47 protein-coding genes, 1 tRNA gene and 2 pseudogenes (1 of these 50 running past the window's edge) are annotated in these 57,671 nt (G+C 69.7%); 33 read left to right on the forward strand and 17 right to left on the reverse strand.

From position 1 onward, the window contains the following. Both lon and AB0L95_RS10615 read left to right on the forward strand, forming a co-directional pair. Positions 1-1,994, forward strand: partial view of an endopeptidase La gene (gene lon, locus AB0L95_RS10610; protein ID WP_365160043.1) — the 3' portion only. It extends 424 nt beyond the left edge of the window; the window shows 1,994 of its 2,418 coding nt (coding positions 425-2,418); its start codon lies off the left edge, out of view; the stop codon is at positions 1,992-1,994. A 255-nt stretch (positions 1,995-2,249) separates the two neighbouring features. Then, complete coding sequence (locus AB0L95_RS10615) at positions 2,250-2,741, forward strand: MarR family transcriptional regulator (RefSeq protein WP_365160046.1); 492 nt, start codon at positions 2,250-2,252, stop codon at positions 2,739-2,741. A gap of 20 nt (positions 2,742-2,761) precedes the next feature. On the opposite strand, the gene AB0L95_RS10620 is transcribed toward AB0L95_RS10615, so the two are convergent. Next, positions 2,762-3,550 (reverse strand): protein phosphatase 2C domain-containing protein, encoded by a 789-nt coding sequence (locus AB0L95_RS10620; RefSeq protein ID WP_365160049.1) that lies wholly within the window; start codon positions 3,548-3,550, stop codon positions 2,762-2,764. Positions 3,551-3,919: 369 nt separating this feature from the next. Here AB0L95_RS10620 and AB0L95_RS10625 point away from each other — a divergent pair, with 369 nt between their 5' ends. The 5 genes from AB0L95_RS10625 (at position 3,920) to AB0L95_RS10645 (ending at position 9,689) form a co-directional block, all read left to right on the forward strand. Further along, positions 3,920-6,847 carry a nitrate- and nitrite sensing domain-containing protein gene (locus tag AB0L95_RS10625; RefSeq protein ID WP_365160052.1) on the forward strand — a complete coding sequence of 976 codons (2,928 nt, stop codon included), beginning with the start codon at positions 3,920-3,922 and terminating at the stop codon, positions 6,845-6,847. Next, the gene (locus tag AB0L95_RS10630; RefSeq protein ID WP_365160055.1) at positions 6,844-7,347 is read left to right on the forward strand and encodes a roadblock/LC7 domain-containing protein; all 504 of its coding nucleotides are present in this window, start codon (positions 6,844-6,846) and stop codon (positions 7,345-7,347) included. Before AB0L95_RS10625 ends, AB0L95_RS10630 begins: the two co-directional genes overlap by 4 nt. Further along, on the forward strand, positions 7,344-7,748 hold the full coding sequence (locus AB0L95_RS10635; protein ID WP_365160058.1) for a DUF742 domain-containing protein: 405 nt from the start codon (positions 7,344-7,346) through the stop codon (positions 7,746-7,748). Before AB0L95_RS10630 ends, AB0L95_RS10635 begins: the two co-directional genes overlap by 4 nt. Further along, a complete protein-coding gene (locus AB0L95_RS10640; RefSeq protein ID WP_365160060.1) occupies positions 7,729-8,376 on the forward strand; it encodes an ATP/GTP-binding protein in 648 nt (215 codons plus the stop codon). The genes AB0L95_RS10635 and AB0L95_RS10640 overlap by 20 nt, the downstream gene beginning before the upstream one ends. Before the next feature lie 77 nt (positions 8,377-8,453). Beyond that, positions 8,454-9,689 carry a styrene monooxygenase/indole monooxygenase family protein gene (locus AB0L95_RS10645; RefSeq protein WP_365160063.1) on the forward strand — a complete coding sequence of 412 codons (1,236 nt, stop codon included), beginning with the start codon at positions 8,454-8,456 and terminating at the stop codon, positions 9,687-9,689. A 102-nt stretch (positions 9,690-9,791) separates the two neighbouring features. Here the strand turns inward: AB0L95_RS10645 and AB0L95_RS10650 are convergent, their stop codons facing one another. The 4 genes from AB0L95_RS10650 to AB0L95_RS10665 form a co-directional block, all read right to left on the reverse strand. Further along, positions 9,792-10,460 carry a hypothetical protein gene (locus AB0L95_RS10650; protein ID WP_365160066.1) on the reverse strand — a complete coding sequence of 223 codons (669 nt, stop codon included), beginning with the start codon at positions 10,458-10,460 and terminating at the stop codon, positions 9,792-9,794. 98 nt (positions 10,461-10,558) lie between these two features. Beyond that, positions 10,559-10,879, reverse strand: a complete 321-nt coding sequence (locus AB0L95_RS10655; RefSeq protein WP_365160069.1) for a hypothetical protein — start codon at positions 10,877-10,879, stop codon at positions 10,559-10,561. 49 nt (positions 10,880-10,928) lie between these two features. Next, positions 10,929-11,654: a helix-turn-helix domain-containing protein gene (locus tag AB0L95_RS10660; RefSeq protein ID WP_365160072.1), complete on the reverse strand. Its 726-nt coding sequence runs from the start codon at positions 11,652-11,654 to the stop codon at positions 10,929-10,931. Positions 11,655-11,739: 85 nt separating this feature from the next. After that, positions 11,740-12,669 (reverse strand): diiron oxygenase, encoded by a 930-nt coding sequence (locus AB0L95_RS10665; RefSeq protein ID WP_365160075.1) that lies wholly within the window; start codon positions 12,667-12,669, stop codon positions 11,740-11,742. Between the two features lie 288 nt (positions 12,670-12,957). On the opposite strand from AB0L95_RS10665, the pseudogene AB0L95_RS10670 reads away from it, so the two are divergent. Next, positions 12,958-13,104 (forward strand): annotated as a pseudogene (locus tag AB0L95_RS10670) (ADP-ribosylglycohydrolase family protein); the annotation flags it as partial. Positions 13,105-13,131: 27 nt separating this feature from the next. On the opposite strand, the gene AB0L95_RS10675 reads toward AB0L95_RS10670, so the two are convergent. The 3 genes from AB0L95_RS10675 to AB0L95_RS10685 all read right to left on the reverse strand — a co-directional run bounded on the left by AB0L95_RS10675 (position 13,132) and on the right by AB0L95_RS10685 (position 16,728). Further along, entirely contained in the window at positions 13,132-14,748 is a 1,617-nt protein-coding gene (locus tag AB0L95_RS10675; RefSeq protein WP_365160078.1) for a penicillin-binding transpeptidase domain-containing protein, read from the reverse strand. Next, on the reverse strand, positions 14,745-16,133 hold the full coding sequence (locus tag AB0L95_RS10680) for an FtsW/RodA/SpoVE family cell cycle protein (RefSeq protein WP_365160081.1): 1,389 nt from the start codon (positions 16,131-16,133) through the stop codon (positions 14,745-14,747). Before AB0L95_RS10680 ends, AB0L95_RS10675 begins: the two co-directional genes overlap by 4 nt. Positions 16,134-16,221: 88 nt before the next feature. After that, positions 16,222-16,728 (reverse strand): dual specificity protein phosphatase family protein, encoded by a 507-nt coding sequence (locus AB0L95_RS10685; RefSeq protein WP_365160084.1) that lies wholly within the window; start codon positions 16,726-16,728, stop codon positions 16,222-16,224. A 97-nt stretch (positions 16,729-16,825) separates the two neighbouring features. Between AB0L95_RS10685 and AB0L95_RS10690 the strand changes: the two genes are divergently transcribed. Next, positions 16,826-17,629, forward strand: a complete 804-nt coding sequence (locus AB0L95_RS10690) for a nuclease-related domain-containing protein (RefSeq protein ID WP_365160087.1) — start codon at positions 16,826-16,828, stop codon at positions 17,627-17,629. A gap of 37 nt (positions 17,630-17,666) precedes the next feature. Here the strand turns inward: AB0L95_RS10690 and ligD are convergent, their stop codons facing one another. Next, on the reverse strand, positions 17,667-18,551 hold the full coding sequence (gene ligD, locus AB0L95_RS10695; RefSeq protein ID WP_365160089.1) for a non-homologous end-joining DNA ligase: 885 nt from the start codon (positions 18,549-18,551) through the stop codon (positions 17,667-17,669). Positions 18,552-18,653: 102 nt separating this feature from the next. Between ligD and AB0L95_RS10700 the strand changes: the two genes are divergently transcribed. Both AB0L95_RS10700 and AB0L95_RS10705 read left to right on the forward strand, forming a co-directional pair. After that, positions 18,654-19,853 carry a Ku protein gene (locus AB0L95_RS10700; RefSeq protein ID WP_365160092.1) on the forward strand — a complete coding sequence of 400 codons (1,200 nt, stop codon included), beginning with the start codon at positions 18,654-18,656 and terminating at the stop codon, positions 19,851-19,853. A 571-nt stretch (positions 19,854-20,424) separates the two neighbouring features. Next, on the forward strand, positions 20,425-20,580 hold the full coding sequence (locus tag AB0L95_RS10705; protein ID WP_365160095.1) for a hypothetical protein: 156 nt from the start codon (positions 20,425-20,427) through the stop codon (positions 20,578-20,580). A 366-nt stretch (positions 20,581-20,946) separates the two neighbouring features. Here AB0L95_RS10705 and AB0L95_RS10710 read toward each other — a convergent pair whose 3' ends face one another. Further along, on the reverse strand, positions 20,947-21,165 hold the full coding sequence (locus tag AB0L95_RS10710; RefSeq protein ID WP_365160098.1) for a twin-arginine translocation signal domain-containing protein: 219 nt from the start codon (positions 21,163-21,165) through the stop codon (positions 20,947-20,949). A 273-nt stretch (positions 21,166-21,438) separates the two neighbouring features. On the opposite strand from AB0L95_RS10710, the gene AB0L95_RS10715 reads away from it, so the two are divergent. Genes AB0L95_RS10715 through fxsT form a run of 3 tightly spaced genes read left to right on the forward strand, consistent with a single transcriptional unit; the run spans position 21,439 to position 28,534 of the window. Continuing rightward, a complete protein-coding gene (locus tag AB0L95_RS10715) occupies positions 21,439-23,187 on the forward strand; it encodes a DUF4062 domain-containing protein (protein WP_365160100.1) in 1,749 nt (582 codons plus the stop codon). Beyond that, positions 23,187-24,272, forward strand: coding sequence for a MoxR family ATPase (locus AB0L95_RS10720; protein ID WP_365160103.1), 1,086 nt, complete (start codon positions 23,187-23,189; stop codon positions 24,270-24,272). The genes AB0L95_RS10715 and AB0L95_RS10720 overlap by 1 nt, the downstream gene beginning before the upstream one ends. Beyond that, positions 24,269-28,534, forward strand: coding sequence for an FxSxx-COOH system tetratricopeptide repeat protein (fxsT, locus tag AB0L95_RS10725; RefSeq protein ID WP_365160106.1), 4,266 nt, complete (start codon positions 24,269-24,271; stop codon positions 28,532-28,534). The genes AB0L95_RS10720 and fxsT overlap by 4 nt, the downstream gene beginning before the upstream one ends. Positions 28,535-28,607: 73 nt before the next feature. On the opposite strand, the gene AB0L95_RS10730 is transcribed toward fxsT, so the two are convergent. Next, the gene (locus AB0L95_RS10730) at positions 28,608-29,510 is read right to left on the reverse strand and encodes a DUF4231 domain-containing protein (RefSeq protein ID WP_365160109.1); all 903 of its coding nucleotides are present in this window, start codon (positions 29,508-29,510) and stop codon (positions 28,608-28,610) included. Positions 29,511-30,188: 678 nt separating this feature from the next. Here AB0L95_RS10730 and AB0L95_RS10735 point away from each other — a divergent pair. Beyond that, positions 30,189-31,247 carry a zinc-dependent alcohol dehydrogenase family protein gene (locus tag AB0L95_RS10735; protein WP_365160112.1) on the forward strand — a complete coding sequence of 353 codons (1,059 nt, stop codon included), beginning with the start codon at positions 30,189-30,191 and terminating at the stop codon, positions 31,245-31,247. 119 nt (positions 31,248-31,366) lie between these two features. On the opposite strand, the gene AB0L95_RS10740 is transcribed toward AB0L95_RS10735, so the two are convergent. Both AB0L95_RS10740 and AB0L95_RS10745 read right to left on the reverse strand, forming a co-directional pair. Further along, the gene (locus AB0L95_RS10740) at positions 31,367-31,837 is read right to left on the reverse strand and encodes a GNAT family N-acetyltransferase (protein WP_365160115.1); all 471 of its coding nucleotides are present in this window, start codon (positions 31,835-31,837) and stop codon (positions 31,367-31,369) included. Between the two features lie 539 nt (positions 31,838-32,376). Continuing rightward, positions 32,377-32,883 carry a hypothetical protein gene (locus AB0L95_RS10745; RefSeq protein ID WP_365160118.1) on the reverse strand — a complete coding sequence of 169 codons (507 nt, stop codon included), beginning with the start codon at positions 32,881-32,883 and terminating at the stop codon, positions 32,377-32,379. Between the two features lie 385 nt (positions 32,884-33,268). Between AB0L95_RS10745 and AB0L95_RS10750 the strand changes: the two genes are divergently transcribed. From AB0L95_RS10750 to AB0L95_RS10775, 6 genes are all read left to right on the forward strand, one after another. Next, entirely contained in the window at positions 33,269-34,162 is an 894-nt protein-coding gene (locus AB0L95_RS10750) for a LysR family transcriptional regulator (protein ID WP_365160121.1), read from the forward strand. A 963-nt stretch (positions 34,163-35,125) separates the two neighbouring features. Next, a complete protein-coding gene (locus AB0L95_RS10755) occupies positions 35,126-37,105 on the forward strand; it encodes an FG-GAP-like repeat-containing protein (RefSeq protein ID WP_365160124.1) in 1,980 nt (659 codons plus the stop codon). Between the two features lie 305 nt (positions 37,106-37,410). Then, complete coding sequence (locus tag AB0L95_RS10760) at positions 37,411-37,737, forward strand: hypothetical protein (RefSeq protein ID WP_365160127.1); 327 nt, start codon at positions 37,411-37,413, stop codon at positions 37,735-37,737. Further along, positions 37,694-39,034, forward strand: a complete 1,341-nt coding sequence (locus tag AB0L95_RS10765; protein WP_365160130.1) for a trypsin-like serine protease — start codon at positions 37,694-37,696, stop codon at positions 39,032-39,034. Before AB0L95_RS10760 ends, AB0L95_RS10765 begins: the two co-directional genes overlap by 44 nt. A 189-nt stretch (positions 39,035-39,223) precedes the next feature. Further along, the gene (locus AB0L95_RS10770) at positions 39,224-42,673 is read left to right on the forward strand and encodes an ALF repeat-containing protein (RefSeq protein WP_365160133.1); all 3,450 of its coding nucleotides are present in this window, start codon (positions 39,224-39,226) and stop codon (positions 42,671-42,673) included. 76 nt (positions 42,674-42,749) lie between these two features. Continuing rightward, positions 42,750-43,076, forward strand: a complete 327-nt coding sequence (locus tag AB0L95_RS10775) for a ferrous iron transport protein A (protein WP_365160136.1) — start codon at positions 42,750-42,752, stop codon at positions 43,074-43,076. A gap of 467 nt (positions 43,077-43,543) precedes the next feature. Here the strand turns inward: AB0L95_RS10775 and AB0L95_RS10780 are convergent, their stop codons facing one another. After that, positions 43,544-43,828: a hypothetical protein gene (locus AB0L95_RS10780; protein WP_365160138.1), complete on the reverse strand. Its 285-nt coding sequence runs from the start codon at positions 43,826-43,828 to the stop codon at positions 43,544-43,546. Positions 43,829-44,019: 191 nt separating this feature from the next. Between AB0L95_RS10780 and AB0L95_RS10785 the strand changes: the two genes are divergently transcribed. The 4 genes and pseudogenes from AB0L95_RS10785 to AB0L95_RS10800 all read left to right on the forward strand — a co-directional run. Continuing rightward, positions 44,020-44,916 (forward strand): MAB_1171c family putative transporter, encoded by an 897-nt coding sequence (locus tag AB0L95_RS10785; RefSeq protein ID WP_365160141.1) that lies wholly within the window; start codon positions 44,020-44,022, stop codon positions 44,914-44,916. Between the two features lie 69 nt (positions 44,917-44,985). Next, positions 44,986-45,297 (forward strand): hypothetical protein, encoded by a 312-nt coding sequence (locus AB0L95_RS10790; protein WP_365160144.1) that lies wholly within the window; start codon positions 44,986-44,988, stop codon positions 45,295-45,297. Between the two features lie 5 nt (positions 45,298-45,302). Beyond that, complete coding sequence (locus AB0L95_RS10795; protein ID WP_365160413.1) at positions 45,303-46,169, forward strand: amidohydrolase family protein; 867 nt, start codon at positions 45,303-45,305, stop codon at positions 46,167-46,169. 102 nt (positions 46,170-46,271) lie between these two features. Further along, positions 46,272-47,257 (forward strand): annotated as a pseudogene (locus AB0L95_RS10800) (site-specific integrase); the annotation flags it as partial. Between the two features lie 202 nt (positions 47,258-47,459). Here AB0L95_RS10800 and AB0L95_RS10805 read toward each other — a convergent pair. Next, the gene (locus AB0L95_RS10805) at positions 47,460-48,494 is read right to left on the reverse strand and encodes a hypothetical protein (RefSeq protein WP_365160146.1); all 1,035 of its coding nucleotides are present in this window, start codon (positions 48,492-48,494) and stop codon (positions 47,460-47,462) included. Positions 48,495-48,818: 324 nt separating this feature from the next. Here AB0L95_RS10805 and AB0L95_RS10810 point away from each other — a divergent pair, with 324 nt between their 5' ends. The 3 genes from AB0L95_RS10810 to AB0L95_RS10820 all read left to right on the forward strand — a co-directional run bounded on the left by AB0L95_RS10810 (position 48,819) and on the right by AB0L95_RS10820 (position 50,386). Further along, a complete protein-coding gene (locus AB0L95_RS10810; RefSeq protein ID WP_365160149.1) occupies positions 48,819-49,403 on the forward strand; it encodes a hypothetical protein in 585 nt (194 codons plus the stop codon). A 129-nt stretch (positions 49,404-49,532) separates the two neighbouring features. Further along, positions 49,533-49,847 carry a hypothetical protein gene (locus tag AB0L95_RS10815; RefSeq protein WP_365160152.1) on the forward strand — a complete coding sequence of 105 codons (315 nt, stop codon included), beginning with the start codon at positions 49,533-49,535 and terminating at the stop codon, positions 49,845-49,847. An 80-nt stretch (positions 49,848-49,927) separates the two neighbouring features. Beyond that, positions 49,928-50,386: a nuclease-related domain-containing protein gene (locus AB0L95_RS10820; protein ID WP_365160155.1), complete on the forward strand. Its 459-nt coding sequence runs from the start codon at positions 49,928-49,930 to the stop codon at positions 50,384-50,386. Between the two features lie 69 nt (positions 50,387-50,455). On the opposite strand, the gene AB0L95_RS10825 is transcribed toward AB0L95_RS10820, so the two are convergent. Further along, a complete protein-coding gene (locus AB0L95_RS10825) occupies positions 50,456-51,205 on the reverse strand; it encodes a hypothetical protein (protein ID WP_365160158.1) in 750 nt (249 codons plus the stop codon). Between the two features lie 252 nt (positions 51,206-51,457). Beyond that, positions 51,458-51,529, reverse strand: a tRNA-Arg gene (locus AB0L95_RS10830). 57 nt (positions 51,530-51,586) lie between these two features. Between AB0L95_RS10830 and AB0L95_RS10835 the strand changes: the two genes are divergently transcribed. The 5 genes from AB0L95_RS10835 to thrC all read left to right on the forward strand — a co-directional run bounded on the left by AB0L95_RS10835 (position 51,587) and on the right by thrC (position 57,484). Beyond that, on the forward strand, positions 51,587-52,225 hold the full coding sequence (locus AB0L95_RS10835) for a response regulator (protein ID WP_365160161.1): 639 nt from the start codon (positions 51,587-51,589) through the stop codon (positions 52,223-52,225). A gap of 130 nt (positions 52,226-52,355) precedes the next feature. Then, entirely contained in the window at positions 52,356-53,540 is a 1,185-nt protein-coding gene (nrtL, locus tag AB0L95_RS10840; RefSeq protein WP_365160164.1) for an ArgS-related anticodon-binding protein NrtL, read from the forward strand. A gap of 24 nt (positions 53,541-53,564) precedes the next feature. Further along, complete coding sequence (lysA, locus tag AB0L95_RS10845; RefSeq protein WP_365160167.1) at positions 53,565-54,956, forward strand: diaminopimelate decarboxylase; 1,392 nt, start codon at positions 53,565-53,567, stop codon at positions 54,954-54,956. 170 nt (positions 54,957-55,126) lie between these two features. After that, the gene (locus AB0L95_RS10850; protein ID WP_365160170.1) at positions 55,127-56,419 is read left to right on the forward strand and encodes a homoserine dehydrogenase; all 1,293 of its coding nucleotides are present in this window, start codon (positions 55,127-55,129) and stop codon (positions 56,417-56,419) included. Positions 56,420-56,425: 6 nt separating this feature from the next. Next, positions 56,426-57,484, forward strand: coding sequence for a threonine synthase (thrC, locus tag AB0L95_RS10855; protein ID WP_365160173.1), 1,059 nt, complete (start codon positions 56,426-56,428; stop codon positions 57,482-57,484). Positions 57,485-57,671: the final 187 nt, after the last annotated feature.

Consider the following 57,671-nt stretch of genomic DNA (forward strand, 5'->3'; position numbering starts at 1 on the left):
TGAAGAAGCGCGGCGCCTGGCAGGTCGTGGACCGCGTCCAGGCCATCGACGACGTCTCCGCGCTCGCCGACAACTCCGGTTACTCACCTTTCCTGACCACCGAGCAGAAGGTGGAACTGCTGGAGACGGCCGACCCGGTCGCCCGGCTCAAGCTCGCCACCCAGCAGCTGCGCGACCATCTCGCCGAGCAGGACGTGGCCGAGACCATCGCCAAAGACGTTCAGGAAGGCGTCGACAAGCAGCAGCGCGAGTTCCTGCTGCGCCGTCAGCTGGAGGCCGTCCGCAAGGAACTGCGCGAGCTGAACGGCGACGCCAAGGACGGCGAGGAGTCCGACGACTACCGGGCCCGGGTGGAGGCCGCCGACCTGCCCGAGAAGGTCCGTGAGGCCGCCCTCAAGGAGGTCGACAAGCTGGAGCGGTCAAGCGACCAGTCGCCCGAGGGCTCCTGGATCCGCACCTGGCTCGACACCGTGCTCGAACTGCCGTGGAACGAGCGCACCGAGGACGCGTACGACATCCGCGGCGCCAAGGCCGTCCTGGACGCCGAGCACGCGGGCCTGGAGGACGTGAAGGAGCGGATCACCGAGTACCTGGCGGTGCGCAAGCGCCGCGCCGACCGGGGCCTCGGTGTGGTCGGCGGGCGGCGCGGCGGTGCCGTGCTCGCGCTCGTCGGTCCGCCCGGTGTGGGCAAGACCAGCCTCGGCGAGTCCGTGGCGCACGCCATGGGACGCAAGTTCGTCCGCGTCGCCCTCGGCGGTGTGCGCGACGAGGCCGAGATCCGCGGTCACCGGCGTACGTACGTCGGCGCCCTGCCCGGCCGGATCGTCCGCGCGATCAAGGAGGCCGGCTCGATGAACCCGGTCGTCCTGCTGGACGAGATCGACAAGGTGGGCTCGGACTTCCGGGGCGACCCGGCAGCCGCCCTGCTGGAGGTCCTGGACCCGGCGCAGAACCACACCTTCCGGGACCACTACCTGGAGGTCGAACTCGATCTGTCGGATGTGGTCTTCCTCGCGACGGCGAACGTCCTGGAGGCCATCCCCGAGGCGCTGGCCGACCGTATGGACATCGTCCGCCTGGACGGCTACACCGAGGACGAGAAGGTCGTCATCGCCCGTGACCACCTGCTCCCGCGTCAGCTGGAGCGGGCGGGCCTGGACAAGGCCGAGATCACCATCGACGAGGACGCGCTGCGCAAGCTCGCCGGCGAGTACACCCGCGAGGCGGGCGTACGGAACCTGGAGCGGTCGATCGCCCGGCTGCTCCGCAAGGTCGCGGCCCAGCACGAACTGGGCGAGAAGGACCTGCCCCTCACCGTCCGGGACGAGGACCTGCGTGAGCTGATCGGGCGTCCGCACCATGTGCCCGAGTCCGCCCAGGACCCGGCCGAGCGGCGGACAGCCGTCCCGGGCGTGGCGACCGGTCTCGCGGTCACCGGCGCGGGCGGTGACGTCCTCTTCGTCGAGGCGTCGCTGGCCGACCCGGAGACGGGCGCGGCGGGCCTGACCCTCACCGGTCAGCTCGGCGACGTGATGAAGGAGTCCGCGCAGATCGCGCTGAGCTTCCTGCGCTCCCACGGCGCCGAACTGGAGCTGCCCGTCGGGGACCTGAAGGACCGGGGTGTGCACATCCACTTCCCGGCGGGCGCGGTCCCGAAGGACGGCCCGAGCGCGGGCGTCACGATGACGACCGCGCTGGCCTCGCTGCTGTCGGGCCGTCTGGTCCGTACGGACGTGGCGATGACGGGCGAGGTCTCGCTGACCGGCCGTGTGCTGCCCATCGGCGGGGTGAAGCAGAAGCTGCTCGCCGCGCACCGGGCGGGCGTGACCACCGTCATCATCCCCAAGCGCAACGAGGCCGATCTGGACGATGTCCCGGCCGAGGTGCTGGAGAAGCTGGACGTCCACCCCGTCGCGGACGTCCGTCAGGTCCTGGAGCTGGCGCTCGCGCCGGCCACCAGCGGTGCGACGCCGGAGGTTCCGGTGGCGGCGTGACACCCAGAGATTCCGGCGGCGGAGTGACGGACGCTCCCGGATGACCGAAGGCCCGGGTTTCGTGAGGGAGGCCCGGGCCTTCGCCCTGCGCCCGCCCGCTTCATCGCCTGCCAGGACAACCACGGAGACCGGGGGCCGGGAAGGGGGCCGGAGGCTGCCGTTGGTCTACGCCTGCGAAATACTGGCGGAGCTGCGGCAATGGGTGAGATGTGGCAGAAACTTTCAGGATCGGACAACCGGGGCAGGGGTGCTGACGTGCGCGAGGACTCACACGGCGAGGAGCGGCCGGTCGAATCCGGCATCTCGGGCGGCGGTGCGGACCAGGAGTTCCTGTCGCTGGAGCGTGAGCTGACCGTGTTCCTGCGGCGCGCCCGCGCCAGCCAGGGGGAGATGGCCCGTGAGGTCCACCCGGATCTGGAGAGCGCCGCCTACGGCCTTCTCGTACGGCTCGACGAGTGCGGCCGCCAGCGCGCCACGGCACTCGCCGCCTACATCGGCGTCGGCAAGGCCACGATGTCGCGCCAGCTGCGCGCCCTGGAGGACCTCGGTCTCGTCGCCCGGGAGCCCGACCCCGCCGACGGCCGTGCCTGGCTGGTCCACCTCACCGAGGAGGGCCGCAGCCGCGTCGAGGGGGTCCGCGAGGCGCGCCGGGCCCGCTATGTGCGCCAGCTCGCCCACTGGGACCAGCGCGAGGTGGCCGAGCTGGCCCGGCTGCTCAACCAGTTGAACCGGGGCATGGAGAAGTAGGCGGCGCCCCGGGGGCCGCTTCACAGGCCCACGTACACCACCGTCGCGTCGTCGTGCGTCTTGCTGCGGCCCAGGTGCTCCCGCCGCTCCCGGTCGGCGTCCTCCAGGGCCCGTACGCGCTCCACGAGCGCCGCCGCCCCCTCCTTGCGCACGAGCGTGAACAGGTCCGTCCAGTCGCCCTGGCGGAACTTCTCCGTCCAGCGGGTCGCGCCGTCCGTGAGGGCCACGAGGGTGCGCACCGCCGTGCGCGGAAGCTCGCCCGTCACCGCCCGGGCCGCGACCGAGGGGTCGGCGGCCGCCGTGAAGAAGCCGCCCTCCTTGTTGCGGACCGTGGCGTCCGCGATCGCGTCCGAGGCCAGCGCGGCGCGCGGGACGCGGGCGAGCCGGTCGTCCAGCAGGGCGGTGACCGTGCCGTCGGGGGCCTCGGCCAGCAGCACGGAGTCCGAGAGCACCAGGTACTCCACCGTGGCCTCGGACCAGCGCGCGAGGACCACGGTCGCCTGCGGGGTGCGCGGGTGAGAAAGGTCACAGGTGGCCGCGTGAACCTCGGCGGTGCGGCGCAGGGCCCCTGCGAGGATCTCCCTCAGGGGCAGATCCCGCCGGGAAACGGACAGTTCGGTCAGCGCCCCGCCGAGCCGCGCGCAGAACCAGTGGACCGAATGGAGACACCCGTCGTCGCCCTCCGGCGGAGTCACTCCGTCCAGTACGACCAGCGCTCCGCCCTGTCCTGAAGCAGGAACGGAGAGCGCGGCGAAGTCCTCGTCGGGGCGGGCGGCGTCACCGGGCTCGGAAATCAGTTCCATACGCATTCGGCCAGTCTGCACCAGGCCTTCACAAGGTCCACGAAAGGCTGGCAACGGCTGCGGAATCGGTGCGACCGACCAGGTCAGCCGCCTGTTTTGACATGGAATGATCGACTCCGGTGAAGCGTGGTGGCGCATACTGCCAAAGCGTGCCGCCGACGTCCAACCGGCCCGCCGTACGGGGCACTCGCACGGGCCACAGGAACTTGCCCGCCAACTCCCCGGCGATGTTCACTCCTTCGGGTGGCGGGTCAGGCGAAGTGAGATCTCTGCCCACCGCCACTGGGAGGGTCGGAAGCCGTCGTACCGGGTCGACGTCCCCGATGACGGACCGTCACCCGGCCATGGGTACACGAGTCAGGAATGCGAGCACCGGTGCAGAAGACGCGGCCTCGGCGCACAGGCAAGCAGACGGCCACCGAACGGGGTGTCTCGTCCGAGTCCACGGGCAGCGGCCGTACCGCCCACGTGCGTAATCGGCTGATCGTCGCGGTGGCTGTGGTCGCCGCCGCGATCGCGGGCGCCGGGGCGCCGAGCGTCATCGCCGCCTCCGGGCAGCTGAACGACTCCCAGAACCTCGTGACGCTCGCCCAGCAGACCCAGGACGCCCTCACCCTCGCCCACGCGCTGGCGGACGAGCGCGACGCGGTCACCACCTATGTGGCCGCGGGGCGCCCCAAGTCGCAGACGCCGGCCGAGCAGCAGAGCGCCCGTGTCGACCGGGAGATCCAGGACCTGCGCGCCGACCAGGACCTCCCCGCCACACTGCGCAAGGACCTCGACGACGTCGGCGCCGTGCGGAGAGGGGCGCTCGTCGGCAAGAGCAGTGCTCTCGATGTGCACCGGGCGTACTCCGCCGTGATCACCGAGCTGCACGCCCTCGCCGACCAGCTGGCCGGAAAGATCCCGCCCCGCGCGGGCTCCGGCGCCTACGCGCTCGCCGAGCTGGACACCGCCGTGCAGCAGTCCGCCGCCGCCCGCGGACTGCTCCTCGCGGCCCTGAACGTCCCGCACTCCACCCAGACCGTCATCAGCCCGATCACCGGACTGCCGACCACCGTCAGCGGCTCCTCGACCGCCGACACCAAACGGCGCGACGCGCTCACCGCCGCCGCCCAGCAGGCCGCCGTACGGTCCGACGCCGCCGTCGCCGACTTCCACGACAACGCGACGCAGGCGGCCAAGTCCTCCTACGACTCCACGGTCACCGGCCCGGAGGTCACCTCCGCCGAGAAGTACCTGGCCCACCTCACCGACCAGCCCACGCTCTCCGACAGCGACCTCGCCCTCAGCACCAAGAAGGTCGATGCGGCGCTGTCCGCCCGCGTCGACCTGATGCGCGGCGTCGAGTCCTCGCTCTACGAGAGCCGGAGCAAGGACCTGGCGCAGCTGCGCGACGACGACGTCACCGCGCTGGAGATCCGGATCGCCGTCCTCGGCGCCCTGATGCTCGTCGCCGTGGGCATCGCCATGGCCATGGCCCGCAGCCTCACCCGCCCGCTGGCCGTGCTGCGCCTCGGCTCGGCCCGGGTGGCCGCCGACCCGGCCGGCCAGGAGCCGGTGAAGTTCACGGGACGCAACGACGAGTTCGCCCAGGTCGTCCGTTCCGTCAACGCCCTGCACGCGCACGCCGTCGCCCTTCAGGAGCGCCTCGGGACCCTGGAGGCCGACCGCAAGCACCTGGTCGGCCAGCGCCAGACCATGGCCGACGAGCGCGCCGCGCTGCGCGCCGAACTCGACGAGGCCTCAGGGCACCTGGAGCAGGTCCGGCACACCATCAACTCCACCTTCGTCAACCTCGCGCTGCGCACGCTCGGCCTGGTCGAGCGGCAGCTGACCGTCATCGAGGGCCTGGAGGAGCGCGAGCAGGACCCCGAGCGGCTCGCCACCCTCTTCCGGCTCGACCACTTCGCCACGGTGATGCGCCGCCACAGCGAGAACCTCCTGGTCCTCGCCGGCGCCGAGCACGTCCAGCAGCACGCCGGACCGGTGCCGCTGGTGGATGTGGTGCGGGCCGCGGTCAGCGAGATCGAGCGGTACGAACGCGTCCGGATCGCCGCGCTGCCGCCGCACGCGCATGTCGCGGGCTTCGTCGCCGACGACCTCTCGCACCTGGTGGCCGAACTGCTGGAGAACGCCGCCTCCTTCTCGCCGCCGGACGTCACCGTCGAGATCTCCGGCTGGCTGCTGGAGAACGGCGAGGTGATGCTCTCCGTCCAGGACGAGGGCATCGGCATGGCCGGCGAGCGGATGAGCCGGCTCAACGCCCGGCTCGCCGACTTCGACCCGACCGAGCCGTACGACCAGGAGGGCGGCGAGGGCCTCGGGCTCGGCCTGTACGTGGTGGCCCGCCTCGCCCACCGGCACGGTGTCCGCGTCCAGCTGCGGGAGCAGAAGCACGGCGGTGTCGCGGTGGTCGTCGTCCTGCCGAAGACCCTGCTCTCCGCGGCCCCGGCGGCCGCCGTACCCACGGCGGGCGCGAGCCCGGTGGCGGGCGGCGCGGCCGCCGTGTCCCTGCCCGGCGCCGACGCGGAGGCCAACTCCAACGTCCTCACCGGCCGCACCCGGATCACCGTCCGGGAGCCGCAGGGCGACGAGGACCCGCTGATCGCGGCGGCGGAACAGGCCGTGCAGGCCGCAGGGGACGAAGAGGCCGTACCCGGCGAAGGCTTCGTACGAAGCGAAGAGGCCGTACGGAGCGCGGAAGCCGTACGAAGCCAAGAGGCCGCATGGGGCGCGGAAGCCGCAGGGAACGACCGGCCCGCGCAGGAGTCCGCCGTCGTGGCCCGGGGATCCGCGGCCCGGGAATCCGCGGGCCCGCCCCCGGAGACCCTCGTCGAGACCACGATGGAGTTGCTGCTTCCGTTGCCCCGCGCGGAGCAGCCCGGGTCCGCGCCCGACGCGGCCGGGGACCCGTACGCCATCGGGCCCGACACCCACGAACGCACCGTCGACGAGGGAGAGCCCGCGGCGGCCCCCGCCCCCCAGGACCCCGTGGCCCCGGAGGCTCCCCGGCTCACCGCCAAGGGCCTGCCCAAGCGCACCCCGAAGATCTCCGCGCCCGCCCCGGCGCCCCGCCCGCGCGCCGGCGGGGTGGACGCCGAGGCGCTGCGCCGCAGGCTCGGCGGATTCCACCGCGGCGCCGCGCAGGGCTACCGGCACGTCGAGGCGGAGATCGCCGAGAAGACGAGCGAGAACAGGGCGCCCGCGCAGCGCCCCGCAGCACCACCTCAGAACGCAACACCCGGAACCACACCGGACGTTGATCCATCGGGGGGCACAGTCGAGGAGGCAAGCAGTTGACCGCGCCCAGTACCTTCGGACTGAGCAGTGAGGCCCGCAACCTGCACTGGCTGCTGACGAACCTCGTCGAGGAGGTGCCCGGACTGCTGTCGGTCGCGGTGGTCTCCTCCGACGGCCTGCTGCTCCTCTCGTCCGACCCCGGCCGCCACGCAGAGGCCCGCGCGGGCCAGGCGGACAAACCCGGCGGCCCGAAGGGGTCGTCCGCCGACCTCGCCACCGTCGTCTCCGGCATCGGCAGCCTCACCATCGGCGCCGCGAAGCTGATGGACGTCGGCGGGGTCCGGCACACCATGGTCGCCATGGACGAGGGCAGCCTCTTCGTGATGTCCATCAGCGACGGCTCGCTGCTCGGCGTGCATGGCTCCGCGGACTGCGACATGAGCGTGGTGGCGTACCACATGGCGCTCTTCGTCGGCCGTGCCGGACACGTCCTGACGCCGGAACTCCGCAGCGAACTGCGCAAGTCCCTAGAGGCCGAGTCGGCTGGGAGCGCCCGATGAGCAGTACACCGAATAAGCTTCCTGTGCGCGGCGGCGACCGCAAACCCGCCCGCGTACGCCCCTATTCGCTCACCGGCGGCCGTACCCGCTTCGGGCATGTGCTGCTGGTCGAGACCTTCGTGGCGGCTCTGGAGGCCCCCGAAGAACGCCGTGAACTGACCAATGGTTCACTGGCCACCCGAGTGATGCCCGAGATGCGGGCCATCGTCGAACTCTGCCGCCGTATGCGCACGGTGGCCGAGATCGCGGCTCTGCTGAAGATGCCGCTCGGGGTGGTCCGCGTGCTCCTCAGCGACCTCGCGGACCAGGGAAAGATCCGTGTGTACGGAACCGGTCACGGCCCCGGACAGCCTGACCGCGCTCTGCTGGAAAGGGTGCTGAGTGGACTCCGTCGTCTCTGACGCCTCCCCGGGCGTCTCACCGCTCCCCGTCGACCTCGACGAGCAGGAGCACCTCCAGGCCTGGCAGACGGACCGCACGCGCGCCCCGATCGCCACGAAGATCGTGGTGGCGGGCGGCTTCGGCGTCGGCAAGACCACCCTGGTGACCACCGTCTCGGAGATCACGCCCCTCCAGACGGAGGCGCTGATGACCGAGGCCAGCCAGGAGACCGACGACCTCACCGAGACGCCGGAGAAGCTCACCACCACGGTGGCGATGGACTTCGGCCGCATCACCCTCGACGACGACCTGGTGCTCTACCTCTTCGGCACGCCGGGCCAGCAGCGGTTCTGGTTCATGTGGGACGACCTGGTGCGCGGCGCGATCGGCGCGGTGGTGCTGGCCGACACGCGCCGGCTCGCGGACTGCTTCCCGGCGCTCGACTACTTCGAGAGCAGCGGCCTGCCCTACGTGGTCGCGGTCAACCACTTCGACGGCAGCGAGCGGTTCGAGCCCGAGGATGTGCGCGACGCCCTCACGATCCCCCCACATATACCTGTCATGATCATGGACGCGCGGCGCCGGATCTCTGCGATCGAGACCCTCCTGGCCCTGGTCGGCCACGCGCTCGACGTCACCCCCGAGTGAGGGAGCGTCATATGGATCTACGCGGTGTCGCGCTGATCCATAAGACTCCCCCTCGTCCCGATAGGAGCACCACCCGCATGCGGAAGATACTCGTCGTCGGAGCCGGCCAGTCCGGACTCCAGCTCGCCCTCGGCCTCCAGTCGAACGGGTACGAGGTCACCCTGATGTCCAATCGGACCGCGGACGAGATCCGCACCGGCCGGGTCATGTCGACGCAGTGCATGTTCCACACGGCGCTTCAGTACGAGCGCGATCTGCAGCTGAACTTCTGGGAGTCCCAGGCCCCGAAGATCCAGGGGCTCGGTGTCTCCGTGGCGGGTCCGGAGTCGCAGCGTGTCATCGACTGGGTGGGCAAGCTCGACGGCTACGCGCAGTCGGTGGACCAGCGCGTGAAGATGGCCGGCTGGATGGAGACGTTCGCGCAGCGCGGCGGACAGCTGGTCATCCACGGCGCGGCGGTCTCCGACCTCGACTACTTCTCCCGCGCCTACGACCTGGTGCTCGTGTCCGCGGGCAAGGGCGAACTGGTCTCCATGTTCGGCCGCGACGCCTCGCGCTCCCCGTACAGCGAGCCGCAGCGCGCCCTCGCGGTCGCCTACGTCCACGGCCTGGGCCCCCGCCCGGAGCACCCGGACTACGACGCGGTGCGCTGCAACCTGGTGCCGGGCGTCGGCGAACTGTTCGTCATGCCGACCCTGACCACCTCCGGCCGCGCCGACATCCTGTTCTGGGAGGGCATCCCCGGCGGCCCGCTCGACGTCTTCAAGGGCGTCAAGGACCCCTCCGAGCACCTCGCCCTGACCCTGGAACTCATGGAGCGCTTCACCCCCTGGGAGTACGCGCGGGCCACCAAGGTCGAGCTGACCGACGCGAACGGCACTCTGTCGGGCCGCTACGCGCCCACCGTCCGCAACCCGATCGGCCGCCTCCCCGGCGGCGGCCTGGTCCTGGGCGTGGCGGACGTGGTCGTCGCGAACGACCCGATCACCGGCCAGGGCTCCAACTCGGCGTCCAAGTGCGCCGCGAGCTATCTCGCCTCGATCCTCGAACACGGCGAGAAGGAGTTCGACGAGGCCTGGATGCAGGCGACGTTCGACCGCTACTGGGACGTGGCCCAGCACGTCACCAAGTGGACGAACGCCATGCTCGGCGTGCCGCCGGAGCACGTCCTGAACCTGATCGGCGCGGCGGGCTCCCTCCCCCCGGTGGCCGACCGCTTCGCCAACGGCTTCAACAACCCCGCCGACTTCGAGAACTTCTTCTACGACCCGGAGAAGACGGAGAAGTACCTGGCCTCGGTCGCCGGGGCCTGACCGGCTTCCGACCGCTTGCCACGACCGACTTCTCCCGGACGGCCCCGGCTGCTCTGCCGGGGCCGTTGGGGTTCCCTGGCACTCAGACGCTCGATGCCGCGGTTATCGCTGCCGCGCGGCCTCGGTCAGGGCACGCTCGTAGTCAGTGAGCGTGGCGAGCTGGTCGGGGCTCAGTGCGGCGAGGCGGTTCTCGATGTCGTTCAGCCGGCGTCCGACGGTGTCGCGTTCCTTCCGCTGCCGTTCGGTCAGGGCGCGCTGGGCGTCGAGGGCCTTGTGCGCCGCGCGGGCCCGTTCGGCGGCGCGTTTCTCCGCGTCGGTCATGGCGCGCACCCGCTCCGCCCATTCCTGGGCCAACTGCGCGATCACATGTCCCTGGTCGAGGGTCGACTGCGGATCCCGGGCCATCAGCAGGCGCATGTACGAGGAGATCTCCATGCTGTTGCGGTACTGCTGCCGGGCCAGCAGTCCGGCCGCGCGACGGCTGTCCGCCAGGGCGAGCCGGGCCCGGGTGAGCTGTCCGTCCAGCCGTGCGGCCTCGGCCTGCCGCTTCTTCAGCTGCTCGGCGGTGACGTCGTAGGTCTCGGTCGCCTGTTCCACTCGGTGGTAGGTCCCCCGGAGGTCCGTCAGCAGATCGGAGAGCGTACGGTCCGCGTCCGGGCTCCGGCGGGAGTCGGGGGACGGGTCCGAGGCCCCCGCCGCGGGCGTGGGGGCGAGCAGGGCCGAGGCCGTCACCGCCGCCGCGCACACCAGGCGGAGCACCCGCTCTGCCATGTGATCACCTCCGGTGCGGGTGGTCTTCCCCTCGCACCGGAAGCATGGGGCGCGGGCTGGGCGGGCGCGCGCCCAGTGGTCCGGCCGGCCCAGTGAGGTCACCCGGCGGTGGCGTCCGGACCGTCGCCGTGCGCCGTGCCGCGCGCCTTCGTGCGCGGCTTAGGCCACGGCCACTGCTGCTGACGTCCGCCGAGGTCCCCCTCGGGGTCGTACGCGTACTTCCAGCCGGGATGGAGCCCGAATCTGCCGGGAGGCCCCGCCGGAACGCGACGGTAGACGAGGACGGTGGGCGGTCCGCCGTCCGCGTCCGGTACCGGGACGCGGTACGTCTTCGGCGGGTGGCCGGTCAGGCCGAGCAGGACCGGAAGGACGCGCCCGTCCAGGGGGCCGCCCACGAACGGGGTGTCTTGGCTCTTCACGGCACCAGTGTCCTCCGCCCGTCGGCGGACCGGGTCACACGGCACCGCGTCACAGCAGGTGGCCCGCGTCGCGGAGCACCGGCAGGACGCGGCGGACCAGGGCGCCGACCGGCCCCTCGGCGCTCTCCAGGGCCAGCGCGGCCCGTACCACGGCGGCGGTCTGCGCGTCGCGTCCCGCCGTCGCCGCGAGGCACGCCACGAACTGCTCCACGAGCCAGTCCCTCAGCTCGTCGGCCGGCGGCTGCTTGTCCTCGTCGAGCCAGATCAGCGAGGCGGCCTCGACGGTGGTGATCCACATCCGCACGGTCATCCGCAGCCGCGGTCCCGGCTCCTCGGCGCCGACATGGCTGAGGATGTGCTCGGCGGCGGCCCGTCGTACCCCGTCCACGATGGCGGAGGTGCGGGACGTCTCGACGACGCTGCCGCCCTGCAACAGGGCGCTGAACCCGGCGTCGTGCCGGCCGACGAAGGCCAGGTAACGGTCCAGGGCACGGCCCAGGCGCCGGGTGAGCGGCCCCTCCTGGGGCTCGGCGAAGCACTGCTGAAGCTCCTCGGCCGCGGAGCGCAGCGCGGCCTCGTAGAGCTGCTGCTTGCCGCCCGGGAAGTAGCGGTACACCAGCGGGCGGGAGACCCCGGCCGCCTCCGCCACGTCGTCCAGCGAGACCTCCTCGGGCGCGCGGTGCGCGAACAGGGACAGCGCGGCGTCGAGGAGCTGGGTCCGGCGCTCTTCGACGCTGAGCCTGCGGTACGCGCGGGTCGGGGCCTCGGAGGTCATGTCCCGCAGCGTAATCGGGACGCCGCGGGTAGGGGCAGCGGCCGGGGGAGCGGCCGTCCGGTTGTCGCCCGCCCGTACGCCGTGCTCAAGCCAGCAGTCCCGAGGACCGCCAGAGCCGCCGGCCGACTCCCCGTAGCACCCCGATGTCGTCGAGGAAGCCGGTCAGCCGCTGTGCGCCGGTCCGCATGACCTCCCGGCGGTGGCCGCTGGCCCGCACCTGGGCCACGGCCTCCCGCTTGTCCAGACCCACGTTCGCGTACACCTCGGGGTTCACGAAGGCGACCGAAAACACCCGGGCGAACTCGCCGGAGGTGACCCGGGTGAACTCCTGCGACCATCGCGGAGCGGTCAGCATCTGGCGGCGCAGTTCCTCGCGCGCGTAGCGGACGTGCCGGGCCTCCTCCACGACATGGATGCGTGTGACGCCGCGGATCAGCGGCTGCACCCGCTCGTCGGGGAAGGTCAGCCGCTGCATCCAGTCCAGGACCTCCTCGCCGAGGAGCGTGGCCGTGAAGGACCCGGGGGTCGTCGAGATCGTCTTGAAGACGCGGCCCAGGCTCTGGTGGACCCGGCTGACCGGGTACCAGGGCGTGCCGCCGTGTGTGATCAGCCGGGCGAACATCTTGGAGTGCCGGCACTCGTCCTCGATCTCGGTCAGCGCGTAGCGCACATGCGCGCTCGTGGCCGCCTTGTCGTAGATGTGCCGCACCAGCAGCTGCATCAGGATGATCTCGAACCAGATGCCGAGCGAGGCGAGCGAGGCGGCCTCGTGCTGGGAGAGCAGGATCCGCTGTTCCTCGCCCATGCGCTTCCACAGCGGAGTGTCGTACAGCGACACCAGCTCCGGGGGCCAGAACCACTTGCCGTCCTCGAAGGGCGCGTCCCAGTCCAGTTCCCTGTCCGGGTCGAAGGAGTGCTTGGCGGAGGAGGCGAGCAGCCGCTCGGCCACCTGTTCCCGGTCCTTGATCAGGCCGAGCGCGTCGCGCAGCACGTCGGCTTCGGTCACGGTCGTCATCGCTGTTCCCCACCACGTCGTCGTACGGGCCGCTGTTACCGGCGGTCACGTCTTATGAGACTGCGCGTCAGCAAGGGCGTCAATCCCCTGAGCGCCACTTGTTGACGCCGCGTCTACCACGGGGGCCGAAGCCGGGCCGCAGGACGGCCGAAAACCGGACGCGGAACGCCGTGCGGCGAAGGAGAATCAGCGGGTGGCCGAGGTGCCGGTCGCCGCGACCGGCCAGGCCATCTCCCTCGTGACCGGTGAACGGAGGCTTGAACGGTGGCGGTTCGAGACCGGGTCCCCATGGCGGACAGCGCCGCCGCCCGCCGCAGCCTGGCGGGCCTCGCCCTCGGCGACGCCTTCGGAGAGCGCTGGTTCCCGCTCTTCCGCGCCCCCGCGCAGGAGCTGGCGGAGATACGCGCGCGGCGCACGCCCGAGGAGCCCGAGTGGCGCCCCGCGGACCCGGCCGGCGCCCGCTCAACGGGCCGTAGGGGAAAGGGCGTTGCCCCCGGGTGACGTCCGCGCGTCCGCATCCGCCCCGGAGCGCGGGCGTGAGGCGGGCCCGGACCCCGGCCGTGAGTTCGGCCCGTAGCCCGGCCGGGAGTCCAGCACCGCTTCCATCACCGCCCTCGCGACCGGCGCCGCGTTCCCGCCGCCGCTGATCTCCCCGCGTTCGGCCGCCGCGTCCTCCACCACCACCGCGACCGCCACCGCCGGCTCCGCCGAGCCGTCCGGCTGCGCCCAGGAGATGAACCAGGCATAGGGCTTGCCGGAGTTGCCGACACCGTGCTGGGCCGTGCCCGTCTTGCCGCCCACCAAGGCGCCGGGGATCGCCGCGCTCCGGCCCGTGCCCTCCTGCACCACGTCCGTCATCATCTGCCGCAGCAGCGCCGCCGTCGCCGGGCTCATCGCCCGGTACCGGGTGTGCGGCCCGGTCGTGCCGACCGTCGTGCCGGCGCTCGTCGTCGTCCTCTCCACGAGATACGGCGCCTGCACCGAACCCCCGCCCGCCACCGCCGCCGCGACCATCGCCATCTGCAGTGGAGTCGCCCTCGTGTCGAACTGCCCGATCGAGGACATCGCCAGCTGCGCCTGGTCCAGCTTCCGGTCGAACGTGCTCGACGCCACCGCGAACGGCACACGCAGCCCGGGGTCGTTGAAGCCGAAGCCCTCCGCGGTCGCCGCCATCGTCCGCAGCCCCACCGCCACGCCCATCTTCGCGAACACCGTGTTGCACGACCACTCGAAGGCATAGCGCAGGGACGCGTTCGTGCAGCCGTCCGTCTCATTGCTCAGCCAGGTCGTCGTGCCCGGCAGGAGGTAGGGGTCCGGGGACGGCGTCGAATCGTCGGGGTCCCACACCAGTCCCGAGTCCAGCGCCGCCGCGGCCGTCACCACCTTGAAGGTGGAGCCGGGCGGGTACGTCTGCCGGATCGCCCGGTTCAGCATGGGCTGCGCCGCGTCCCCGGTCAGCCGCGCCCAGGCCCGGGCGGTGGACGCCGAGACCCCCGACAGCTCCCCGGGGTCGTACGACGGCGCCGAGACCAGCGCCAGGATCCGCCCGGTGGACGGCTCGATCGCGGCCACCGCGCCCGTGCGCCCGGCCAGGTACCGGTAGGCGGCCCGCTGCGCCGCGTCGTTGAGGGTGGTGACGACCCGGCCGCCCGCCGGGCGCTTGTGCACGAGGTCGTTCCACAGGGGGAACAGCGAGAGCGTCGGATCGGTGCCCGCCAGCACCGGGTCCTGCGCGTTCTCCAGCAGCGTCGTCCCGTACCGCTGCGACGCGAAGCCGGTGACCGGCGCGTACAGCGGGCCGTCCGTGTAGGTGCGCTCGTAGCGGAAGGTCCCGCCGGTGTCCCGGGAGCCGGTCACCGGCCGTCCGTCCACCATGATGTCGCCGCGCGGCCGGCCGTAGCGGTCGATCGCCTGCCGGTGGTTGGCGGGGTTGTCGCCGTACCGCGCGGACTCGAAGATCTGCACCCGGGTCGCGTTCGCCAGCAGCGCGACCAGCAGCACCGCGCACAGGGCCGCCGCGCGGCGGATGGTGGGGATCTCCCCGTGCCGGGCGACGCCGAGATCCGGCGGGAGGCTCATGGCAGCGCCGCCCCGTCGTGCTGGCCGCGCGCCGAGTCACTGATCCGGATCAGCAGCGCCACGATGATCCAGTTCGTCACGACCGAGGAGCCGCCCTGGGCCAGGAAGGGCATCGCCATGCCGGTGAGCGGGATCAGCCCCGTCACCCCGCCCGCGATCACGAACACCTGGAGCGCGACGATCGACGCCAGCCCGATGGCCAGCAGGCGCCCGAACGGGTCGCGCAGCGCGAGGCCCGCCCGGTAGCCGCGCTCCACCAGCAGCGCGTAGACCAGGAAGAGCGCGGACAGACCCGCGAGGCCCAGTTCCTCGCCCGCCGTGGCCAGGATGAAGTCCGACTTGACGGCGAAACCGATGAGCACCGAGTGGCCGAGCCCGAGCCCGGTGCCGAGCGCGCCGCCGGCGGCGAACGCGAACAGGGACTGCGCGAGCTGGCCCGCGCCCTGCCCGGCCTCGATCGACGCGAAGGGGTGCAGCCAGTCGGCGACCCTGCCGTGCACATGCGGCTCCAGCCGGCCGACCGCGAGCGCCCCGAGGACGGCGAGCACCAGACCCACGGCGATCCAGCCGGTACGGCCCGTGGCGACGTACAGCAGCACCACGAACAGACCGAAGAACAGCAGTGAGGTACCGAGGTCGCGCTCCAGGACCAGCACGCCGACACTCAGCAGCCAGACCGCGACGACCGGGCCGAGCACACGCCCCGCGGGCAGCCGCAGCCGCCCCGCACGGCCGGCCGTCGACACCAGCGCATGGCGGTTGGCGGCCAGATACCCCGCGAAGAACACCGCCAGCAGTACCTTCGCGAACTCCCCGGGCTGGATGGAGAACCCGGCGACCCTGAGCCAGATCCGGGCGCCGTTCACCGCCGGGAAGAAGATCGGCAGGATGAGCAGCAGCAGCGCGGCGACCACCCAGACATAGGTGTAGCGCTGGAGCACCCGGTGGTGGGGCAGCAGCAGGACCACGGCGATGAACAGGGCCACGCCCACCGTCGACCAGTACAGCTGGGTGGGGGCGGCCCGGTCGCCGGGGGTCGCCAGATCGAGGCGGTAGATCAGCACCAGGCCCACGCCGTTGAGCAGGACGGCGATCGGCAGCAGCAGCGGATCGGCGTACGGGGCACGCAGCCGCACCGCGCCGTGCGCGAGCAGCGCGAGCAGGCCGAGCCCGGCGCCGTAGCGCACGGTTCCGGGCGGCACGCTGCCGTGGTCGGCGAGACCGACGGCGCAGTAGCCGTACACGGAGAGCAGGACGGCGAGGACGATGAGGGCGCACTCGATGCCACGGCGCCGGGGCAGACGCAATGCGACGGGAGCGAGGGGTTCCGCTATCGGCTGGGCCCTCTGTGCCGTCTCCGCTCCTCGCGTTCCGGGCTCGATCATGTGCGGAACGTAGCAAGCGCGCGAGTGGCATGTCCCGTTATAGGGGGTCAATCGGGCCGTTCCGGTACATGTCGTGCCGGCGGTGGCCTCACTCCGCGAGTTCCTCCAGCAGACGGGCCGTGTCCAGACCGGCCCGCAGGTACTCCACGAACAGCTCGTTGTGCAGCGCCCAGGGGCCACGGCGGGCGCGGATCATCCGGATCGCCTCGTCGGCGGTGTGACCAGCCCGGATCAGCGCCTGGGCGACGACCAGCCCCGAACGGTTGTACCCGTGGTAACAACGGACGAGAACCCTCCGGCCGTCCTCCAGGGCGTCGTCGGCCGCCCGTGCGAGCCGCATCACGCCCGCGATCTGCGTCCCGTCCAGCGGCCCGTCCGGAACGGGCCACACATGGTGCTCGACCCCCTCGTCCGGCCCGTATCCGGGCAGCCGCAGCAGGCTCAGCACCAGATCGAACTCATCGCTCACGACAGCGAATTCCCGCTGCCCGGAACGTCCCGCGAACTCGTGCCCGCCCATCCACAGGCCGGGCACGATCTCACTCCACGGGACGTCCGGCGCGGGAATCTCGGGTTGCATTCTGCGGGTCCGCAACTGCGCCTCCCACCGAGTCCCCAACTGCTCACAAAGGTAACCGGGTTCTTGCCCCTGGAGCACCCCGCCTGTTCCCATGGTCATGGGGTGATGGTGCATGGACGGACTGCGCGTCATACCGACCTGGCGACACGGCCAGGAACGCCTGTACGTGTGCGACGCTCACGGCAGGAACCTGGCCTGGTACGACCGTGAGACGGGCCGCGTCAACGTGCTCGGCGAGGACCGGCGGCAAGACGTCCTGGACGCGCTCCGACCGTATCTGACCGGCCCGGTCACCGTGGGGCCGCCGCCCGTCCCCACCCCCGCCGAGCTGGCACGGCTCTCCCTCCACCCGGACGACGACCTGGCGCCGAACCGGCCCGGCGAGGCACTGCTGATCGCCCTGGACCGCGACCCGGGGTCGGCGCACCGGCTGCGCCCCGACCCCCGTCGGCGGGCGCTCGCCGCCGAGCAGACGGTGGGGGAGGCGCTGGACCAGCTGGAGGGCGCGGGCTGGCGCACCCTGCACTCCGTGCCGCTGCCCGGCGGGGACCGCGTCCACCATCTGGTGATCGGCCCCGGCGGCCTCTTCGTCGTCCACGCGCTGAACGCCCGCAGACAGCGGGTCCTCGTGGCCGACCCGGTGGTGACGGTGGGCCGTGGCGAGCCCCGTCCGCTGCTGCGCCGGGTGCGAGCCGACGCGGACCGGGCGTCGTACGCCCTCACCGCCGAGGTGCATCCGGTCCTGGCGGTGACGGACCCCGCCCGTCTGGAGGTCACGGCCCCGCTGCGGGAGGTCCGGGTGCTGACGGACACCGACCTGTCCGGCCTCGCCCGCCTGGGCGGGGTCCTCAAGCCGGCGGACGTGGAGGCCCTGCACGCGATGGCACGCGACCGGCACACCTGGGTCAGGGTGTGACCGGGCGCAGCGCGTGAGGGGACGCAGGACGAGCAGCTCAGACGGGCAGCGGCCGGGCGCGGGCGGGATCGAGCAGCGGGGCCAGCAGGTCGCCGTACGCCTGGAGGCGGGGAGCGAGGTCCCGGGCGCACAGGACGAGGGCCCCCGGGGACGCGCAGGCGGCCACCTCCTCCCAGGTGACCGGCGCGGACACGGTCGGCTGCGGACGCGCCCGTAGCGTGTAGGGCGCCGCCGTCGTCTTGCGGGCCGCGTTCTGGCTCCAGTCCACGAAGACCTTCCCGGGCCGCAGGCTTCGCGTCATGCGGTGCAGCACCAGACGGGGCATCGCCTGCTCCGCCTCCACGGCGAGCCGCTTGGCGTACTCGGTCGTCCGCTGCGACGGCGTGGGCTCCACCGAGGCCAGCAGATGCAGCCCCTTCGAGCCGGACGTCTTCGCGTACGCCTCGATCCCGTCCGCGGCGAGCCGCTCCCGGAGCCACAGCGCGACCCCGCAGCACTCGACGACGGTCGCCGGTGCCCCCGGGTCCAGGTCGAACACCAGCCGGTCCGCGACGTCGGGGGTCTCGACGCGCCACTGCGGGGTGTGGAACTCGGCGACGAGGTTGGCCGCCCACATCAGGCTCGCCAGGTCCTGGACCAGCACCATGCGGGCGGGGCCCTCCGCGCGCGGCACCTCGGCCGTGGTGACCCAGTCGGGCGTACCCGGCGGCACGTTCTTGGCGAAGAAGACCTGGCCGTCCGGGCCGTCCGGGTACCGCAGAAAGGACAGCGGGCGGTCGCGGAGGTGGGGCAGCAGGGCGTCCGCGGTGGTCGCGTAGTAGTGCAGCAGCTCGCCCTTGGTGAAGCCGGTCGCGGGATGGAGGACCTTCTCCAGGTTGCTGAGCGCGAGACGGTGCCCCTCCACCTCGGTGATCGGCGTCATACGATGAGAATCCCACGAAATCGCCTGATATTGATGGAACTGATATCGGCGGAACTGACGACGGAACTGATATCGACGGAACGATGGAAAAAGGTGCGGCACGTGCGATCCATTTGGAACGGCGCCATCTCGTTCGGTCTGGTCAGCATCCCCGTCAAGCTGATGAACGCCACCGAGAACCACTCGCTCTCCTTCCGCCAGATCCATCTGGAGGACGGCGGCCGCATCCGCTACCGGAAGTTCTGCGAACTGGAGGACCGCGAGGTCTCGTCGCCGGAGATCGGCAAGGGGTACGAGGACGCGGACGGCTCGGTCGTGCCGATCACGGACGAGGACCTGGCGCAGCTGCCGCTCCCGACCGCGAAGACCATCGAGATCGTGGCCTTCGTACCGGCCGACCGGATCGACCTGCTCCAGATGGACACGGCGTACTACCTGTCGGCGAACGGCGCCCCGGCCGCCAAGCCCTACGCGCTGCTGCGGGAGGCGCTCAGACGCAGCGGGAAGGTGGCCGTCGCGAAGTACGCGCTGCGGGGCCGGGAGCGGCTGGGCATGCTGCGCGTGGTCGACGACGTGCTCACCATGCACGCCCTGCTGTGGCCGGACGAGATCCGGGCGGCGGACGGGGTGGCGCCGGAGGCCGACGTCCCCCTCCGTGACAAGGAGCTGGACCTCGCGGACACGTTGATGGACACGCTCGGGGAAGTGGACCTGGACGAGCTGCACGACGAGTACCGCGAGGCGGTGGAGGAGCTGATCGCCGCGAAGGCGGAGGGCCGGGAGCCCCCGCCGGCCCCCGAGCCCGAGGGCGGCAAGGTCCTGGACCTGATGGCGGCCCTGGAGAAGAGCGTGCGCGCCGCGCGGGAGTCCCGGGGCGCGGAGCCGGGCCAGGGGGCGGAGGTGAGACACCTGCCGTCCCCGAAGTCGTCGCGCGCGACGCCGAAGGAGGTCGGCGGCAAGAAGTCGACGTCCACGGCGAAGAAGGCGACAGCGACGAGGGCCGCGCCGAGGAAGACGACGACGTCCACGGCGAAGTCGGCGTCCACGGCCAAGGAGACGGGGGCCAAGAAGACGGCGAGTACGGCGAGTAAGAAGACGACGGCCAAGAAGAGCTCGACGGAGAAGTCGACCGCGGCGAGGCCGGAGTCGACGGGGAAGAAGACCCCGGCCAAGGAGACGGCGGCCAAAGCGGCGGCCAAGAAGACGGCGGCTACGAAGACGACCGCGAAGTCGGCAGCCACGAAGACGACCACGAAGAAGACGACCGCGAAGAAGGCGTCCGGGCGGCAGCGGGCGGGGTGAGGCGGTGGTGGGGTGGAAGCGGCCGGGGGGACCGGGAAGGCGTGCGGGGGCCGGGTCGGGGCGACGCCCGACGACTACGTGCCCCGTGCCTCTCGGCAGGTCTCCCCTCGCACCCCGACGTCACTCACCCGGGCCCCCCGAAGTCGCCCCACGGCGTCCCGTCGGGCGGCGGGGCGCCGGGATCCTGGGGACGGAGGCCTTCGCTCGGCGCGGGGGCGGGCGTCGATGGATCCGAGCTGAGGTAGGGAGACACCAGCGGAGACGGCACGTCGCTCGGGAGGGACCTGGTGCCGCCGTGCCGGCGGTGTCTGTGGGACGCGGACGGTCTCGGGGAGCCGGTGGCGTTCTGGCCGTTCTGCCCGTTCTGCCCGTCCTTGCCGTCCGTTCCGTCCTTGCCCTCCCGGCCCTCCGTTCCGTCCCTGCCCTCTCTGCCGTCCTGGCCGTCCTGGCCGTCCTGGCCTTCTCGTCCGTCTCTTCCGTCCTTACCGTCTTTCCCGTCTTTGCCTTGCAGGCCTTGCGGGCCGGCAGGTCCAGCCGGGCCGGGCGGCCCGGAGGGGCCGACGTCGATCTCATGAGCCTGCAGATCGTCGATCTGCATCTGCTCGGAGATGAGCGCAAAGGACTGCACGACGAGCGCGGCGATCAGTGCTGCACCGAGCACCAGGTGGCGTCGCGGCCTTCGATGGGTTTCGTTCACGCTGATCACATGACCCCTCACGGTGTGTGACGGCGCCAGTGTAACTGACAGACAGTCAGATCAAGTGGAGATCCTCATGGAGAGTCGCCCGGGTGCCCGGTGTCAGGCGCGGGACGCGCTCGACCTGCCGCCGAGAGCTCTGGCCGGACTCCTGCGGCAGGCGGAGGACAGCGGTCTCGACCGGCCCCGTGTGGATGTGCGGTGGGAGGCCCGGTGTGGATGTGCGGTGAGGGGCCGAGAGTCTGCTCGCGATGTCGGCGGGGCTCGGCGCCGGCATCCTGGTCGGCCGGCGCGGCCCGGAGGCGGCGGCCACCGTCCTGGACCGCTACCTGGACCGGATCTTTCGTGACGCCCCCGCTGCCGCGGGGATGCGGGGGGGGGGGGGGGGTGATGTCGCTACGTCAGTAGCTCCCCGCCCATGTCGCTGCCGGACAAGGAGGCCGTCCCGCTGAAGAGCGTCCCTGCGGCGAAGTCGGTCGACGCCGCGGTCTGTGCGTCGGCCTCCGCGGCCTCCGCTGCCTGGGCCGGCTGTGCCGCCGCCGCGCCGCCGGGCATCGCGCCCGCGGCGGTCGTACCGGAGTATCCGAGCAGGGATCGTCTCGAAATTGTGGACACAGTTCCCCCTCGTTCACTGGTCCTACGGGTGTCTCCCGAGGCCGCCACCGATCGTATGGGCGTTCGATGGCTGGGGGAGTTGAAGTACGCCGAGCAGCTCACCGAGCACCTCCACCGAGTCCGCACGACCAGCCCCCGTCGACGAGCACATCGCCGCGGACGGCCCGATTCCTTCCGTCGTACCTGAGCATCCCGCCCCCACTCGGCAGGACGGGTGCCTAACCTGGTGAACAGGGCTGTTCTGGCAGCGTGTCGGTGACCGGGGTGGGGTGCGTGACGAAGTCGCGGCGGGTGTTCCTCAGCCATACGTCCGAGTTACGGGAGTATCCGGACGGGCTGTCCTTCGTGGGCGCGGCGGAAGCGGCCGTGCTGTCGGCCGAGCACCTGCCCGTGGACATGAAGTACTTCACCGCCCGGGACGGCAAGCCCGCCGACTACTGCCGTGAGCGCGTCCGGAGCGCCGGAATCTACGTCGGCATCATCGGGTTCCGCTACGGTTCGCCGATACCCGATCTTCCGCACCTGTCCTATACCGAGTTGGAGTTCGAGGAAGCGGGTGCGGCAGGCCTGGAACGGCTGGTGTTCCTCCTGGACGAGGAAGCGGACGTGCGGCTGCCGTACGTGGCGATCCGGGACGAGTACGCGGAGCGCCAGGAAAAGTTCCGGAAGCGCCTGTGCGACAGCGGGATCACCGTGCAGAAGGTGCAGGATCCGCGTCAGCTGGAGGCGCGGCTGCTGCAGGCGCTGCTGAGCCGGCCCTCCGACGAGGCCCCCGCCGTAGCCGTGCCCACGGCCTCAAACCCCCTGCGGACACCGGACAGCCTGGATGCCCGGGCCTGGCAGCGGCTTTGGGAACTGCTGCACCGTGTGGCTCCGACCGCCTGGTGCGAAGAGGCCTACCAATGGTCCTACGTCGTCGACGGCGAGGCCGGGCGGGCCGCCGCGCCGTTCACCACGCCGACCGGCGACCTGTACCGCTGGGCGCTGGATCTGGACGCACGTGAGCAGAGTGCGGACGGGCTGCCGAAGGTGATCGCGTTCGCTCATGCGCTGGGCGCGGGGTTCAGCAAGAGCAGAGGTGCGGAGAGGCGAAGACGTGGATCCGCCCTGAACTCCTGGGTGCGGGAGACACGAGAGCGGTTCGGTCTGCCCGAACCATTGCCGGTACCGGACATCACCACACCCCAGATGACGATGCTGGTGCGGCTCGATCAGGACCCCCAGGAATCCGGCCACGTCTCCGCGGAGGTCTGGCTCCGCCCGCCGGCCGGTTCGTCGGAGTGGAGGCGGGTGCAGCCACCGGAGAGTGCGACCGACCGCATCAAGGTGACCGTGGACGGGGCCCGCATCCTGGTGGAGCGATGCCTGCGTACCTTCAGAGTCGAGGCGGAGGCGTTCCTTCGCCGAGGAGGAGCCGACTGGGAGCAGCCCCCGAAACTGCAGCGCATCGAATTCGCGGTCACCGACACCTTGTTGGAGACCGAGTTCGACCAATGGCTGTGCGAGGTCACCGTCTACAAGCCGCGGATGCTCGGCGAGCAGTACGAGGTGGTGGTCCGGTGCCCGGACGCCCGGGATCTCGCGGACTCCGCCCACCTGTGGTCGAGCCGCTGGGCCTGGCTGGACCACAGGGGCGGCAGGGACGACAAGGCCACCTTCTGGATCCGGAACGAGGACCTCGACCGGTTGGACGACCACGTCGCCGACTGGGAGGAGTCCGAACACCCCGCCTGCGTCGCCATCGCGGCGGACGACGCCGAGCCGGCCTGGCGTGCGGCGCTGCACGTCGGCATGCCGGTCGTCGTGTGGCAGCGCGCCCACCGCTCTCAGCACGAGCCGGCACCCGGACTGAAGGACCTGCTTCCCATCGAGGACGTCTCGGACCTTCCACAAGCGGTGAGGCTGCTGCGCAGAGACACCGGCCTCGCCCGTTCCGCGCGCTCCAGTGTGATTCTCCTCTGGGACGACCCTGATCACTCCCTGGAGACCGCTCCCCTGACCGACGTGAGCTTCGTCTTCTGATGACTCTCACCGCACGCGAAACACCCACGACCGGAGGTGCCGTGAAGGACTGGTGGATCTACAAGGGCGATCGGTCCACCGACCGGCTCGGCCGGCTCGCCGAACACCAGCCGCCCTGGCGCGTGTTCGACGGCGAGATCGACCACGACTACGAGGTTCCCGCGCTGGATGACGAGCGATACGCGGCGGACCGCGAACGCGGCGCCGGCTATATCGCCGACGACGCGGAGATCGACCTCGTCAACACCGCGTTGTATCTGCGTCGCCCGCTCCTGGTCACCGGCGTCCCCGGGATCGGGAAGTCCACGCTCGCCCACAGCATCGCCGAGGACCTCGGCCTCGGGCCCGTACTGCGCTGGCCCGTCACCAGCCGAACCACGCTACGGGACGGACTGTACCGCTACGACGCGCTACGGCGGTTGGAGGACGCCAACCTTAAGCGTCTGGAGCAACAGCCGGACCGGCAACCCGAGGAGGACGCCGACCCCGCCCGGAACATCGGCCGATACCTGCAACTCGGACCCCTCGGCACCGCGTTCCTGCCCACCGAGCGGCCTCGCGTCCTGCTCATCGACGAAATCGACAAGGGCGACATCGACCTGCCGGGCGACCTGCTGACCGTACTGGACGAGGGGCGGTTCGACATCCCCGAACTGGTCCGGCTGTCCGAGTCCTCACCCAGGGTCCCCGTGGGCACGGACGACCAAGTGGGTTCGGTCTGGGTCAAGGGCGGCAGGGTGCGGTGCCATGCCTTCCCCGTCGTCGTCCTCACCAGCAACGGCGAACGCGAGTTCCCGCCCGCGTTCCTGCGCAGATGCATCCGGCTCAACCTCACCCTCCCCGACGAGGACAAGCTCCACCGCATCATCGTGCAGCGCATCGGCCAGGAGGCGGCCGACGAGGCACGGGCTCCCGGCGGCGTCATCGAGACCTTCGTCAAGCGCCGCAGCGAAGGGGAGCTGGCGACCGACCAGCTTCTCAACGCGGTCCAGCTCCGGCTGGCCGGCGCCTGGACGGCACCGGAACAGCTGGCGAGCCTGGCTGAGGCGACCATGCACCAGTTGAGCGGACCGGACGCCACGTGATCTCCGATCTCCTGCCGCTGCTGGCCCAGGGCGGGGTCGACGACCCCACCCCCGAGGAGCTGGCGGACATCCTGTGGCTCGCCCAGCGGGTCCTGCCACCGGGCCGGGCCCCGGGGGGCACCGGCGATCCGTCGAGTACGGAGCGCGCGCATCCCTCCGCGACCGAGGAGCAGGCCGAAGACGCGCCGGAGGACACGACGACGCAGCAGGACTGGGACGAGTCCGCCGTGGACCAGGAGGCACTGGGCGTCCACGTCCCCGGCAGCGACGCGCACGACGGCACCGTCGGCACGACCGGCACACCCGTCCGCGTTCCTGCGGCAGCGTCCCTGCCCCACGCCCTCGCGCTGGTGCGGTCGTTGAAGCCCCTCACCCGCAAGGTCCCGTCGCGAACCGTCTTCGAACTCGACGAAGACGCGACCGTCACCCGGCTGGTGGACGAGGGCATCCTCCTCCCGGTGCTCCGCCCCGCCCCGAGCCGATGGCTCCGTCTCGCCCTCGTCGTCGACTGCGGTCCGTCGATGAGTCTGTGGCAGGACGAGGTCCATGAGATCCAGCATGAGGTGGCCCGTCTGGGCGCCTTCCGTGACATCCGCCGTTGGAACCTCTCGCCCTCCACCGACGGCACGACCGTCGACCTGCGCCCCCACCCCGCCGCGAACCGGCCGCCACGGCACCCCAGAGAAATCATCGATCCCGCGGGTGACCAGCTGATCCTTGTGCTCACCGACACGGTCGGCGCCATATGGCGGACCGGCGCCGCGCACCGCTTGCTGCTCGACTGGACCCGCCATTCCCAGGTGGCCCTTGCCCACATGCTTCCGGCCGCCCTCTGGAATCGCGCCGGCACACCACCGGCTCCGACCCTGATGCACATCCCGCAGCCCGGGCTGCCCAACGCCCAGTGGAAGGTCGTACCCCCGGAACAGCACCGCCTCCGCCGGGGCGGCGGCAGCATCCCGATCCCCGTCGTCGAGCTCGAACCCGGGCCCCTACGGGCCTGGGCCGAGATGACGGCCGGCAACGGACGATGGACGACATCGGCGGCCCTCCTCCTTCCCGCACGGCCGCCGTCCCGGACCTCCAGGGGCCCCACCCGAAGATCGTCGTCGACGCCGGTCGCCGTGCCCGCGGATGCGGCGATCCGCAGGTTCCGTGCCTCGTCCTCCCCCCGCGCCTGGCGGCTCGCAGGGCTGCTCTCCGCCCTCTCCACGGTGACCATCCCGGTGGCCCGCCTGGTGCAGCGCGCCATGCTGCCCGGCTCGTCCCGCAGCGATCTCGCGGAGGTCTTCCTCGGCGGCCTCCTGCGCCGTACCGCCGAGCCTGAAGGACTCCCGTACCGAGGGGACCTGCGCTTCGACTTCCTGCCGGAGATCCGGGACGCGCTCGTCGGCGCCCAGTACCGCGACGACGTGAAGGAGGTCCGGGAACTCGTCCGCACCCAGATCACCGAATATCTCAAACCGCGCTACGGCAGCCCGCGCAGCGTCAAAGGGGCCCTGACCGGCGCATCCCCGCAGCATGTGACGGTACCGGCCGAGAGCGAGGCGTTCGCCACGGCTACCCGGGCGGACCTGGCCCGGATGGGGGCATCGGTCGCCCCGACGCGGTCACCGGACGAACCCGCGGATCCCCCATCAGCCCCTGCCGAGACCGTCTGCGTCAGCTATGCCGGGCCGGATCGCGCCTGGGCCGAGTGGGTGGGCTGGCAGCTCGAGAGCGCTGGGTACAGGGTCGAACTCGACATCAGGATGCCGAGCGGAGCGGACTGGGTCGCATGGCTGGACGCCGCGCTCCGCAATGCCGGCATCGTCGTGGCGTTGCTCTCGAAGGCCTACCTCCGCAGGGAGTGGACCGAACGGGAGTGGTCGGCCGCTCTCGGGATCAGGCCGCCGCGTCTGCTTCCCCTCGAGATCGAGCCTCTGACCTCCACCGACATCCCTGCGCCCCTGGCCGTCCTCCTGCGCAGGCAACTCCACACGCTCGACGAGCCGACCGCCGTCACGACCCTGCTGGAGGCGGTCGGCGGCCCGGCCCGCTCCACCCGGACACCGCCGACCCGCGCCCCGCGCCCGCAGACGCCGCCCCTGCTGCCCAGCAGCTCGCGCCCGCGCCTTCTGCGGAAGCTGCCCCCGCGCAACCCCGGCTTCGTAGGCCGTGAGGACCTGCTCGACCGCCTTCGCGACCTCTTGCTCGGCAGCAGAACGGCCGCAGTTCAAGCACTTCACGGCGTGGGCGGTGTCGGCAAGAGCCAGGTGGCCCTGGAGTACGCGTACCGCTTCCTGAGCCAGTACGAGCTCGTCTGGTGGATCGATGCCGAGCAGACCGACCAGATCTACGTCCACTACAGCGAGCTGGCCGCCCGGCTGGGGATCGCCGATCCGGCGGAGGGAGCCGAGCGCAACGCCCGTATCCTCCTGGAGCATCTGGCCACCAGGGACCGGTGGCTCATCATCCTCGACAACGCGGACGACCCCGCGGGCATCGCCTCACTGCTTCCCTCCGGCGCAGGTCACGTACTGATCACATCCCGCAACCCGGCCTGGCAGGGCCTGGCACGAGGCGTCAGCCTGGACGTCTTCTCCCGGGCCGACTCACGCGGTTACCTCGCTGAGCACATACCCGCACTCGCCCTGGAAGAGGCCGACACCCTCGCGCGGGAACTCGGTGACCTCCCGCTGGCCCTCGCCCAAGCCACCGGGGTCATCAGCAGCGGCATGCCGGTCCAGCGCTACCTCGCACTGCTGCGGGACCAACGATCCCGGATGCTGGACCTTGCTGTTCCGCCCGACTATCCCGGCTCCTTGGCGGGCACGGTGGCCATCGCCGCGCAGCGTCTGGCCGCCGAGCAGCCGAGTGCCGCGTCCCTCCTGCGGCTCGGCTCGTTCTTCGGCCCCGAACCCATCCCCGTCGACTGGCTGATGAGTGCGCAAGGACGACTCTCCACCGTTCGCGTCCCAGCCGACGACGTGCTGTGGCCACAGACCGCCCTGATGCCCCTCACCCGCTACGGCCTCGCCCGGACCAGCCACGACACCTTCCAGATCCACCGCCTGACACAAGCCATCCAGCGCGATCGGACCAGCGAGGCAGAGGCCGCCGCAGTGCGCTCGGACGTCGACACCGTCCTGTCCGGCGTCACGCCCGGTGATCCCGAACTCCCGGAGTCCTGGGACGGGTGGGCCGTCCTGACCTCGCACCTCACGACACGTCCAGGGCCCTTCGAGGACGACCAGTACGCACTGCGCGGGACGCTGTTCGGCGCGGCCCGCTACCTCCTCAGCAGCGGCCGGCCCCGCGAAGCCCTGCGCGTGTGCACCGAGTTCCACGAACTCTGGTCCCACTCCCTGGGCGAGGACCACCCCGGCACACTCGTCTGGGCCGCCTACCGCGGCGAGGCGGCGGCTGCCGTGGGCGAACCCGAGGAGGCGCGGCGTGTGGCCGAGGATGTCCTCGACCGGCGGCGCCGCGTCCTGGGGGAGGACCACCCCGACACCCTCAGGTCGGGCCAGAACCTGGCCACCTCCCTCGCCCACGTCGGCGCATACGAGGAGGCGCGGCGCCTGGCCGAGGACGTCCTCGACCGGCGCCGCCGCGTCCTGGGGGAGGACCACCCCGACACCCTGGCCTCCGCGAACACCCTGGCCGTCATCCTCAGGGACCTCGGCGCACACGAGGAGGCGCGGCGCCTGGCTGAGGAAGTCGTGCAACGAGAGAGCGGTGTCCTGGGCGAGGACCACCCGTACACCCTGGCTTCCGCGCACAATCTGGCCGTCATCCTCGGGGACCTCGGCGCATACGAGGAGGCGCGGCGTGTGGCCGAGGACGTCCTCGACCGGCGCCGCCGCGTCCTGGGGGAGGACCACCCCGACAGCCTCGCTTCCGCGAACACCCTGGCCGCCACACTGAGCGGCCTCCAGGAGTACGCCGAGGCACGTCGACTGTACGAGCGGGTTCTCGAGTGGGGTCGACGTTCCCTGGGCGACGACCATCAGGCCACCCTCGCCGCCGCGCACAATCTGGCCATCACGCTGTACCGCCTCCGCTCCTATCAGGAGTCCGAGGCACTGTTCAAGGACGCGCTCATCCTCAGCCGCCGCGTCCTCGGGGACGACCACCCCGGCACAGAACGCATCGTCGAAGGCCTTGGCGCCGTGCTGATGGCGCTGGGCAAGAACTACCAGGCACAAAGACTGCTGGCTTCACGGAGCAAACGCCCCACGGCGGGAAGGCGCCCTTCAGTGCCGACCGAGGACGACTGACGAGGACAGGAACCGCGACGCCGCCGACGGCACCATCGGGCTTGCTTGCCTGGCCGGCTGCTGGCCTCCGTACTCAGGCCGCTTCCCTCCGCGCCAGCCACATCGTGTGCTCGCGTGACAGCGCCTCTTCCGCCTCGCTGCACCGGCGGGCCCATGCGGCCTCGTCGTCCAAGGGGCGTTCCAGCCCCGAGATGACCAGCAGCAGTTCGCGCGCGGTCAGGGAGTACGCCGCGGCAAGCGGCCGGTACTGCTTGAGCTGGATCACCGCGGTGGCGGTCGCCGCGACGGCCGAGGCGCTGCCCAGACCGTCGTAATGGAGAACGCCGAAGGCCTTCAGACAGCCGCCCACGAGCCCCAGGACCGTCGCCAGGATCCCCAACACGGCCCAGCGCCGCGCCATGCGCTTACAGGTGGCGGCCTTGGTCGCGTACCAGGAGTGCTGCTGCCTCAACCGACCTTGGAGATACACCTGTTGACGCACGGCGAGCGGTTCGGCTCGCAGTCGTCGCATCGCCGGGGTGATCTCCGGCTCCTCTCCCGCGCCCGCACTCCAACCGACGTCCTGCATCCCGTGCAGGATGTCCGCCATGTCCCGCAGAAGCCGCTCGTCGGCCGCTGCGTCCGAGGCCGCGAAGGGCTCCGCCCGGACCGCGTACTTCCAGGAGAGCGTGCGCAGCGTCTCCGCGGCGGCCCGCCCCCGGTACCAGGAGCGCTGGGGGTTGTTGATGCTCAGCAGCATCGCCGGGCCCAACGACACCAGCAGAGCGACGGCGGCGCACAGGGCGCCGAGATCGATCCCGTTGTGGAGTTCGACATCGACGGCCCCCAGAAAGGCCCCGGCCACCAGCAGGCCGAGCTGAACCCCCGACCAGCGAACGGTCTCCGCCTGCCCCGTCAGGGACGCACGGTCCGCGGAACGGAACATCGGCGGCAACGTGGCGTCGGTCAGGATCAGTTCGTCGATTCCCCCGGTCATGCCCCGATCATGGCGAGAGGCTCCCGGCAGCGCAATCCCTCGACCACCTGTCGGGCAGCGCGAAGTCGTACCTCGACGCGGTGTCCGGGGTGGAGGTCGGTGACGGCCGGGTCACCGCGAGCGTCCACGTCACGGAACGGTACGAGGCGGAACTGTTCCTGGACGGGCCCGGCAGGAGAGCCTCCCGCGGCAGCGGAAGGCGGCCCGGGAGCGCACGCGGAGACCTTGTCGTGGTCCGGTCCCGTATCCGCTACCCGCTCGACATCGGCCCCTTCGCGCGGACCGAGCCCTGGCGACCTCCGCAACCTCGCGATCACCTTGGCGAACCTCGCGGCCGCCAAGGATCACTACCGGTCACGCCCGGACCAGGCGCTCGATCTCATCAAAGCCCGGCACCTGAGAACGCTCGAGCCTCGTTCGGTCAGCAGAGCACACTACGACTGAGGCAAGCGTGTTACGGTTATTTCATCTGATGCGTTGGAGCTTCTCGAAGCAGGAGCTAAAGGCCAAGAGGGGACCCGACACCGACAACGTTCTGCGCGCGGGTCGCTCCATCGAGAAAGAATGGTCCGGAGCCTGGTCGCCGATGAGGGTGCTGGCATCGGCATCGTTCCTGTCCAGAACGCCCGCCGAGTTCGTCGGGCGTCGAGAGGTGAAAGATCAGTCATGCCCCGATCCATGCACGCGCTCGTAGCCGAAAAGGTTGGCGAGCCGACCGATGTCCTGCGGCTGGAATCTCGGCCTGTTCCCACACCGGAAGCCGGTCAGGCGTTGATCCGCGTGAAGGCCACTCCGATTCATGCCAGTGATCTGCATGTGCTGCGTGGCCGTTACGGATTCTCCCCCGACTTCCCCACTGTCGGGGGTCACATGGAATGTGTGGGCCGTATTGAGGCCCTGGGGCCGGATACCGAGGGGCTGGAGATCGGCGAGCGCGTGGTGGCCGTTGCTGTCCCGGCGGTACCCGGGCCGCGTGTGGCCGGCACTTGGCAGGAATATCTTGTCGCCGATACACGAAGGCTCCTGCCGGTCCCTGATCGTCTGAGCGACTCCAGCGCATGTCAACTCGCCGTCAACCCGTTGACCGCGCTGCTCCTGGTGACTCGCGAACTCGACGTACAGCCGGGTGAATGGTTGTTGCAGACGGCCGCGGGCTCCACCGTCGGCCGGCTCGTCATTCAGCTGGCCAGGCATCTGGGTATTCCGACGATCAATGTCGTGCGGCGGCGCGATGCCGTTGAGGAGATCAAAGTGCTGGGCGGTGACGAGGTCATTTGCACTGAGGACGAGGACCTGGTGCAGCGTGTGGCCGAGATAGCAGGACCGGCGGGCGTGCGCAAAGCCATCGACTGCGTCGCGGGCCACGTGGGTGCCCAGGTATCCCAGGCATTGGCTCCGGGAGGACAGGTCGTGGTCTACGGCGCGCTCTCCACCCATCGGCAGACTGACCCGGCAGCGCTGACGATCCCACTGCAGGCACGCTCGGTCATCTACGAGACCAAAGCAGTCCGTGGCTTCTGGCTGAACCGCTGGTTCGGCACCGCCTCACCTGCGGATACGCTGCGCGCGCTGTCCGAGGTTTGCAGTCTCGTCGCTGATGAAGTGCTGAGCATCCCCCAAGGCGAGCCGTTCCCGCTTGAACGCTTTGCCGAAGCCATCTCGCTCGCCGAACAGCCCGCACATGGCGCCAAACCACTCTTCGTCTTCGAAGACGGCCGGGACGAAGACGACAGGTAGGACGCGGCCCGGCCGGTGTCGGCGGACGTGCAGCTGCTGGGCATCGACTTCCAGGTGCCCACCAGCTTCTTCGCCGTGTGACCACCGGAGGTGAATGCGGTCGGGGTCTCCGTATGAGCTCACCGAGCAGGAAAGGTGAGCCGCAGAACGATCTCGCCGTCGTCGATCTCCCCGGTGGGCTCGAAGCCGAACTTCTGGTAGAAGGGCCATGGTTCGCCCTCGCCGGGCTCGTAGCTGGTCAGCAGCTCGGTGGCGCCGTCCGCGCGAACCAGGGCGGCGATCTGTGTGAGCGCCTCCCGGCCGATCCCTTGCCCTTGGTGCCGCTTGTCGACGAGGAGGCGCCAGAGGAAGTGCCGCCCTCTGTAAGGACCAGCCGGCGGTTTCCACGACAGCATCACGAAGCCGACCGGCTCGTCGCCGCGGTACACGGCGCGGTACCAGGGATTGGCCTCCGGTTTCTTTGCCGCCTCCTTGAGCGACTTGGACACCGAGGCGACGAACTGCTTCTGGTCACCGCGGACGCGGAGGGCGCAGACGGCATCCCGGTCGTCGTCGGTGATCTCCCGTAGGTGCACACCCGGGGACTTCATGCCACACCCTTCCACATCCGGTAATTGCGCCATCCGGGGCCCACGTGAAGAGCAGCCACCGGGCGGCATCTCCGTGCGTACGCGCTGCCGAAGACGCCAGGTTGGACATCTTCGCAGCGTATTCGCCCCAGCCGAACTGGAACGGGACTGGCACGCCGGGGTGTGGCCACGTCCGGAGCAGCTCCAAGGGGAGAGCAATTCGGCCTGACGCGGCGATGGCTGAGAGCCCAAAGTGCCAGGAGCCAGGGACGTCGGTTGCGTGATCAACCGATCTGCGGCGGGTCGCAGGCTCATTCGTCAGCTGGGCGGGCTGACCTGGGCAGACGCCTCAAGATCCTGTCCACGAATAGCCCACAGGCCGCGTCATCGGGCCGCCTCGGGCGGTATACGCCTGCACAAACGCGAAGACCCCGACCGCAACGTTTCCGCTGGTGACGGGGTCTTTGGGCACCTCGTACCGAGTGGTCGGCTTCGCCGACGGGCTGCAGCACCCCGGGTGTTACAGCCCGTCCTTGAGCGGACAGCCCGGCCGTCGCAAGTCAGTGGGACTGCGACGGGGGCCACTGACCGCGGGACAGGTCGTGGTCGAGCAGCCCGTCGCTGACATCGCCCTTGTAGAAGAGGTCCGAGCCGAACTTGTCACCGAAGTGCTCCGCCAGCAGGGACGAGAACAGCAGGGCGGCTGACTGTGGCCGGTGGTTCATGACCAGCTGACTGGTCTCGCCCGCCTCGTTGAAGTACACGACGACGAAGTTGTAAATCTCGATTCCACCCGGACGGTAGGTCTCGCTGCCACGGATGGTGGAGCGGTAGTCTTCCAGGAAGAGCTCGCCGCGCTTGCCGAAGAAGCGGAAGTCCTGGAAAGCGTAGTTGCTTCGAGCGAAGCTCAGCAGTTCCCCTAATTTTTCCTTGCCGATCACTTCACCGTTGGCGAAATTTCCCTGGAGGATGACGTCGTCGGCGAGATTGTCGAGCCACTCTGGGTAGTAGTCCAGGTGCGGCGCCTGGTTGTTCAGCTTTCCGGTGGGCTCGTTCGGTGTGGTCATTGACGCTCGTCTCCTCGTTCCTGGATTTTATTCGGCGTGTTTCCGGACTCGGGACGTCCAGAGGTTTTGGAATCCACCAGCACGGCGCACCTTTGGCCAATCGCAGCTCCCCTCGTCCGAACAAGAAATTCTCGTTCGAATCAGGGAGATGAAGATGTAGTCCGAGGGGGGATATCGAGCGCCTCGGCGACCAGCCTGTTGATCGTGGCGGTCACCTTGCGCTTGTCCTCCAGTTTCGATGTGCCCGCGGGCAAGCATTCCTGCTTCGAGCAGTTCCTCCGATGAAAAGAATCGTTGACCGTAACGGCCGCTGTCCAACGAAAGTCAGAGACTGCACTTATCTCACTGAGAGATAAGTGGGGGCTCTCTGAGGGATACTGGGAGGGTGGAACTGAGCCAGCTCGAGCACTTCGTCGCCGTCGCCGAGGAGGCGAACTTCACCCGTGCCGCCGCACGGCTGCACGTCGTCCAGTCCGCGGTCTCCACCACGATCAAGAACCTCGAGCGAGAACTCGGCACGCCGCTGCTGGAACGCACCACCAAACGCGTGCTGCTCACCGATGCCGGTGCCGCCCTGCTCCCGCGCGCCCATGCCGCTCTCAACGCGGCCCGGGAAGCCGCAGACGCGGTGGCCGAGGTCCGCGGAGGACTGCGCGGCACCCTGCGGCTGGGCACGATGACCACGGTGGGGCTCATCGACTTTCCTGCGCTCCTCAATGAATTCCACCGGCGTCATCCCGGTGTGCTCCTGCAGACCAGCGCCGCCGCCTCCGGCTCCCAGGGACTGATCGACGCCCTCCTCGAACGGCGGCTCGACCTCGCCTTCGTCTCTCTGCCCGGACCGCACCCGACGGGCATCACGCTGACCGACCTCGTCACTTCGGTGCTCGACCTCGTCGTGCCGGCCGACCATCCGCTCGCGAAACGTCGCACCGTGCCGATCACCGAACTAGCCGGCCTGGACTTCGTGGACTTCCCCGTGAGCTATGGCATCCGGACCGTTGCCGATCAGGCCTTCGCTGCCGCCTCGGTGACCCGTCGCGTCGCCCTCGAGATCACCGACGTCCCCACCGGCGTGGCCTATGTCCGCAACGGCCTGGGCGTGGCGCTATTGCCACGGCCTGCCCTCGCCAAGGCGGAGGACGTCGCCACGCCGACCATCGACGACGCCGACCTGGACTGGCCGTTTTCCCTGGCCGTTCCGTCCGAGCGCACGCCCAGTCGTGCGGCACGTGCCCTGATCGCGATAACGCCCCAGTTCCTCATCTGGCGAGGATGAGCATCGCCTCGGAGTGTTCAGACCGGGTGAGTGAGAGGCAATGAGAAAGAGCGGGAGTCAGTGAGACTGATTCCCGCTCTCTCGTGTTGGCATCCGCGCGGGTCAGACCCTGGTTCTTGCTGGCTGACTGGCGAGTGCCCCCGGCGGGGGACTCGGGACATGGCAACAGGGAGGAAAGCCGCCGATGGAAGGCGCACAGCTCGTGATCCAGACGGTTGTCCGGTTGAAGCGGTGGACCGTCGGCTTGCGGTCGCAGGCTCGAGTTCCGTGGGACAGGCGGGAACCGTTGTGAGATCCGGGTGTGCGGGTGATGGGGTGGTGAGGATCTGGTATGGCCCAGTCCGCGACGGACAGTCCCCGCGCGCTGGTCGATCCGTTGTTCGCGCAGCTCACGAAGCGGTTGACCGTTCGCTCGAGAACCTGTCATGGAGATCAGTCGACACTGCGTTCGGCGGTCTGCGACCTCTATCATTGGCGTACGTGTTCGAACTGCCCCTGACCAGGGCCTTGTTGAACACAGGCCGGGAGCAGCCACTCCCGGATTCGTGAGTCGCCCATGGCGGCGGATGAGCGGCGGACGCCGCTGGGGGGAACGACTTGTCAATCAATGACAGTCCGCGGATAAACCAGTCCGCGAAGGCATCACCACGGTTTGACAGCAGTGCCGCCGCTGCCTGTTCGCCGAGTATCACGGGTACTCCGGCCTGGGCGGCAGCGGAAGCGACTGTTCTCCACCCGTGACGGCGGTGCGGATCGCCATCCCCCTCGGGTAACCGCGAGCCGCGGCAGCGGCGACCGCTGACCCCGACGCGCCACTGGTACGGCCGCCGCCTCGGGCACCGCCCAACACCGTGGCTTCCTCCTGCTCTTCCGCCTTCCCACCCGTCCGCCGGACCCGGCCCGGCGATCGCGAGCCGTTGCAGGTACCCCCCGCTTCCACGCCCCACCTAGTGGAGTCTTGCTGTGCCCCGAATACGCACGCTGAGCGCGGTCACCGCCATGTTGTGGGGCCTGCTGCTGGCCGGCGACCCCGGCGTGGCCGCCGCGTCTTCTTCCTTTACGGCTCAGGCGACACGCGTTTCCGTGCCTGCCCCGACAGCAGTCCGGAATGCATCGCGCAACCATCAGAGCACTGGCGGCGCGGCGGACAAGGGTCAACAGCGCTTCTCAGGTCGTCGGCCGGTGCCATCGGCGTCGTCCGGGGCGACTCGGGCCGCTGATCCGGACGGCGATCCGAAATGGACGGCCGCGGATGCCATCCGGTTCTGGACGCATGACCGTATGGCGGCGGCCACCGACCCTTCCGGCCGCCGTGTCGAACCGGCGGGACGCGCGTCGGCTCAAGGCGGTTCGGCCACCAAGCCGGGTGCCAAGCCGGGCTCCAAGCCGGCCGCCGACACCGGCAAGCACTTCGCCGGGATCAAATCAGTCGGGGTTCTCTACACCGGAAGCGGGCCTGAGGCGCACTCCTGCACCGCCAGTGTGGTCGACAGCCCTGGGCACGACCTGATCCTCACCGCCGGGCACTGCAAGAGCGCCCATGGCATGTTCGTCCCCCGGTACGACAGCGGTAAGTCCGCCGACGATCAGACGTTCGGAGTCTTTCCCGTTCAGGAGTGGTTCCGCGACTCCCACTGGGCGGCTGACAAGAGCGTCAACTCCGACCTGGACTTCGCCTTTGCACGGGTCGGCCCCTACCAGGGCAAGAAGGTCCAGGACGTGGTAGGGGCGAACACGGTGACCGGCACCCCGGGATTCACCAGCAACGTCACCGTCATCGGGTATCCGATGAGCAAATACGACAGGGCGGACCAGGCGGTGAGCTGCCCGACCGGAACCGGCGCGCTGGCGGGGTTCAACCAGATGCGCATCGACTGCGCCGGAATGTGGGGAGGCGTCTCCGGTGGCCCGTGGTTTTCCAGGGTCGACTTGAGCGGCTCGGGTACCGGGGAGATCGTGGGCAACGTCGGCGGCTGGAACGGTGGTGGTCCTGATGTGCCGACAAGTGATCCGTTGTACAACCGGATCACGTACAGCCCCGTGTACGGTGACCGCTTCTTCCAGCTGTACAGCGACGCCCAACGCGGTGACCACACCGATCACGGCCCCTACCAACAGCCCGCGCTTCCCTACTCCATGGGCGCCTGGGACACCTGGCGCAACGCGCGGCTCCTGGCTTCCGGAGATTTCCGGGGTACCGGACACAGCGACATGATCGCGGTGCGGAGTGATGGCCGGGCCACCTTGTACCTCGGTGACGGCAACGGAACATTCGTCTCCCAGCAACAGCTCCTTCCTCCCAACCGGACATGGACCCATGCGGCGACCATCACCGCGGGAGACTTCACGGGCTCGAACCAGTCCGACCTGATGGTGCGCTGGTCCGACGGCGAAGTCACCCTCTACGGCGATGTCGGAAAGAACGGGCTGAACACTGCCGGCACCCGGATGATCGGTGCCAATAAGACATGGACCCACGCCACGCAGATCACGGCTGGTCGCTTCACCGCGGACAGAGCTGTCAGCGATCTCATCGTGCGTTGGTCCGACGGTGAACTGACCCTTTACACCAACGTGGGTGCCGGTACTTTCGGCAAGGAAAACACATTGAAGGAGCCCAACTCCAGCTGGAAGGACGCCGTCGATCTCACCAGCGTGGATTTCTCGGGCAGCGGGAGGCGGAGTCTCATGGTCCGCTGGTCCAACGGCGCGATCGACACTTACCCGAGCATCACCACCTCCGGCCCGGGAGGCGCAACCCGCCTTCAGAGCCCCAACACTGCGTGGACCGGCGACCTGGCCATGACCGCCGGGAACTTCACCCCCGACGGCCTGACCGACGACCTCGTCGTTCACCGGCCCGACGGCGGAATCACCCTGTACTCGGACACCAACTCCACCGAACTCGGAGCGGAACACGTTCTTGTTGCACCGGCCCTCTGACCAGACGCCCACCGGCGACGAACGGCCTGGCTTTCCCTCCGCGTCGGCAATTCATCACCTTCAAGGGAATTAGTAGAACGCGCAACCATGGATTTGTGGGGGCGTTTGGCGTTCACGCCTGCCGCGAACGCCCTGATCGGGTTCTGTGACTTACCTGTGGGTATGGTCATGTTGCTTTTCTTTCTGATGCCGCTTTAGGCTCACGGTCGACCATTTTTTTTGCTTTATGTCTGTGCGTGGGGGGCTGCAGATGTGCTGTCACCCATGCCTGGAAAGGATTTCGGGTGACTCCTCGTATGCGCAGGATGCTCGCCATCGCGGGGGCTGCTGCATTCGTGGCGCTTGTCGGCGCGCCGGTGCTGGCCTCTGCCGACCCGCAGCCGCCAGGAGGTTCCGCGGGGGCCACACCGCCGTCCGCGGTGGAGGACTTCGCCTACCCCAACGCGGACCGGATACAGCGGGACCAGGGCATCAAGCTGATCAAGGGCGACGGACACATCACCCTCTCCACGTGTGATGACTCCGCCCAGCAGATCAAGGTCCTCACCGTGCAGGGCCAGAGCGGCAACCCGCCATTTGTGGGGGCGTTTGGCGTTCACGCCTGCCGCGAACGCCCTGATCGGGTTCTGTGACACGGCCACCGTCGGCGGCAGCGCCCAGCAGGTGGTGAATCTCGTTCCCCGCACCGACCGTGACGTGATCATGGCCCAACTGGCCAAGCCCGTCAGCGGCGTCACCCCCATCCCGGTGGCCGGCGCGGCGCCCGGTGCCGGGGACGAGGTCCAGGCCGCCGGATACGGGCGCACACACGACGAGTGGGTGCCCGACCAGGTGCACGCGGCCGCGTTCACTGTCCAGAGTGTGGCCGCCACCACCGTGGACCTGGCGGCCAAGTCCGACGGGGCCGCGATCTGCAAGGGCGACACCGGCGGGCCCGCGCTGAGCACCGCAGGCGGCCACACCCAGATCATCGGCGTCAACAGCCTGTCCTGGCAGGGCGGCTGCCTGGGCACCGATGCGGCCGAGACCCGCACGGGGGCTGTGGACGCCCGGGTCGACGACCTCGCCGGCTGGGTGCAGCAGATCGCCTACAGCACCACCTTCGCGAGCGCCCCGTGGAAGGACGCCCAGCAGATCACCGCGGGCTACTACACCGGCGGCTCGGCAGGCGGCAGGCGGCACATGGACCTGATCGTCCGCTGGGGGGACGGCGAGGTCACCCTCTACCAGGGCGGCGACGGCAACGACCCCGCCCACCCCTTCGCCACCGAATACCGGCTGGCAGCTCCGAAGGGCATCTGGGCCAAGGCCCTCTCGCTCACCAGTGTCGACACCGGTGGCGGCACGGACGGGCTCGTCGTGCGATGGATCGACGGCGAGATGACCCAGTACACCACCGTCGATGCCAACGGCTTCCACGGTGAGAAGCAGCTCGCCCCGCCGAACAGTGCCCTCTGGAAGGACGACGCGCGGCTGCTGACCGGCGGCCGCTTCACCCCCGCAGGTCACCGTGACGACCTGCTGGTCGCCTGGAAGGACGGCCATGTCTCCCTCTTCAGCGACCTGGCGGCCAACGGGCTGAACAAGCAGACACAGATCGTCACGAAGAACAGCACGTGGCCCTTCGCCGAACAGATCAGCACGGGCTCGTTCACCGGCAGTCCCACTGATGACCTGCTGGTGCGCTGGATCGACGGCGAGACCACGACCTACCCGGGCCTGACCGGCAAGGGCCTGCCCGCCGAGATCAAGATCCGACCGGCCAAGTCGAACTGGGCCGACGCCACCGTGGTCGCCGCGGGCGCCTTCACCACGAACACCGCCGCCGCCGACATCCTCGTCCGCTGGAAGGACGGCCACGTCAGCCTCTTCCCGGGCGTGGACGCCAAGGGTCTGCACGACGAGGTACAGCTCGCACCGGCCGGCTGACCCACCAGCACATGGCCCTTCGAGGGGCGGCCCGCATGGAACCGATGGACCGCCCCTCGGACTGCCCCCGCGCAGGGGCCCATGACCAAAGTCCCCGCCGACGTGCGGGCAAGCCAGTGCACACATCCCCTAAAAAATCACACGAGACGAATCGAGTCCGCAGTGACACGTTCACGACGCCAACGGCGCGTGGCGGCAGGAGCACAGCACGCGATCCGCGTGTTGAGCCTGGGCCTGCTGCCCGGCGCGCTCGTTCTGGGCCTGCTGGGGCCCGCACCCTCCCCGGCCAGAGCCGACGGGACCGCACCCACGGAGAGCGGAATCGGCGGTGCGCTTCCGGACACCGACCGCGGCAAGGTGGTGCGGTTGTGGGAGACCGGCGGCCCCGGTGTACGAGCCGCGGCTGAGGCCGCTCTCGCAGGTAGCGACAGCGACGTCGGGAACTTCCTGGCTCAGGCTTCCGACATCGCGGTCCAGGACGAGCGGGTGGCCGTCGCCCAGTTCGCCAGCGTCGGCGGCCTCAGCCTTCAGGAGGCCGCGCGCAAGGCGCTCGACGGAACGCCGGACGACCTCAAGACGTTCCTGAAGGACGGCTGGAAGGCACCGCTGCAGCAGGACCAGCGCGTCCGCGTCGCGCAGATCATCGACACGGGCGGTCCCGAGGTACAGAAGGCCGGTCGAGCCGCGCTCAACGGCACACCCGACGACATCAAGAACTTCCTCGACAACGACCAGTACACCGACCAGGAACAGGACGAGCGCGTCCAGGTCGCCCAGATCATCTCGGCGGGCGGGCCCAACGTCCAGGCAGCCGGCCGTATCGCGATCAACGGCACGGCCGCCGACATCCACGAGTTCCTCCAGGGCGGGCAGTTCGTGGCCCGCTCGCACGACCAGGAACACGCCACCGTCGCCCAGCTCGCCGATCAGGCGACGAAGGCGGGCAAGCTGGCCGGGCAGCAGACCCAGGCCGCCAAGGACGCCTCCGCCCGTGCGGTGACCGCGGCGAAACTGGCCAAGGAAGCGGCCCAGAAGGCCGCTTCCGAAACCCAGGCCGCCCAGAAGGACACCCAGCACGCGGCCGCAGCCGCCGCCCGCGCGGCGAGCGCCGCCCAGCAGGCCGCCACCGCCGCGCAGACGGCGATCGACGCGGCCCAGGCCGCCACCGATGCTGCCCATGTCGCCGCCAACGCCGCCTCGGCTGCCGCCGCGGCCGCGAGCGGTGCCGCCGAGGCAGCCTCCCGAGCCCGCGACGCCGCTGCCAACGCGGCCGTCGACGCCGGCCAGGCAGGCGCCGCACGCCAGGCGGCTCAGCAGGCACGGGACGCAGCCGCGGGCGCTCACGCCGCCGCCCAGGCCGCCGACTCGGCACGTACCGCCGCCTCATCGGCCGCAGACGCGGCCCAGGCCGCGAGTGGTGCCGGCAGCAATGCCAACGACGCCGCGGACGCGGCCGACCAGGCGAACGCCTACGCCGACCAGGCCGGAGCCCACTCCGCCGAAGCGCAGAACGCCGCGGCCAGCGCGCACCGGCACGCCCAGGAGGCGAGTCGTGCCGCCGCTGCCGCTGAGTCGCTGGCGCAGGAAGCCGCGTCCGCAGCCGGCGAGGCCCGCGACGCCGCGAACGACGCGGCCACGCACGCCGAGAACGCGGCGAAGGCGGCCGACGACGCGGCAGCCCACGCCGGACAGGCGGCGACCGCCGCCAAACAGGCCGCCACGCACGCCGCAGAGGCCAAGAAGGACGCCAACGCCGCCAGTGCGGCGGTGGCCAAGGCCCAGAAGGTCCACGACCTGGCAGTACGCATCGACACCGAGCGACTGACGGCCCGTACCAACGAGGCCATCGACCGGGCCAAAGACCTGAAGGCCGCGGAGGATCAGCGCACCGCGGCACAGCAAGCGGCGGCGCAGCAGGCGAAGGATCTGCAGGCCGAGGCGGCCAAGCTCGCCGACCAGGCCGCCCAGCCAGGCGCGGATGCCGCGCAGATCGCTCCTGAAGCCCGCAAGGTGGCGCTGGCGACGGCCAAGACCGGCCGCCCGTGGAGCCAGTCCGCGGCTCTCGTGGCCCTGGCGGGCTCCGATCAGGATGTGACCGCGTACATCCGCACCGGCCGCGCGGAAGCGAGCGGTCAGGACGACCGCCAGGACGTCGAACGGCTGGCGGAAGGCGCCGGCTCCGCCGATGTGCGCACCGCCGCCTCCACAGCCCTGCAGGGCGACTCCACCGCGGTGACCGCCTTCCTCACCACCGGCCAGTACGAGGCCATGAAGCAGGACATGCGCCTGTACATCGCCCGGACCATCGCCACCGCCGGCCCCATCGAGCAGCAGGCAGGCCGCACCGCGCTGGACTCCGACACACCGGACGCACTGCGCCAGTTCATCGCCTCGGGCGACTCGGAGGCACGGACCCAGGACGAACGCGTCCGCGCCGCCCAACTCGCCGACAGTGGCGGCCCGCAGGTGAAGGCCGCGGCGCGCATCGCCCTGGAGGGCCCCACCGAGCTGCTCCACGCCTTCATCACCGTCGGCCAGTACAAGGCCCAGCGGCAGGACCGGCTAGCCGCCACCCACGAGGCCCAGATCCAGCAACTCATCGCCCAGGCCGCAAGTGTCGCCGCCACCGCCCAGAAGAATGCGGCCGAAGCGGGCAACGCAGCGGCCACCGCCGCCAAGGCGGCATCCGAAGCCGCCGGTTACGCCAACCAGGCCAAGCAGTCGGCGGCGGACGCCAAGAAGTACGCGGCTCAGGCCGACGGCTACGCCACTCAGGCCGAACAGTCGGCCAAGGACGCCGCCGCCTCGGCGAAGACCGCCCGCAACGCCCAGCAGGACGCCGAAAACGCGGCAGCCGCAGCCGTCAGCTCCGCCGCCCAGGCCCAGTACTCAGCCACTGCAGCACCCGGCTCCGCCGACTCGGCCTGGACCGCAGCCCAGCAGGCACGCGCCTCGGCCACCGCGGCAGGCAAGGACGCCACCGCCGCCGGCCAAGCGGCAACGGAGGCCTACCGCACCGCAGTCGCCAAGCAGCAGGAGCAGGAGGCCAAATGGCGCCAGATCGTGGCGGACTGGCGCAAGAAGAAGGACGAGCAGGACGACGGAGGCTGGGTTCCCGGCTGGCTCAAGGACACCGTCATTACAATCGGCGACTATGGGCAGGCAATTCTCAGTAATTCCGACGTTTGGGCGGGTCTGCTCGAGACAGGTGCCGGCGTCTGGGGAATCGGCGCCGGAGCTTCCGTTGACGTCGGGGGTGGAGGCCTGTGCCTGACCGGAATCGGCTGCCTGGCGGGCGCACCGGCGATCGTCGCGGGTACGGGGCTGGCCGCTGCCGGGATCTATGGGGTCACCGACGGCCTCGGGCGGTTCAGTAATGGACTCGGCCAGGCGCTCCGAGACGCGCAGTCGACAGGGCGCACACAGAGTGGCGGCACCAACGAGCAACGCGTAATGGACCTGGTCAGGGAGAATGCCTCGTACGGCAATCAACTGCCCATTGCCATGAAGGACCCGCGGTGGCCCGCTTCCGAAGGATGGGTGAAAATGGAACAGACTGTGGACGGCGTCGAAATTCACTACGTCTACAACACTCAAACGCGGGAAGCCGCAGACTTCAAGTTCAAGGACCGAAGCTGATGAGACTCTGTCAGGATCCAAAGGGTTTCGCACGGATGGTCCGCGGTGTCCGAGAGGCATCAGGGAGGACGTCGTCATGAGTCATGATGCATCGTCCCGGTCCCCACGCATGAAAAGCGACGGTGGCGGCACCGATGTGCCGTGGCCGGAAGATGCGATGGCACCCGGTACGCGGGTCACCGTCGTCCAAGATCCGGCCTGGCCCGGTCCGTGGCTGGAAGTGTTTCAGGGGACGATCGACGATTTCGAGCCCCCGGCACCGGTTCGAGACAACGCGGCGCACAGCGGAGAGCTGGCCTACTGGGTCGTGTTCGACAGCCCTCAGTACGACAGTGACGGCTGTGGCCCGTACTACAAGGCCCAGATCTGGGACCGCTACTTGGCACCGGTCCTGAATCGATAGGAGGCACTGGTGTGGCCCGGATACGCCGGGCCACACGTCCGCTGGTTGACCCGCCACAGTCGGCTTCGGTGTATCCGGTGATAGGGCGGTGGGCGCTTTCTGGCCCACCGGAATGTTGCCTGGCCGACGGGCGCAGCCGCAAACACGGCGCTGATCGTTGCCGGTGTCCGGCCAGGACCCGCTCACCGACGCCGCCACGGGGCCGTCGGCAACGCCCAGAACCACGGCGTCAACCATGCCCTGGAGCAGCACGGCAGCCTCGGCGGAAAGAACCTGAGCGACCCGTGGGAAGCTCACGGACGGCGCCTTCAAGAACACCGTGGGCACCACCCTCACCACGGGTGTCTACGCCGCCGGCTCCGGTATCGAGTCAGACCTCCAGGACCTGATGAAGGATGAGAAGGACGAGTGAGAGTACCGAGCGCCGCCGACCTCGCCGCGGTGTGGGCCCCGAACCCGGACCACCCCTACACCTGGGCCGAGCTCTTCGGGCTGCCGGCCGTGCCCGAAGCTTGGCGCAGATCCGGGCCGATCCACGCATTTCCCACGACCTCGCCTGATTCATTCTCCGCCACCACGAGATGGTGACCAGCCGTGTCGGGGCCGTTCGGGAGGAACTGAGCCGTGCCCTGACGAACCCGTTCTCGCGCAAGTTCCTCGGGCATGAACTTGCTGAGTTCTTGTGCCGACTCAGCCTCGCGATGCTCAGTCGCCACCTCGTACTCCGAGGGCGTCGTCTTCCGTATGGTCACCTTCTACTTGTCCATGCCTTACATCTTCGACCGATCGCCGATCAGGGCTGATGCGTTCTCAGGTGGCGAGATGAAGGGTCACCGGGTTCGGTGGGACGGGGGTCAACCTGGGCCCCCGGTTCGAGACGAACTGGGCTCGTCGTGCTTCACCGGGGTCGCGCCCGCCCCGGGGCCGGCAGAGAAGTAACCGTGTGCAGCTCGGCATCGAAGAATGGCTGGACCCCCACGCGTCACCCGCGGGTCGCTTGGGCGCAGGCCGCCGTGCACGGCGCGAAGCAATGCTGCTGGCCGTCGTAGTAGCCGTGCTCACGTGGACCACCATCGTGACTCCGGCCACCGTTCGCGGTCGCTCCTCCGCAACGGCGGACATGAGTGTCACCCCGGTCGCCCTTTTCTTCACGGCAGCAGGGCTCTACCTGGTGTATGCCTTCACGGCGGCCCTGTGCTGGACCTGGCGGTACGCCCGAATGTCACAACGGCCCCTGTCTACCGGGCTGTGGCTGACCGCCGCCTCCCTTGCCTGCATGATCGCGGCCAACTCGTTGCGGGTGGCCGGCAACGTGGTCCGCTGGTCCGGCGGCACCCTCCCGCAGGCTCTGCCTCGTGGTGCGGCCCTGTTGCTCGCAGTTGCAGTTCCGCTATTCGTCGTGGGGGTGAGCTTCTCCAGCGTCGTGACGCGCCTGGCAGCGTTGCGGGTCTGGCGGCAGCACCGCCGGGATTACCGGCGGATGCGCCCGTTGTGGGTGACCTTGCACAGTGCGTTCCCCGAGGCGGCACTGTACCAATCGGTGCCCGCTGCGTGGCAGGAGGTCCTGCACATTCGCGGCATACATCGCCGTTACTACCGTCGCGTCATCGAATGCCGAGACGGTCTGGTACGCATCAGCCCCCACCTAGCGAAGATGGGCGTCGGAGAGGGAGTGCCGCCCGAGGCCGTGGCGGAGCGGCTGCCATCGGCCCTGCGTGCCCACGCCGCTGGCGAGTCGGTCGGCTCATGCGCCATCGGTGTCGCGCTGCCGGTGGAGGACAACCTGGACGCCGACGCCCGACAACTGGTTGCCGTATCACAAGCACTCGGGTCGTCCTGATGGCAGCGAGCATTACGGCGACAGCGCTCAAGCTGCACACACCGATAGAAGGACACCATGGCTGACATATTGATCACGGCTCGCCGAGTCCTCACCGGTCCCGACGGCGAGGGCCTGGACGACGGTGCGGTACTCGTCCGTGATGGCATCATCGCTGCCGTCGGGCCGCAAACAGTGGTCGACCAGTTGGGAGCCGACGCGTCGGCCACGCTGACCTTTCCGGACGCCACCGTGTTGCCGGGCCTCATCGACTGCCATACGCACCTTATCTTCGACGCGAGCGCCGATCCGGTCACTGCCTTCCGGAACAGCAGCGACGACGGCCTGTGGGATGGAATGGCTGAGCGGAGCGGGCACGGCAGTTGCTCAGTACCGGAGTGACCACGGTGCGGGATCTCGGTGACCGTGACGGACTCGTCCGACGCCTGCGCGACACCATCGCACGAGGCGCCGTGCCAGGGCCGCGGATCCTTTCCGCAATGACGCCTCTGACCTCGCCGGGAGGCCACTGCTGGTTTTTCGGCGGTGAGGTCGAGGGTGAACGCGCCCTCCGTGACCTGGTGCGCCGCAACGCCGACGCCGGTGCCGACGTCATCAAGGTGATGGCGACCGGCGGCGGAATGACCAAGGGCGGTCCGGCAGTCTGGCAGGCCCAATTCGGAACGGACGAGTTGCGCATCATCGTTAAGGAGGCCGGTCGGGCCGGATTGCCAGTGGCCGTCCACGCACACGGGACCGAAGGCATCGAGGCGGCGGTGACCGCAGGGGTGAACACCATCGAGCACTGCACGTGGATGGCCGCGGACGGCGGATTCGACCTGCGCGAGGACCTCGCCGAGAGCATCAAGGCCCGGGGAATCCAGGTGTGCACGGCCACCAGCCCCAACTGGCGGGGTTTCGCAGAACGGGTAGGCCAGGAACGGGCCCACGAACTGTTCGCGTCCATGCGCTGGATGGCCGAATTGGGCCTCCCTATGATCGCGGGCACTGATGCCGGAGTGACACGCGCTGTTTTCAATGGGTTTGTCAACAGCCTGGAGTTCTACGCATATCTAGGGATTCCCCATGCGAAGATCATCGATATGGCCACCACGGACGCCGCCCGCGCCCTGGGGATCGCGTCGGAGACCGGACGGATCAAGGAGGGCTACCGAGCCGACATCCTCGTCGTTGACGGCGATCCACTCAAGGAGCTGAATGCGCTCCGGAACGTGCGTTACGTCATGGCCGCCGGCCGCCCCTTCCCCGCCTGAATGAGCCACTGCTGCGGCCCGACCAGGCCCTGAAAGCCGGGCACCTTCCAGTACAGCCACCGCATCCGGCAGTAGTTCAGGTACAGCCGGACTCGTCTGCCGGCATTCGTGTTACCTGGGCCTGGCGGCCGGGAAGTCCCGGACGACGTACGCAATGTTCTGCACTGGGTGTCCAAGGCATCTCGACCACTCGCTGATCTTGCCGAACCCGCCACGGCTCGTGCGGTGCTCGACTCGCTGAAACTCAAGCTCGACGGGACAGCGGCGGCGGCGGAGACCGTGCGACGTAAGCGCAGGACGCTCGTGAATGCCGCGAATTACGCGGTCGACCTGGGGGAGCTGCGTGAGAACCCCATCACGGCTGTCCGCTGGCAGAAGCCGAAGGTGTCCAACCAGGTTGATCCTCGTGTTGTCGCCAACCCGGAGCAGGCTCGCAATCTCCTGGCGGCAGTGTCCTACGTGGGCGGCTACAGGCGTGCTCGCGGCCGGCGTCTCGTCGGGCTGTTCGCGGCGATGTACTTCGGCGGCTTCCGTCCCGCTGAGGCGGTCGGCCTGGTGGAGACTGACCTCGTCCTGCCCGAGCAGGGCTGGGGGTCGGCGCTGCTTCACCGGACTCGTCCTTGGGTCGGCAAGTCGGCAAGCAGTGGACCGACTCGGGGGAGACCCACGACGACCGTGGGCTCAAGAATCGGCCGACTGAGGATGTTCGGCGCGTACCCATTCCGCCCCAGCTCGTCGCGGTGCTCCACGATCACCTCGCCACGTTCGACACGGCGGAAGACGGGCGGCTCTTCTTCAGCGAGAAGGGCTCGGTCGTCCCATCCTCGACCTACTACCGCGTGTGGCAGGAGGCTCGGCTCCTGGCGCTCCCGCCGGCCGTCGCGGCCTCGCCGCTCGCGAGTAGGCCGTACGACCTTCGGCACTCGGCGCTGTCGACGTGGCTCAACGCCGGAGTGGATCCCACCGAAGTTGCCGAGCGCGCCGGCAACAGCGTCGAGGTCCTGTTGACCCGGTACGCGAAGTGCCTCGACGGTCGGCAGGACGTCGCCAACCGCCGTATCGAGGACCTGCTCCGCGAGTACGAGTGAGACAACCTGCACCCACCCCGAGGCCCTAGGCATGTTGCCTGGGGCCTCCCTCGTTTCGCGCCTAACTGCGGTGATGCTTCAAACAGAAGGAGCGAGCTGAGCCGCGCCGCTCGCCGGGTGCCGGAGGCCTCCAGCCATTCGTCCACCACGTTCTGGGACTCGTCCAGAGCCGGATCGCTGGCAGACGGAGGCCCGGATTCGGTCACGAGATGTGCGAGAGCCCCGCTGGCGCCTTACCGGGGCCGGTGTTGGCACAGTCGCCGGTGCCGAGGGTGTTGGCGATGCTGTATGCGGTCTGCATGTCGGCGTTGAGGTGGTCGATGGCCTTGTTCGTGGTGGCGAGCGCGGTGGTGATGTGCGCTTCCGCTGCGGCGATGGCGGTGCTGGCACCGGGCAGCGTGGGTAGCCCGTCAGCGGTGAGAGCTGTCTGCGCGTTCTTGAGAGCGGTGATCTGGGATCGCAGTCCCGTGATCCCCTGCTGCTCTTGGTCTACGTCGTAGCTGGCTGTGCTTGTGACGTCGTACCCGACGACGTTCTCGGCGTCGTAGCCGACCACGTTCTCCACGTTGTAGCAGCCATCGCCGTTTCCGCCCTTGGCGTCTTGCCGTTCCTGCACGAGGTCCTTGTCGGCTGTCCCGACGTCGCCGCGTACCGACTTGGCGTTGTTGAACGAGCTGTTGGAGTCCTGAAGCGTTGTGAGCGCGTCCTGCGCCGTTTGCTGGTTTGCCGCCTGCGCACTGGCTTGCGCACTTGCACGAATCGTCGCCTGGTCCTGCTGCTGTGCGGTCCGCTCCGCCTGCGCGTCTTCACTCCAGCCGCCTTGGAGTAGGGCGCTACATACGCTCTGCCCGAATATCTGGCCGTTGGTGTCGCGTACCACGACCATGACGCCGTTCTTCTGCACAGCGCACACCTCGGGCACGAGACCTTGCACGGCAACGGCTTGCGTGGTCCAGAAGTCTCCGCCTGTGGAAACGGAAGAAGCGAGGCTGCCGCACTCGGCCGCCGGATCGGACGCCCCGCTGCTGTGCACCTCGGCACGGGCGGCGTGCCCGTACAGATAGATCGTGCAGACACCGCTGCCGTCACCTGCTGCCGCCGGCGCTGCGCTGCTCGTGGCTGAAGGCGTCGAGGAGGCCAAGCGGACGTCAGGCGCTGCAGAAGGCTTGTGAGAAGACGCGCAGGCGGCGAGAGGCAGACAGGAGAGCAGAGCGAGAGCCGAGACGGTGCGGCGCACGATTCCCCTCATTAGTGGCAGGAGTTGGTGGGGATACTGTGACAGTCGTGCGGGACGTATGTGCCATTGTTGCCGGAACGTGAGGAGGCCCGGGCCTTACCGGTGGAAAGGGCGAGCCCGAGCGCTTCGACTGCCTGGGACGACCGAACGAAGCACTGCAGCGTCTCGAACGCGCAGCCAGTCGCGCTCACACCGAGACTCAATTCGGCACGGACAACCGGGCACTACGCCGGGACCCTGTTGCCCGAGGCGGACGCCGAAGAGATCCGTGGTTGGCAAGTAAGAGCTAGCTCGCCGCCCGTCTCGTGCCTCAAAATTCTCGGCGTGGCAGACACGGGACCTACCGAAGCAGAGATACCGGACGGGCTGCTGGGCTGGTGCCTGGTGGCCAACGTGGCGCGAGAAACCGCACGCGGCGAGAGCGGCCTCGACATCCAGCACGGCACGAAGCACTTCCGCGCAGGCGCCCTCCTGTGGATACCGCCCGTCCGCTGGGACCCGGGCCACGGTCGCTGGCACGCGGTGGGCCGGCACCGAGGCAACGGCCGTCGGTACGTCAACATGGTCGTGCGCGCGGACGACCTGGAGAACTTCCGGGTCAAGGGTGTCTACAGCGAGGCTCTGGTGCGCAGCCTCAACGGTTACGACCACGACCCGGCCGCCCCGCGGACCTTGCAGAACCCGTGGACCCGCGAGCGGGCCCAGGACTGGGCGGACGCCCGGAACCACTTCCGGGAGCCTGTCTTCATCGAAGGCCACCCCTACGCCCACCCGCGGATCTCCGTTCCCAACCCTCCGCCGGCAGAGATCCAGATCGACGGTGAAACCCTGCACCTCGCCCACTACGGCACCAAGGGAGCCCACTACAGCCGCATGCCCCCTCCCGTGGAATGGACCCCCGAGCCCTGAGAGGGTCCTTCGAAGGTACGAGCGGGGAAGCGACGCCGTTGGTGGGGATCAAGTGACGTTCCCTGGTGGCCTCGTCTCACTTGCTGCTGGCATGTCGGCAACGTCAACGCGGGAGCACAGGGGGATCTTGTGGAGCTGCACGTCACGCGCTGGAAGCGGTACGGGCATGATCGCCTCTACGCCAACCTGCCAGATGGAACCGCAGTCGGTTGGGCGGATGTCACGACGGGGGACATCACGGTCTTGCGGGCCGAGTATCGCGACGACGTGATCGCCGTGCTCACACAGCACCTACAGAACCTCACCGAGCCTGTCCCGTCAGACAGGGCGCCGGAGGCTCAGACGCGTTCGATGCTGCCGCCTCTGACGCCGGCCGACGACCTGGCCGCCAACCCTCCCGGCAGGCCTTACGTGATCTGCTCGATGAATCCGGCCCGGGGCTAATGGAGCGAGTCGTCTCACGGCTCCTGCGACGACCGACCGAGTGGGACTCCTGGCGAAAGGGATTGGCGGGGGAGCGGCGAGTGGGGGCCGAGCTGAACCGCTTAGGGCGCCACGGCTGGCGCGTCCTGCACTCCATCCCATTGGCGAACAAAGTGGATATCGATCACTTACTGATCGGGCCTGGTGGGGTGTTCAGCATCAATACGAAGCACCACCACAAGAGGGCCGTGTGGGTCGGGGATGATTCCGTGAAAGTCGATCACGGGATACCGGCACCCTACGCACGCAAGAGCCGGGCGGAGGCCCAGCGAGTAGCCCGAGTGCTTGAGCGCTATTGCGCCTTTCCCGTTCCGGTGGAGCCGGTGCTCGTCTTCGTCGGCGTCACTGATCTGAAGGTGGTCGCCACGCAGCTCAGTGTGCGGGTGTACCAGGAACGCCAAGTAGCGGCACTGGCTCCGCTCTCAGGGGTACTGACGGCCGAGCAGGTCGACCAGGTGTACGGCGTGGCTCGCCATCGGCAGGATTGGAACAAGACCTGATTCGGTGCGCCTCGGCGAGGCGCCAGTTTGCCTCAGTCGCGTGTTGTGGCGCTGATCGGCGGCCGTGATTCACGCGTCCCAGCGGGTGGTGATGGCTTCCGCGACGCTGAAAATCGCATCGCACTCGGCGCACTGTGCTTTGCCGAAAACGTAAGTCAACTTTTGCGCGACATCGGTCTGGGCGTCTGCGAGCGCGCGACTGTGAAGTCTTTGGGCCAGCCCCTCCAAGGTTGAGGGGTTCGTCGGCTGCAGGGGGACCTTTCTTGCCGCGGTCTCGTTCATGTACATGCTGTCCGTGGTCGAGAAGAAGCCGTACTCGCCGAAGGCTATGAAGTTCTCTGTACTGCACGCTGGACAGGGCACTTCGTATTCATCGTCGTTCAGTCCGTCGAGCTGTTCGCCCCAGACGTCAACCCCCTCGAAGCTGAGGAGCGCGGCAAGCAAGTAGACGTAAGTGCCGGGGTCGTCGCCGAGGGTCGGATCGCGAAGAGCCTCCTCGGTCAGTTGCGTCAGGTCGGACATCTCCGAGGCGTAGGCCACGTGGGGATCTTGATCGCCGTATGGCTGATCAGTGCTGGCCGCGATGGCGCCGGCCAGCACGAGTGGCATCTGTCTGTCCGCGGGTGACCACTGGCGTGCCATGTCTCGTAGGGCCGGCAAGGCTGCGTAGCTTGCTGAGTAGACGGTGCCCTGATGGCACAGCCGGGACCAAAGCGCGGTCCAGCCTGAATCCTTCGGGGCCGGGCTCACTGCGCTGAGCAGGCTGGGAATGTCTTCTGCCGTGCCGTAGGCGTGGTGGAGCTGGGACCAGTCCGTCATGCCAGCGATCTAAGCAGTCGGGTGCCGCGGACTCCACGGCTGGAGCCGCGCCAGTTGCCCCGTCATCGAGGCGAGCTAAGCCGAGCGCCGGAAGGAGGCAGCGACCTGCGGTGATACTCCAGGATCCCGTCCACGCCTCGTCCACAGGCCCCGACATACGGCCGCTCCGACCCGCATACGGCTGCACAAACGCGAAGACCCCGGCCGCAGCGTTTCCGCTGGTGACGGGGTCTTTGGGCACCTCATGCTGGGTGCCCCCGGCAGGATTCGAACCTGCGCACACGGCTCCGGAGGCCGTTGCTCTATCCCCTGAGCTACGGGGGCGTGTCTCGCGGTGTTCGCGGCGACGGGTAGAACCCTACCAGCTCCTTCAGGGTCGTCATGAACGGTTTCCCTGGTGGTCCCGACGGGCGGGGTCCCCCGGACGGGGCGGAAGTGGGGAAAACCCGGACGTGGCCGGTTGGGCGGACCTACTCTCGAGTTGTGCCAGGCGCGTCCGGCCGGGTTCTTGTTGTGGACGACAACAAGGTCATCCGGCAGCTGATCAGGGTCAACCTCGAGCTGGAGGGTCTCGAGGTCGTGACCGCGGCCGACGGTGTCGAGTGTCTGGACGTCGTGCATCAGGTGCGGCCCGATCTCGTCACCCTGGATGTCGTCATGCCGCGGCTCGACGGGTTGCGGACCGTCGCCCGGCTTCGTGCCGATCCCCGTACCCGCTCTCTGCCCGTCGCCATCATCAGTGCCTGCACCCAGCACGAGGTCGAGAGCGGCCTCGATGTCGGTGTCGACGCGTTCCTCGCCAAGCCCTTCGAGCCGTCCGAACTCGTGCGGCTCGTCAAGGAGCTGATGGGGCGTCGTGGGCGGGGGAGTGGTGGCGTCCACGGCTATTCCCCTGACCTCGACGGCGACGTCAGGAACAGCAACAGCAACGGCAGCAGTGACGCCGACCGTGGTGATCGTCAGGCGGGGGAGATGGGGCCAGTGGGATCTCTGGGGCAGTTGGGGGCCGCCGGCAGCTGAGCGGGCGCCCGTAAGCGTCGAGCGCTCCTTCACCGGGTCCGGCAGTCCCGGAGCGTGGCTGTGTCCACATCCCGGACCTCCGCCCAAACCCGTTCGCGTACCCACCCCCCTCCTCGCCTACCCTTGTCCCGTGACCCCCGTTGAGCTCTCCCGTACCGTGCTGTGCGCGGTGCGTCGTGCTGTGGAGGGCGGGGAGCTGACGGTGGCCGTGCCGACGCGTGCCGTGGTCGCTCCGCCGGGGCCCGGGGGCCGTGGTGACTACGCCACCAATATCGCGCTTCAGTTGGCCCGTCCCGCCGGGCGTGCGCCCCTCGATGTCGCCGAGATCCTTCGACCCTTGCTGCAGGAGACCACCGGGGTCGCCGATGTCGAGATCACCGGACCGGGCTTTCTCAATATCCACCTCGAACGGGCCACCGCCACCGCGGCTCTCGTCCGGGAGATCCTTCAGCGGTCCGGTGGCATGGGCATGGGTATCAGCAAGGCCGACCCGGGTTTCGACGTCGACTCGGGCATCAGCAATGCCGACTCGGGTATCGGGGCCGACACACGTATCAACGTCGACTCGCGTATCGACGTCGACACCGGCATCGCCTCCGGCACGCAACCCATCCGCGGCGCACAAACCACCCCCGCCACACCCACCCCCGCCGAAACCCCGCCCCCCTACGGCCACACCCCCACCCTCGTCGGCCAGGTCATCGCCCTCCGTATCCCCTACGACATCCGTGCCGAGGTCGTCGCCGACACGCTCGTGCGGATCATCGCCACCCAGGGTGGGCGCGCCGAGGTTCATCACGTGCGGTCCGGGGAAGCCGTCGACCTTCGGCCGGTTCCCGCGCCGGAGGATCCCGCGCCGCTCGGGCCCGATGCCGCCCGGTGGGCGCTGTTGCACCCCGCCGCGCACGACCGGCCGCGGATCACCGCCGATCATCTGTTGCAGCGAGAGAGCAACCCTCTCTTCCGTGTTCGCTACGCCCATGCGCGCGCCCGTGCCCTCGGCCGTAACGCCGGCCGGCTCGGGTTGGACGCGGTTCCCGGTGACGTGGCCGACGCGGCACCCCTGACGCATGCCCTCGGTGCGTACCCGCACGCCCTCACCCAGGCGGCGGCCCACCGTGCGCCCGACCGGCTCGCCCGGCACCTCGTGGCCGTCGCCGACGGGCTGCTCGCCTTCCAGCACACCGTGCTCCCGCTCGGCGACGAGAAACCCTCGGCCGCCCATCGCGCCCGGCTCGCCCTTGCCGAAGCCGCCGGGACGGTGCTGGCCGGCGGCCTGTCCCTGCTCGGCATCAGCGCACCCGACTACCTCTGAGATCCCGAGAGAGCCCACACCGACATGAGCCGTTCCGCACATCCCGCCGGGCCCCGCCACGCCGACGTCCTGCCCGAGGGCCACTACTCCGCGCCGCCCGCCGACCTCAACGTCCTCGATCCCAAGGTGTGGGCGCAGACCGTCACCCGTGACGGCCAGGGCGTCGCCACGGTGGGCGGGATCGATGTGAAGACCCTTGCCGAGCAGTTCGGCACCCCCGCCTACTTCCTGGACGAGGCCGACTTCCGGGCCCGGGCGCGCGCCTGGCGCACCGCCTTCGGGCCGGACGCGGACGTGTTCTACGCGGGGAAGGCGTTTCTGTCCCGCGCCGTCGTGCGTTGGTTGCACGAGGAGGGGCTGAACCTGGACGTGTGCTCGGGGGGCGAGCTGGCCACCGCGCTCGCCGGAGGCATGCCCGCCGACCGGATCGCCTTCCACGGGAACAACAAGTCCACCGAGGAGATCACCAGGGCCGTCGAGAGCGGTGTCGGGCGGATCGTGCTCGACTCCTTCCAGGAGATCGTGCGGGTCGCCCACATCGCCTCGTCCCTGGGCCGGCGGCAGCGGGTGCAGATCCGGGTCACCGTCGGCGTGGAGGCGCACACGCACGAGTTCATCGCCACCGCCCACGAGGACCAGAAGTTCGGGATCCCGCTGGCGGGCGGGCAGGCCGCCGAGGCCGTGCGCCGCGCGCTCCAGCTCGACGGGCTCGAGGTCATCGGCATCCACAGCCACATCGGTTCGCAGATCTTCGACATGTCGGGCTTCGAGGTCGCCGCGCACCGGGTCGTGGGGCTTTTGAAGGACATCCGGGACGAGCACGGCATCGAGCTGCCTGAGATCGATCTCGGAGGCGGGCTCGGTATCGCGTACACGAGCGAGGACGACCCCCGGGAGCCGCACGAGATCGCCAAGGCGCTCTCCGAGATCGTCTCCCGCGAGTGCGACGCCGCCCGGCTGCGTACCCCGCGCATCTCCGTCGAGCCCGGGCGCGCCATCGTCGGGCCGAGCGCCTTCACGCTCTACGAGGTCGGCACGATCAAGCCGCTGGACGGGCTGCGTACATACGTCTCCGTCGACGGCGGCATGTCGGACAACATCCGCACCGCGCTCTACGACGCCGAGTACAGCGTCGCTCTGGTCTCCCGCACCTCCGACGCCGAGCCCATGCTGGTCCGGGTGGTCGGCAAGCACTGCGAGAGCGGGGACATCGTGGTGAAGGACGCGTTCCTGCCCGCCGATCTCGCGCCGGGCGACCTCATCGCCGTACCGGCCACGGGCGCGTACTGCCGCTCCATGGCCAGCAACTACAACCACGCCCTCCGCCCGCCCGTCGTCGCCGTGAACGACGGGGAGGCCCGGGTCGTCGTCCGCCGGGAGACGGAAGAGGATCTGCTCCGTCTCGATGTCGGGTGACGACCGGTCCCGGAGGGTCTGGGCCGGGCCCCGAGGATCGGCGGAAGATCTCCTGTCCTCCGCCGCTGACAAAATGAAATAGATGTCTCACGATCCGGACCAAGGGCGGAAAGCCCCGTCCGGTGAGTGAGACTGGATTCACCGTAGACCGCATAAGGAAACGAGGTCGGATGATGCGTACGCGTCCGCTGAAGGTGGCGCTGCTGGGCTGTGGGGTTGTCGGCTCAGAGGTGGCGCGCATCATGACGACGCACGCCGACGACCTCGCGGCCCGGATCGGGGCCCCCGTCGAGCTGGCGGGGGTCGCGGTCCGCAGGCCTTCCAAGGTGCGGGAGGGCATTCCCGCCGAGCTCGTCACCACCGACGCCACCGCCCTCGTCAAACGCGGCGACCTCGATGTCGTCGTCGAGGTCATCGGGGGCATCGAGCCCGCCCGCACTCTCATCACCACCGCCTTCGAGCACGGCGCGTCGGTCGTGTCGGCGAACAAGGCGCTGCTCGCCCAGGACGGGGCGGCCCTGCACGCGGCGGCGGAGGAGCACGGCCGCGACCTGTACTACGAGGCCGCCGTCGCCGGCGCCATCCCGCTGATCCGGCCGCTGCGCGAGTCCCTCGCCGGTGACAAGGTCAACCGGGTGCTGGGGATCGTCAACGGGACGACCAACTTCATCCTCGACAAGATGGACTCCACGGGGGCCGGGTATCAGGAGGCCCTCGACGAGGCCACCGCCCTGGGCTACGCGGAGGCCGACCCCACCGCCGACGTGGAGGGCTTCGACGCGGCCGCCAAGGCCGCCATCCTCGCCGGGATCGCCTTCCACACGCGCGTGCGCCTCGACGACGTCTACCGCGAGGGCATGACCGAGGTCACCGCCGCCGACTTCGCCTCGGCGAAGGAGATGGGCTGCACCATCAAGCTGCTCGCCATCTGCGAGCGGGCCGCGGACGGGGGCTCGGTCACCGCGCGCGTGCACCCCGCCATGATTCCGCTGACCCACCCGCTCGCCTCCGTGCGCGGTGCGTACAACGCCGTCTTCGTCGAATCGGACGCCGCGGGGCAGCTCATGTTCTACGGCCCCGGCGCGGGCGGCGCGCCGACCGCCTCCGCCGTGCTCGGCGATCTGGTGGCCGTGTGCCGCAACCGGCTCAACGGAGCAGCCGGGCCCGGCGAGTCCGCCTACGCCGCCCTGCCCGTGTCGCCCATGGGCGATGTCGTCACGCGTTACCACATCAGCCTCGACGTCGCCGACAAACCGGGTGTGCTCGCTCAGGTCGCCACTGTCTTCGCCGAGCACGACGTCTCGATCGATACGGTTCGCCAGCAAGGCAAGGACGGGGAGGCCTCCCTCGTCGTCGTCACCCATCGTGCGTCCGACGCCTCGCTCAGCGGGACCGTCGAGGCGCTGCGCAAGCTCGACACCGTGCGGGGTGTCGCCAGCATCATGCGGGTTGAAGGAGAGTAACCAGCAATGACCCACCAGTGGCGCGGAATCATCGAGGAGTACCGGGACCGGCTGCCTGTGTCGGACAGCACGCCGATCGTCACGCTCCGTGAGGGCGGCACGCCACTCGTGCCCGCGCAGGTGCTCTCCGAGCGCACGGGCTGCGAGGTCCACCTCAAGGTGGAGGGTGCCAACCCCACGGGGTCGTTCAAGGACCGCGGTATGACCATGGCCATCAGCAAGGCCAAGGAGGAGGGGGCCAAGGCCGTCATCTGCGCCTCCACCGGCAACACCTCCGCCTCGGCCGCCGCCTACGCCGTACGCGCCGGGATGGTGTCGGCCGTTCTGGTGCCGCAGGGCAAGATCGCGCTGGGCAAGATGGGGCAGGCCCTGGTGCACGGGGCGAAGATCCTCCAGGTCGACGGCAACTTCGACGACTGCCTCACGCTGGCGCGGGAGCTGTCCGACAACTACCCGGTGGCGCTGGTCAATTCGGTCAATCCGGTGCGTATCGAGGGTCAGAAGACGGCGGCCTTCGAGATCGTGGACATGCTCGGCGACGCCCCGGACATCCATGTCCTGCCGGTCGGCAACGCCGGCAACATCACCGCCTACTGGAAGGGCTACAAGGAGTACGCCGCCGACGGCGTCGCCGGCCGTACCCCGCGCATGTGGGGCTTCCAGGCCTCCGGTTCGGCCCCGATCGTGCGCGGCGAGGTCGTGAAGGACCCCTCGACCATCGCCACCGCCATCCGTATCGGCAACCCCGCGTCCTGGAGCAACGCCCTGGCGGCGCGGGACGAGTCGGGCGGTGCCATCGACGAGGTGACGGACCGTGAGATCCTGCGCGCCTACCGGCTGTTGGCCGCGCAGGAGGGCGTGTTCGTGGAGCCCGCGTCCGCCGCGTCCGTGGCCGGTCTGCTGAAGGCCGCCGAGCAGGGCAAGGTGGACCCCGGCCAGCGGATCGTGTGCACGGTCACCGGCAACGGGCTCAAGGACCCCGACTGGGCCGTCGCCGGCGCCCCGCAGCCGGTCACGGTGCCGGTCGACGCGGCGACGGCGGCCGAGCGGCTCGGACTCGCGTAACCGGGGCGCCCACGGGGGCAACCTCCGTGAGAGCAACCGGCAGAGGGGGCACAGGGGGCTTGCGACACGCATCGTGCGCCTCCTGTGCGCCCTATGTCGCCACAGAACCTTCCTTCGATAGGCTGTACCGAACCCGCCCGCCGCATATGCCGCGGTGCCGCGCAGTCCCTGCGGCCTCCGGGTCTTC

Origin of the sequence: Streptomyces sp. NPDC052036 (genome assembly GCF_040680495.1) — a bacterium.
GTDB lineage: Bacteria > Actinomycetota > Actinomycetes > Streptomycetales > Streptomycetaceae > Streptomyces.

Bases quoted from the DNA above. Each gene is read 5' to 3' on its own strand.
- AB0L95_RS10620 (WP_365160049.1), bottom strand. From the start codon at position 3,550: ATGCGTATGGAACTGATTTCCGAGCCCGGTGACGCCGCCCGCCCCGAC.
- AB0L95_RS10635 (WP_365160058.1), top strand. From the start codon at position 7,344: ATGAGCAGTACACCGAATAAGCTTCCTGTGCGCGGCGGCGACCGCAAA.
- AB0L95_RS10645 (WP_365160063.1), top strand. From the start codon at position 8,454: ATGCGGAAGATACTCGTCGTCGGAGCCGGCCAGTCCGGACTCCAGCTC.
- AB0L95_RS10650 (WP_365160066.1), bottom strand. From the start codon at position 10,460: ATGGCAGAGCGGGTGCTCCGCCTGGTGTGCGCGGCGGCGGTGACGGCC.
- AB0L95_RS10660 (WP_365160072.1), bottom strand. From the start codon at position 11,654: ATGACCTCCGAGGCCCCGACCCGCGCGTACCGCAGGCTCAGCGTCGAA.
- AB0L95_RS10665 (WP_365160075.1), bottom strand. From the start codon at position 12,669: ATGACGACCGTGACCGAAGCCGACGTGCTGCGCGACGCGCTCGGCCTG.
- AB0L95_RS10675 (WP_365160078.1), bottom strand. From the start codon at position 14,748: ATGAGCCTCCCGCCGGATCTCGGCGTCGCCCGGCACGGGGAGATCCCC.
- AB0L95_RS10680 (WP_365160081.1), bottom strand. From the start codon at position 16,133: ATGATCGAGCCCGGAACGCGAGGAGCGGAGACGGCACAGAGGGCCCAG.
- AB0L95_RS10690 (WP_365160087.1), top strand. From the start codon at position 16,826: ATGGACGGACTGCGCGTCATACCGACCTGGCGACACGGCCAGGAACGC.
- ligD (WP_365160089.1), bottom strand. From the start codon at position 18,551: ATGACGCCGATCACCGAGGTGGAGGGGCACCGTCTCGCGCTCAGCAAC.
- AB0L95_RS10705 (WP_365160095.1), top strand. From the start codon at position 20,425: ATGAGCCTGCAGATCGTCGATCTGCATCTGCTCGGAGATGAGCGCAAA.
- AB0L95_RS10720 (WP_365160103.1), top strand. From the start codon at position 23,187: ATGACTCTCACCGCACGCGAAACACCCACGACCGGAGGTGCCGTGAAG.
- AB0L95_RS10730 (WP_365160109.1), bottom strand. From the start codon at position 29,510: ATGACCGGGGGAATCGACGAACTGATCCTGACCGACGCCACGTTGCCG.
- AB0L95_RS10735 (WP_365160112.1), top strand. From the start codon at position 30,189: ATGCACGCGCTCGTAGCCGAAAAGGTTGGCGAGCCGACCGATGTCCTG.
- AB0L95_RS10740 (WP_365160115.1), bottom strand. From the start codon at position 31,837: ATGAAGTCCCCGGGTGTGCACCTACGGGAGATCACCGACGACGACCGG.
- AB0L95_RS10745 (WP_365160118.1), bottom strand. From the start codon at position 32,883: ATGACCACACCGAACGAGCCCACCGGAAAGCTGAACAACCAGGCGCCG.
- AB0L95_RS10760 (WP_365160127.1), top strand. From the start codon at position 37,411: ATGCTCGCCATCGCGGGGGCTGCTGCATTCGTGGCGCTTGTCGGCGCG.
- AB0L95_RS10775 (WP_365160136.1), top strand. From the start codon at position 42,750: ATGAGTCATGATGCATCGTCCCGGTCCCCACGCATGAAAAGCGACGGT.
- AB0L95_RS10825 (WP_365160158.1), bottom strand. From the start codon at position 51,205: ATGACGGACTGGTCCCAGCTCCACCACGCCTACGGCACGGCAGAAGAC.
- AB0L95_RS10835 (WP_365160161.1), top strand. From the start codon at position 51,587: ATGAACGGTTTCCCTGGTGGTCCCGACGGGCGGGGTCCCCCGGACGGG.
- lysA (WP_365160167.1), top strand. From the start codon at position 53,565: ATGAGCCGTTCCGCACATCCCGCCGGGCCCCGCCACGCCGACGTCCTG.
- AB0L95_RS10850 (WP_365160170.1), top strand. From the start codon at position 55,127: ATGATGCGTACGCGTCCGCTGAAGGTGGCGCTGCTGGGCTGTGGGGTT.
- thrC (WP_365160173.1), top strand. From the start codon at position 56,426: ATGACCCACCAGTGGCGCGGAATCATCGAGGAGTACCGGGACCGGCTG.